Source organism: Nocardiopsis sp. iso_237 (assembly GCF_056173345.1).
This window is the reverse complement of the sequence record NZ_CM149669.1, coordinates 1195704-1253374: the sequence shown is the minus strand read 5'-3', so window position 1 is coordinate 1253374 and position 57671 is coordinate 1195704. Positions and strand designations below refer to the sequence as shown.

Annotated in this window: 51 protein-coding genes and 1 other RNA gene (2 of these 52 cut by a window edge); 19 read left to right on the top strand and 33 right to left on the bottom strand. The window is 70.8% G+C overall.

Annotated elements, in window-relative coordinates; genetic code table 11:
- From nagA to AC0VYM_RS05815, 3 genes are all read left to right on the top strand, one after another.
- Window positions 1–1022 carry the 3' portion of an N-acetylglucosamine-6-phosphate deacetylase gene (gene nagA / locus AC0VYM_RS05825; RefSeq protein ID WP_475459804.1) on the top strand. Its footprint begins 127 nt before the window's first position, so 1022 of the gene's 1149 nt are visible here — the last part of the coding sequence; its start codon lies beyond the left edge, outside the window; it ends in the stop codon at window positions 1020–1022.
- 102 nt (window positions 1023–1124) lie between these two features.
- Window positions 1125–1433 (top strand): hypothetical protein, encoded by a 309-nt coding sequence (locus AC0VYM_RS05820; protein WP_475459802.1) that lies wholly within the window; start codon window positions 1125–1127, stop codon window positions 1431–1433.
- 104 nt (window positions 1434–1537) lie between these two features.
- Window positions 1538–2044, top strand: coding sequence for an SRPBCC family protein (locus AC0VYM_RS05815; protein WP_475459799.1), 507 nt, complete (start codon window positions 1538–1540; stop codon window positions 2042–2044).
- Between the two features lie 9 nt (window positions 2045–2053).
- Here AC0VYM_RS05815 and AC0VYM_RS05810 read toward each other — a convergent pair whose 3' ends face one another.
- The 11 genes from AC0VYM_RS05810 to AC0VYM_RS05760 all read right to left on the bottom strand — a co-directional run bounded on the left by AC0VYM_RS05810 (window position 2054) and on the right by AC0VYM_RS05760 (window position 16745).
- Entirely contained in the window at window positions 2054–2779 is a 726-nt protein-coding gene (locus AC0VYM_RS05810; RefSeq protein WP_475459796.1) for a DUF2812 domain-containing protein, read from the bottom strand.
- On the bottom strand, window positions 2776–3108 hold the full coding sequence (locus AC0VYM_RS05805; protein ID WP_475459794.1) for a PadR family transcriptional regulator: 333 nt from the start codon (window positions 3106–3108) through the stop codon (window positions 2776–2778). The genes AC0VYM_RS05810 and AC0VYM_RS05805 overlap by 4 nt, the downstream gene beginning before the upstream one ends.
- A 10-nt stretch (window positions 3109–3118) precedes the next feature.
- Window positions 3119–3847: a CPBP family intramembrane glutamic endopeptidase gene (locus tag AC0VYM_RS05800; RefSeq protein ID WP_475459791.1), complete on the bottom strand. Its 729-nt coding sequence runs from the start codon at window positions 3845–3847 to the stop codon at window positions 3119–3121.
- Window positions 3848–4113: 266 nt separating this feature from the next.
- Window positions 4114–4485, bottom strand: a transfer-messenger RNA (tmRNA) gene (ssrA, locus tag AC0VYM_RS05795).
- A 364-nt stretch (window positions 4486–4849) separates the two neighbouring features.
- Window positions 4850–6865 carry a penicillin-binding transpeptidase domain-containing protein gene (locus AC0VYM_RS05790; RefSeq protein ID WP_475459789.1) on the bottom strand — a complete coding sequence of 672 codons (2016 nt, stop codon included), beginning with the start codon at window positions 6863–6865 and terminating at the stop codon, window positions 4850–4852.
- Window positions 6866–6903: 38 nt separating this feature from the next.
- Window positions 6904–7368, bottom strand: coding sequence for an SsrA-binding protein SmpB (gene smpB / locus AC0VYM_RS05785; RefSeq protein WP_378743263.1), 465 nt, complete (start codon window positions 7366–7368; stop codon window positions 6904–6906).
- Window positions 7369–7452: 84 nt separating this feature from the next.
- Window positions 7453–8364: a permease-like cell division protein FtsX gene (gene ftsX, locus AC0VYM_RS05780; RefSeq protein ID WP_475459785.1), complete on the bottom strand. Its 912-nt coding sequence runs from the start codon at window positions 8362–8364 to the stop codon at window positions 7453–7455.
- 85 nt (window positions 8365–8449) lie between these two features.
- Window positions 8450–9139 carry a cell division ATP-binding protein FtsE gene (ftsE, locus tag AC0VYM_RS05775; protein ID WP_017542492.1) on the bottom strand — a complete coding sequence of 230 codons (690 nt, stop codon included), beginning with the start codon at window positions 9137–9139 and terminating at the stop codon, window positions 8450–8452.
- Window positions 9140–9477: 338 nt separating this feature from the next.
- The gene (gene prfB / locus AC0VYM_RS05770) at window positions 9478–10596 is read right to left on the bottom strand and encodes a peptide chain release factor 2 (protein ID WP_475459783.1); all 1119 of its coding nucleotides are present in this window, start codon (window positions 10594–10596) and stop codon (window positions 9478–9480) included.
- Window positions 10597–10756: 160 nt separating this feature from the next.
- A complete protein-coding gene (locus AC0VYM_RS05765; RefSeq protein WP_475459781.1) occupies window positions 10757–15637 on the bottom strand; it encodes an NAD-glutamate dehydrogenase in 4881 nt (1626 codons plus the stop codon).
- A 361-nt stretch (window positions 15638–15998) separates the two neighbouring features.
- Window positions 15999–16745 carry an HAD family hydrolase gene (locus AC0VYM_RS05760; protein ID WP_475459778.1) on the bottom strand — a complete coding sequence of 249 codons (747 nt, stop codon included), beginning with the start codon at window positions 16743–16745 and terminating at the stop codon, window positions 15999–16001.
- Between the two features lie 127 nt (window positions 16746–16872).
- Between AC0VYM_RS05760 and AC0VYM_RS05755 the strand changes: the two genes are divergently transcribed.
- The gene (locus AC0VYM_RS05755; protein WP_475459775.1) at window positions 16873–17151 is read left to right on the top strand and encodes a hypothetical protein; all 279 of its coding nucleotides are present in this window, start codon (window positions 16873–16875) and stop codon (window positions 17149–17151) included.
- A 138-nt stretch (window positions 17152–17289) separates the two neighbouring features.
- Here AC0VYM_RS05755 and AC0VYM_RS05750 read toward each other — a convergent pair whose 3' ends face one another.
- Both AC0VYM_RS05750 and AC0VYM_RS05745 read right to left on the bottom strand, forming a co-directional pair.
- Window positions 17290–17604, bottom strand: coding sequence for a DUF397 domain-containing protein (locus tag AC0VYM_RS05750; RefSeq protein ID WP_475459772.1), 315 nt, complete (start codon window positions 17602–17604; stop codon window positions 17290–17292).
- A gap of 2 nt (window positions 17605–17606) precedes the next feature.
- Window positions 17607–18572, bottom strand: a complete 966-nt coding sequence (locus AC0VYM_RS05745; protein WP_475459770.1) for a helix-turn-helix domain-containing protein — start codon at window positions 18570–18572, stop codon at window positions 17607–17609.
- A 66-nt stretch (window positions 18573–18638) separates the two neighbouring features.
- Between AC0VYM_RS05745 and AC0VYM_RS05740 the strand changes: the two genes are divergently transcribed.
- A complete protein-coding gene (locus AC0VYM_RS05740; protein WP_475459768.1) occupies window positions 18639–18956 on the top strand; it encodes a hypothetical protein in 318 nt (105 codons plus the stop codon).
- Between the two features lie 107 nt (window positions 18957–19063).
- Entirely contained in the window at window positions 19064–20152 is a 1089-nt protein-coding gene (locus tag AC0VYM_RS05735) for a methyltransferase domain-containing protein (protein ID WP_475459765.1), read from the top strand.
- Between the two features lie 108 nt (window positions 20153–20260).
- Here AC0VYM_RS05735 and AC0VYM_RS05730 read toward each other — a convergent pair whose 3' ends face one another.
- The 7 genes from AC0VYM_RS05730 to AC0VYM_RS05700 form a co-directional block, all read right to left on the bottom strand.
- A complete protein-coding gene (locus tag AC0VYM_RS05730) occupies window positions 20261–20719 on the bottom strand; it encodes a DUF6912 family protein (protein WP_475459762.1) in 459 nt (152 codons plus the stop codon).
- A gap of 55 nt (window positions 20720–20774) precedes the next feature.
- A complete protein-coding gene (locus AC0VYM_RS05725) occupies window positions 20775–21431 on the bottom strand; it encodes an HAD family hydrolase (protein ID WP_475459760.1) in 657 nt (218 codons plus the stop codon).
- 132 nt (window positions 21432–21563) lie between these two features.
- Window positions 21564–23237, bottom strand: coding sequence for a glycoside hydrolase family 3 protein (locus tag AC0VYM_RS05720; RefSeq protein ID WP_475459758.1), 1674 nt, complete (start codon window positions 23235–23237; stop codon window positions 21564–21566).
- 103 nt (window positions 23238–23340) lie between these two features.
- A complete protein-coding gene (locus tag AC0VYM_RS05715) occupies window positions 23341–23829 on the bottom strand; it encodes a PTS sugar transporter subunit IIA (protein ID WP_475459756.1) in 489 nt (162 codons plus the stop codon).
- 93 nt (window positions 23830–23922) lie between these two features.
- A complete protein-coding gene (locus tag AC0VYM_RS05710; RefSeq protein WP_475459753.1) occupies window positions 23923–24159 on the bottom strand; it encodes a PTS sugar transporter subunit IIB in 237 nt (78 codons plus the stop codon).
- Between the two features lie 119 nt (window positions 24160–24278).
- The gene (locus AC0VYM_RS05705) at window positions 24279–25751 is read right to left on the bottom strand and encodes a PTS transporter subunit EIIC (RefSeq protein WP_475459751.1); all 1473 of its coding nucleotides are present in this window, start codon (window positions 25749–25751) and stop codon (window positions 24279–24281) included.
- A gap of 47 nt (window positions 25752–25798) precedes the next feature.
- A complete protein-coding gene (locus AC0VYM_RS05700; RefSeq protein ID WP_017542475.1) occupies window positions 25799–26536 on the bottom strand; it encodes a GntR family transcriptional regulator in 738 nt (245 codons plus the stop codon).
- Between the two features lie 282 nt (window positions 26537–26818).
- On the opposite strand from AC0VYM_RS05700, the gene AC0VYM_RS05695 reads away from it, so the two are divergent.
- Both AC0VYM_RS05695 and AC0VYM_RS05690 read left to right on the top strand, forming a co-directional pair.
- A complete protein-coding gene (locus AC0VYM_RS05695; protein ID WP_475459748.1) occupies window positions 26819–27859 on the top strand; it encodes an SIS domain-containing protein in 1041 nt (346 codons plus the stop codon).
- A gap of 216 nt (window positions 27860–28075) precedes the next feature.
- On the top strand, window positions 28076–28471 hold the full coding sequence (locus AC0VYM_RS05690; protein ID WP_475459745.1) for a YciI family protein: 396 nt from the start codon (window positions 28076–28078) through the stop codon (window positions 28469–28471).
- 58 nt (window positions 28472–28529) lie between these two features.
- Here AC0VYM_RS05690 and secA read toward each other — a convergent pair whose 3' ends face one another.
- Window positions 28530–31376 carry a preprotein translocase subunit SecA gene (secA, locus tag AC0VYM_RS05685; protein WP_475459743.1) on the bottom strand — a complete coding sequence of 949 codons (2847 nt, stop codon included), beginning with the start codon at window positions 31374–31376 and terminating at the stop codon, window positions 28530–28532.
- Between the two features lie 329 nt (window positions 31377–31705).
- On the opposite strand from secA, the gene AC0VYM_RS05680 reads away from it, so the two are divergent.
- Window positions 31706–32203 (top strand): hypothetical protein, encoded by a 498-nt coding sequence (locus AC0VYM_RS05680; RefSeq protein ID WP_475459741.1) that lies wholly within the window; start codon window positions 31706–31708, stop codon window positions 32201–32203.
- A gap of 93 nt (window positions 32204–32296) precedes the next feature.
- Here AC0VYM_RS05680 and hpf read toward each other — a convergent pair whose 3' ends face one another.
- The 5 genes from hpf to mtrA form a co-directional block, all read right to left on the bottom strand.
- Complete coding sequence (gene hpf / locus AC0VYM_RS05675; RefSeq protein WP_475459738.1) at window positions 32297–32968, bottom strand: ribosome hibernation-promoting factor, HPF/YfiA family; 672 nt, start codon at window positions 32966–32968, stop codon at window positions 32297–32299.
- A gap of 780 nt (window positions 32969–33748) precedes the next feature.
- The gene (locus AC0VYM_RS05670; protein WP_475459736.1) at window positions 33749–33982 is read right to left on the bottom strand and encodes a phosphoribosyltransferase family protein; all 234 of its coding nucleotides are present in this window, start codon (window positions 33980–33982) and stop codon (window positions 33749–33751) included.
- A 1278-nt stretch (window positions 33983–35260) separates the two neighbouring features.
- Window positions 35261–37159 carry an LpqB family beta-propeller domain-containing protein gene (locus AC0VYM_RS05665; RefSeq protein ID WP_475459734.1) on the bottom strand — a complete coding sequence of 633 codons (1899 nt, stop codon included), beginning with the start codon at window positions 37157–37159 and terminating at the stop codon, window positions 35261–35263.
- Window positions 37156–38922 (bottom strand): MtrAB system histidine kinase MtrB, encoded by a 1767-nt coding sequence (mtrB, locus tag AC0VYM_RS05660; protein ID WP_475459732.1) that lies wholly within the window; start codon window positions 38920–38922, stop codon window positions 37156–37158. Before mtrB ends, AC0VYM_RS05665 begins: the two co-directional genes overlap by 4 nt.
- A gap of 16 nt (window positions 38923–38938) precedes the next feature.
- On the bottom strand, window positions 38939–39616 hold the full coding sequence (mtrA, locus tag AC0VYM_RS05655; protein ID WP_014908694.1) for an MtrAB system response regulator MtrA: 678 nt from the start codon (window positions 39614–39616) through the stop codon (window positions 38939–38941).
- A 449-nt stretch (window positions 39617–40065) separates the two neighbouring features.
- On the opposite strand from mtrA, the gene AC0VYM_RS05650 reads away from it, so the two are divergent.
- From AC0VYM_RS05650 to AC0VYM_RS05630, 5 genes are all read left to right on the top strand, one after another.
- Complete coding sequence (locus AC0VYM_RS05650) at window positions 40066–41589, top strand: DUF7847 domain-containing protein (protein WP_475459728.1); 1524 nt, start codon at window positions 40066–40068, stop codon at window positions 41587–41589.
- Entirely contained in the window at window positions 41586–42221 is a 636-nt protein-coding gene (locus AC0VYM_RS05645) for a DUF4129 domain-containing protein (RefSeq protein ID WP_475459725.1), read from the top strand. Before AC0VYM_RS05650 ends, AC0VYM_RS05645 begins: the two co-directional genes overlap by 4 nt.
- Entirely contained in the window at window positions 42218–43387 is a 1170-nt protein-coding gene (locus AC0VYM_RS05640; protein WP_475459723.1) for a DUF4350 domain-containing protein, read from the top strand. Before AC0VYM_RS05645 ends, AC0VYM_RS05640 begins: the two co-directional genes overlap by 4 nt.
- 64 nt (window positions 43388–43451) lie before the next feature.
- Window positions 43452–44435 carry an AAA family ATPase gene (locus AC0VYM_RS05635; RefSeq protein WP_475459721.1) on the top strand — a complete coding sequence of 328 codons (984 nt, stop codon included), beginning with the start codon at window positions 43452–43454 and terminating at the stop codon, window positions 44433–44435.
- Window positions 44435–45733, top strand: a complete 1299-nt coding sequence (locus AC0VYM_RS05630) for a DUF58 domain-containing protein (protein WP_475459718.1) — start codon at window positions 44435–44437, stop codon at window positions 45731–45733. The genes AC0VYM_RS05635 and AC0VYM_RS05630 overlap by 1 nt, the downstream gene beginning before the upstream one ends.
- A 57-nt stretch (window positions 45734–45790) precedes the next feature.
- Here AC0VYM_RS05630 and AC0VYM_RS05625 read toward each other — a convergent pair whose 3' ends face one another.
- The 4 genes from AC0VYM_RS05625 to AC0VYM_RS05610 form a co-directional block, all read right to left on the bottom strand.
- Complete coding sequence (locus AC0VYM_RS05625; RefSeq protein WP_475459716.1) at window positions 45791–47281, bottom strand: sodium:solute symporter family protein; 1491 nt, start codon at window positions 47279–47281, stop codon at window positions 45791–45793.
- A gap of 140 nt (window positions 47282–47421) precedes the next feature.
- A complete protein-coding gene (locus AC0VYM_RS05620; protein ID WP_475459714.1) occupies window positions 47422–47805 on the bottom strand; it encodes a RidA family protein in 384 nt (127 codons plus the stop codon).
- 45 nt (window positions 47806–47850) lie between these two features.
- Complete coding sequence (locus AC0VYM_RS05615; protein WP_475459711.1) at window positions 47851–49167, bottom strand: alanine racemase; 1317 nt, start codon at window positions 49165–49167, stop codon at window positions 47851–47853.
- 25 nt (window positions 49168–49192) lie between these two features.
- Window positions 49193–50461 (bottom strand): amidohydrolase family protein, encoded by a 1269-nt coding sequence (locus AC0VYM_RS05610; RefSeq protein ID WP_475459709.1) that lies wholly within the window; start codon window positions 50459–50461, stop codon window positions 49193–49195.
- 221 nt (window positions 50462–50682) lie between these two features.
- Between AC0VYM_RS05610 and AC0VYM_RS05605 the strand changes: the two genes are divergently transcribed.
- The 4 genes from AC0VYM_RS05605 to AC0VYM_RS05590 all read left to right on the top strand — a co-directional run bounded on the left by AC0VYM_RS05605 (window position 50683) and on the right by AC0VYM_RS05590 (window position 55068).
- Window positions 50683–51567: a sugar kinase gene (locus tag AC0VYM_RS05605; RefSeq protein WP_475462951.1), complete on the top strand. Its 885-nt coding sequence runs from the start codon at window positions 50683–50685 to the stop codon at window positions 51565–51567.
- A gap of 75 nt (window positions 51568–51642) precedes the next feature.
- Window positions 51643–52389: an IclR family transcriptional regulator gene (locus AC0VYM_RS05600; RefSeq protein WP_475459707.1), complete on the top strand. Its 747-nt coding sequence runs from the start codon at window positions 51643–51645 to the stop codon at window positions 52387–52389.
- Window positions 52386–53018 carry a bifunctional 4-hydroxy-2-oxoglutarate aldolase/2-dehydro-3-deoxy-phosphogluconate aldolase gene (locus tag AC0VYM_RS05595; protein ID WP_475459705.1) on the top strand — a complete coding sequence of 211 codons (633 nt, stop codon included), beginning with the start codon at window positions 52386–52388 and terminating at the stop codon, window positions 53016–53018. Before AC0VYM_RS05600 ends, AC0VYM_RS05595 begins: the two co-directional genes overlap by 4 nt.
- Before the next feature lie 43 nt (window positions 53019–53061).
- The gene (locus AC0VYM_RS05590; protein WP_475459703.1) at window positions 53062–55068 is read left to right on the top strand and encodes a tetratricopeptide repeat protein; all 2007 of its coding nucleotides are present in this window, start codon (window positions 53062–53064) and stop codon (window positions 55066–55068) included.
- A gap of 4 nt (window positions 55069–55072) precedes the next feature.
- On the opposite strand, the gene AC0VYM_RS05585 is transcribed toward AC0VYM_RS05590, so the two are convergent.
- The gene (locus AC0VYM_RS05585) at window positions 55073–55336 is read right to left on the bottom strand and encodes a DUF397 domain-containing protein (RefSeq protein WP_475459701.1); all 264 of its coding nucleotides are present in this window, start codon (window positions 55334–55336) and stop codon (window positions 55073–55075) included.
- Window positions 55337–55388: 52 nt separating this feature from the next.
- Window positions 55389–56384: a stage II sporulation protein M gene (locus tag AC0VYM_RS05580; protein ID WP_475459698.1), complete on the bottom strand. Its 996-nt coding sequence runs from the start codon at window positions 56382–56384 to the stop codon at window positions 55389–55391.
- 117 nt (window positions 56385–56501) lie between these two features.
- Between AC0VYM_RS05580 and AC0VYM_RS05575 the strand changes: the two genes are divergently transcribed.
- Window positions 56502–57314, top strand: coding sequence for an RDD family protein (locus AC0VYM_RS05575; protein WP_475459696.1), 813 nt, complete (start codon window positions 56502–56504; stop codon window positions 57312–57314).
- On the opposite strand, the gene ahcY is transcribed toward AC0VYM_RS05575, so the two are convergent.
- Window positions 57290–57671, bottom strand: the end of a protein-coding gene (gene ahcY, locus AC0VYM_RS05570; RefSeq protein ID WP_475459694.1) for an adenosylhomocysteinase. The gene runs 881 nt beyond the window's last position; the window shows 382 of its 1263 coding nt (coding positions 882–1263); its start codon lies off the right edge, out of view; its stop codon occupies window positions 57290–57292. The two genes, AC0VYM_RS05575 and ahcY, sit on opposite strands and share 25 nt — an antisense overlap.

Genomic DNA, 57671 nt, shown 5'->3' with positions numbered 1-57671 from the left:
AACGGCACGACGTCGGCGGACGACTGGTCGCGCCGGGGCTGGTCGACACCCACATCCACGGCGGGGCGGGGCACGCGTTCCCCGAGGCCGACCCGGAGGGCGTGCGGGAGATCGTCGCCTTCAACCGCAGGTCCGGGGTGACCTCCCTGGTCGGCGGGCTGGTCGCGGCCACCCCCGAGAACACGCTGCGCCAGGTCTCCGCGCTGGCGGAACTGTGCGACGCGGGGGAACTGGCCGGGATCTACCTGGAGGGCCCCTTCATCGCGCGCTCCAAGTGCGGGGCGCACGACCCCGAACTGCTGCGCGACCCCGACACCAAGGAGTTCGACGCCTGGATCGACGCGGGCCGCGGCCACGTCCGCATGGTCACGGTGGCGCCCGAGCTGCCCGGCGCGCTGGACCTGATCCGCGCCGCGCGCTCCGTCGGCGTGGTGGCGGCGGTGGGCCACACCGAGGCCAGCTTCGAGCAGACCCTCGCCGCGATCGACGCGGGGGCGACCGTGGCCACGCACGTCTACAACGCGATGCGCCCCCTGAACCACCGCGACCCGGGTCCCATCGCCGCGGTCCTGGGCGACGAGCGGGTGACGGTCGAGCTGATCCTGGACAACGTGCACGTCCACCCGGGCGCGGCCCGGCTGGTGTTCGACGCGGCGGGACCGGAGCGCGTCTCGCTGGTGACCGACGCGATGTCCGCGACCGGTCTGGGCGACGGCGAGTACACCCTGGGCGACCTCCGGGTCCGGGTCCAGGACGGCGAGGCCAGGCTGGTGGAGAACGGCGCGATCGCCTCCAGCACGATCGTCCTCCCCCAGGCGGTCCGGAACACGGTGGCCCTGGGGGTGCCCGAGGCGGACGCGATCCGGTCGGCCTCCTCCGTGCCCGCCACCGCCCTGGGCCTGGCCGACACGGGCCGGATCGAGGTCGGGGGCCACGCCGACCTCCTCGTCCTCGACGACGACCTCGCGGTCTCCTCGGTGATGTACCGTGGCGGCTGGATTTCGGACACTTCGGTGTTCTAACGGCGTGTCGTGAGCACGGTACGGATTAGTAACTTGACCCTGAGCGACAATTACGGACAGGGCGTCGAGGAAAGCACCGTGCCTGACACGAAAGGAACCACCATGGCTCAGTCGAGACAGGCCAACGACCAGCAGCCGACCCGCGTGCCCTCCGAGGAACGCGAACACCTCGGCAAGCTCGCCGGCGAGCTGACCCGCTACGAGGTCCAGGCGGAGGTGGTGGACGAACCCGACCTCTGCCTGCGGGTGCGCAACCCCGCCTCGGTCTACGCGGTCGAGGACGTGATCTGCGAGCGCCGCGAGCACGACTTCGCGTTCATCGCCTCGTTCGGGGTCCACCTGGGCAACAGCGGCAGCGTGTCGCTGACCGCCCACAAGGTGGCGTGGCTCGTCGGGGCCACCAAGGAGTAGGCGACGACCGACGGGGGCGATGCCGACGGGTACCGCCCCCGTCAGGCGTTTCCCGAGGGCTTGGTACCTTCGCCAGAGGTGCCCCCGGACGCAAAGGACCTCCCGTGACCGCCTTCCGCTACGGGCTCGACCCCGTCGACGAGACCTTCTTCGAGACCGCGCCCATGCGCTGGCGGGTGGGTCTGGAGCTCGCGGCCTCCCCCGACGAGGTCTGGGCGGGCCTCACCTCGTCCCGGCCGCTGTCCTGGTGCCGGGCCCTGCCCGAGGTGCTCCACACCTCCGAGGCGCCCTACGGCGTGGGCACCACCCGGGAGGCCAGCGTCCTCGGCACGTACCGGATCCGGGAGGAGTTCTTCCGCTGGGACGAGGCCGAGCGGCGCAAGTCGTTCCACGCCACCGAGGCCACCCTCCCCCTGTTCAGCGCCTTCGCGGAGGACTACCACGTGCTCCCCTTCGACGTCGGCAGCAAGCTCGTGTGGTCGTTCGCCTTCGCCCCCTGGAAGGGCCTGGACAGCGCGGTCCAACTGGGGAGGCCCCTCACCGAGACCCTGCTCGCCTCCCTGGTGAGGGACACCCGAAACCACTTCGGTTCACTGACCGAAGTCCGCTGACCCGCGCGGTCAGCGGTTCCTGATCCTCGCCAACAGCTTGAAGGCGAGCCAGACCACGACGACCATGGCCGCCAGACCCACCGCTCCGCCCACCACCGCGCCCAGCAGGGTCGCCACCCGGTCGGCGGCGTCTCCCTCCCACAGGGTCCTCCCGAGGCTGAACAGCGAGACCACCAGCACCGCCAGGAAGAACCCGGTCACCGCCACGCCCGGCAGGCCCCAGAAGAAGCGCCTCCCCGAGGGTTCGGGGCGCTCCTCCAGCACCGCCTCCGGCCCGACCACGGCCGCCCGCGCCCGCTTGAAGTAGGCGTGGGTCAGGTAGTGCCCGCACGGCTCCCAGCCCTCCGGGGCCAGCCGCCGCGCCATCCGCTCCCGCTCCCCGCGCCCGAGCGCCGACTCCTGTCGGTACTCCCAGGCCTGCGGGGGCTCCTCCCGGTGGCTCACGAACCGGCCCTGCCGGTCCAGCCGGACGATCTCCCAGCCCTGGGCACCCAGCTCGTTCATCCGACCCTGGGCCGCGAAGGAGTCCGCGCCCCACACCAGGGCCTCGGGCCCGGCCTCGACGTCCTCTCCCCCGAGGTCGTCCGCGAACTCCGCGACCGGACCGAACTCCTCCTCCGGGTCCACACCGCTCTCGGCGACGAAGGCCGCGAGGTCGTCGACCGTCTCCCGGACCCGCTCCTCAGCCACGCCGCGGGCCCGCAGCAGGGTCGTCAGCTCTTCCAGGTAGCTCATCCGATGCCGCCCTTCCCCAGTACCTCACGCACCGACGCGTCGAACTCCAGCCAGGCGGCGCCCTGTTCGGCCAGGACCGCGCGGCCCTGGTCGGTCAGTTGGTAGTAGCGCCGTCCCGGCCCCTTCTCCGCCGCGCGGAACTCCGCGACGACGAGGCCCGCCTCCTCCAGCCGGTTCAGCACCGGATACAGGGTCCCGCCCTTGATCCGGCCGAACCCGGCCTCGTCCAGCCGGGCCGCCAGGGCGTAGCCGTAGCTCTCGCCCTCCGTGAGACCGGCCAGGACCAGTAGGTCCAGGACACCCTTCAACCAGCTCGATCGACGATCCATCCGTTCTCCTTCAGACCACGGGGGCGGGGTGCCCGGACCGCTCGGGCCTCGGGGTGAGCAGCAGCGCGCGCAGGTCGACCAGGACGTGCACGAGGATCGGCGCGATCAGGTTGCCGGTGCTCAGGTACAGGTAGGTGAGGGCGAGGCCCAGCAGGCCGACCAACAGCATGTCCCTCACACCCTGGTACAGGTGCGCGAGGGTGAAGACCACCAGGGCCAGGCCCGCGGCCGCGTACAGGGGCAGTCCCAGGGAGACGCCGACCGCGATGAGCAGTCCCCGGAAGATGATCTCCTCGCACACCCCGGCCGTGACCGAGGTACCGACGGCGCACCAGCGTTCACGGGCGGTGCGCGGCAGCATGGGGTCCAGTGTCGGGGAGACCGGCATCGCCTTCCCACGGGCGAGCAGGGTGACCAGCACCGCCGCGATCGCGAAGCCGACCAGCATCCCGGCGACGGTCCCCCAGTCCACGTCCCCGTGCAGCCCCAGGTGGGCCCATGCGACTCCGGGTGAGAGCAGGACGGCCAGGGCCGTGAGCCCCGTCAGCCCCCAGAAGACCGCCATCCCGGTACCGAAGAACCGCAGGTACAGGCCCGGATCACTGTCCCGGTCCCGCTTGAGCACCTCGAACACGCGCTTGCCCCACAGCGGCTCGACCACGAGCAGGTAGGCGAAGACCAGCCCCGCGATGACGAGTGCCGCGGGTGAGAAGACCGGGACGTCGAGCTCGATCGGCATGGGTGCCACCTCCATCGGTTGATCTACCTAGACGGTAAAGCAACCTAGTTAGGATCGCAACCTATGTAGCCATGCGGTGCCCACCGACACGTCCCGGGCATGACGAAGCGCCCCGCGGGGAGGGGCCAGAGGCCCCCGGACCACGGGGCGCTTGGGCGCGAGCACCCGCGACTACACATCAGAGAGGAGACGGGGGAATCCCCCGAAGAAACGACGAAGGCGGCCCTGCTCGCGCGTGAACACGCGAACAGGGCCGCCTTCGAAACAGGTGGAGGTGGCGGGAATCGAACCCGCGTCCTTCAGCATCGAGCCAGGGCTTCTCCGGGTGCAGTCTGTAGTGTCGTTCTACTCGGCCCCAGCGCTTGTACAGACACATCGCTGACGGGCCCAGCCACGAAAATGTCCCGCTCAGGCCCCGTGGCCTGATCTGAGCGGTGAGTCATCTAAATGGTGCCGGATCCCGAGCCGATGACGAGCCCGGGCCGACAGAGTCGCTATCGCTTAGGCAGCGAGAGCGAACTCAGTGCGCTTGGAATTGGCACTTGAATTTACGCGAATGCAGGATTAACGAGGTCACAAACACAACCCTCGACCCGCTTCCCCTGGAACGGCTACCAAAGTCGAAACCGATCACCCCCTGTGAAGTTGTCAAGACCACCTGTCACCCGAGGGTTCCGGGCGGCCGACAAGCGAGTGAACGAGCACTCGCGTGATCGTCACTCTACCTGTTGAACGGTGTGGGGACCAAGCTGATTCCCCGTGACGGCGGGGGATTCCCCCGGGCAGGGAGAAACCCCCGTGAGGCGGACTCCAGAGCGGTCGACGCGGCTCACGGGGGCGGTCGGCCTGGGTTGGGCCGACCTTGAAAGGCGACAGGGCCTCCCCAGAGACGAGGTCCTGCCTCTCACGCTGGCCCGCTACCCCTGTCGCGGCACCAGTCACAGGGAAAGACGCCGCCGGAGCACCCGTGGGTTGCTCCGGCGGCGTCCTCGATCCGAGTTCTCACTGGCCGGTGAGGTCGGCCTCCGCCTCGGTGCCCAGGCCCTCCGGCGGCGCGGACTCCTCGCCGGGCACACCCTCGGTACCGGGCGCCCCCTCGGCTCCGGGGACTCCCTCGGTACCGGGCACGCCCTCGGCACCGGGGACGGCACCGTTGGCCAGCCCGTTGAGGAAGCTGGTCGCGGAGGTGACGGCGTACTGCTGCCACTGGCTCATCTCGGGGTCGACCTCGGCGAGGACCGCGAAGGCGACGTCCCCCTGGTAGCCCACGAACCAGTGCAGCGCGGTGCCGTCCTGCTCGGTGCGGGCCGCCTGGCCGTACACCTGCTCCTCGCCGACGTTCACCTCGGGGATCCGGAGGGTGACCGCGTCGCGCAGCCCCTCCCGGACGACCTCCAGGTTGGTCTCGTCGAGCTCGTTGGCGTTGGCCGGGCTGGGCCCCTCCTCGCGGACGAGGGTCGGGCCGTGCCAGGAACCGTCGGCGATGGCCCCGGCCGCCAGGGCCATGGAGAGCGGGCTCACCTGGACCCCGTGGTCACCGATCATGGCGGAGGCCAGTTCCGCGTCGCCGTCCGCGATGTCCACGGTCCCCGGGGAGACGGGCAGCGGCAGCTGCCAGTCGGCGCCCAGGCCGAGCTGCGCGGAGACGTCGGTGAGCGTGTCGGCGCCGACCTCGGACGCGATGTCGACGAACCCGACGGTGCACATGTAGGTCATGTTGCGGACCAGCGTGGGGTTCTCGGCGAGGAAGCCGTTGCTGGGGTTGGTGAACACCTGGTCGCCCACCTCGGACTGGAACCCGCAGGGCATGGCACTGTCCGCCGTGACCGCCCCGGCCTCCAGCGCGGCCAGGGCCGAGACCATGGTGAAGGTGCCGCCGGGCGCGTAGGACCCGGTGAAGGCAGCGTCGTCGGCCGTGCTGCCGGAGGCGTTGGCGGCCGCCAGGACCTCTCCGTTGGTGGTGTCCACCGCGACGAGGTAGCCGTCGCCGGGCAGCGACTCCAGCGCGTTCTGCGCGGCGTGCTGGGTGGCCAGGTCCAGGGTGGTCTCGATGCCGCCGCTGCGCACGCCCTCCCAGGACTCCAGGACGTCGGTCTGGTCGCCGTCCTCGCCCAGGCTGACCACCTGTGTGGTGGCGGTGCCGGCCAGCTCCTGCTGGAAGATGTTCTGGAGGCCGCTCAGACCCACGGTGTCGCCCGCCTGGTAGGCGCCCGCGACACGGGAGGAGACCCGGTGCTCCGACGTGCCCGCGACCTCTCCGAGGACGAACGGGGCCACCGTCGGTGACAGGTTGACCTCGACCTCCTGGGTGTCGACACCGGAGATGCTGGAGGCCTCGCTCAGGAGGGCGCTGTCCGCGTCGCGCATGAGGACCAGCGGCTGGAACTGCTCGGGCGGGGCGGAGCGCACCCGGTTGAGCAGCGGGTCGGGGTCCTCGTCGAGGAGCTCCGCGAGCTCCGTGACGCCCGCTTCCTTGTCCTCCATGTCGGCGGGCAGCACACCGAAGGCGGTGACGCTGTCGGCGGAGACGAGGGGTTCACCGGACCGGTCGAGGATCTGGCCCCGGTCCTTGATCTCGTAGCTGACGGCGAGGCGCTCGCCCTCGGAGAGGTCGGGGTGGATGACGCTCGGGGACCAGTCGATGACCCAGCCGGTGGGGCCGTTGGTCAGCGACATCCGCCCGGTGTAGTTCCACACCGGGTCACCGATGCCGAGGTCCGCGGTGGCGCCGAACTCGGCGCTCGCGGACCCGCCCTCCGTGGAGATCCGGCCGAGGTCGAACCGGATGGAGGCGAGGTCGAGCTGGTCGTGGACCTCGGTCAGGGCCCGCTCGACCTCCTCCGGGTCACCGGTGGTGTACCTGGCGGCCTCGGCGTGGTTCCCGTCCTGCCAGGCGAGCAGGAAGGACCTGACTGCCACCTCCGGACTGGGGTGGGTCGTGCACGCCGCGAGACTCAGGGCGACGATCAGGCCACTGCTGGCGGCCGCGATCCTGCGGCCGAGGGGACGGGGGGACACCTTGTGTGTTCCTTTCAGGCGCCTCAGTGTGGGACAGCTCAACGCCGACGGCGAAGCGCGCGCTCCATGTCACGCTTGGCTTCGCGTTCGGCGATGGCATGGCGCTTGTCGTACTCACGCTTACCGCGAGCCAGAGCGATCTCCACCTTGGCCCGCCCGTCACTGAAGTACAGGGAGAGCGGGATCAGCGTGCGCCCGGGCTCCCGGGTCTTGCCGATCAGCCGGGAGATCTGCTCGCGGTGCAGGAGTAGCTTACGTGATCTGCGGGCCGAGTGGTTGGTCCAGGTGCCCTGTGAGTACTCCGGGATGTGCACGGCTTCCAGCCACACCTCGCCGTCGTGGATGTGCGCGAAGCCGTCCACGAGGGAGGCGCGTCCCTCTCTCAGGGACTTCACCTCGGTACCGGTCAGGACCAGCCCCGCCTCGTAGGTCTCGTCGAGGTGGTACTCGTGCCGGGCGCGGCGGTTCTGGGCGATCAGTTTCCGCCCGGTTTCCTTGGCCACGGTTGTATCCCTTCATGCGTCCGGGGGGCCACGTCGTGTGGCCCCCCGGTACCCGGCGCCCGCCCTGAATCCGGCGGTGACCCGTCAGACCTTCAGGTAGCGGCGCAGGGTGAGGAACGAGGTCACGGTGCACAGGAGCACACCGAGGATCATCGAGACTCCGATGACGTACAGCAGCGAGCCCGTGCCCAGTGCCACGTCGAACTGGAACCACTCCTCGATCTGGGTGAGCAGCGTGTACCTCGTGGCCACGATGAACCCGGACGCGATGACACCACCGATGAGACCGGCGATGGCGCCCTCCAGGAGGAAGGGCAGCTGGATGTAGAAGTTCGACGCGCCGACCAGGCGCATGATGCCGGTCTCCCGGCGACGGCTGTAGGCCGACAGCCGGATGGTGTTGCCGATCAGCAGCGCGGCGGCGGCCAGCTGCACACCGGCGACCACCAGAGCGGCCCACTTGAGACCGTCGAGCAGTCCGAAGAACTGTTCGAGGACGCGCTGGTCGTTGGAGACGGAGTCGACACCGGCGGCCCCGTCGACGGCCGCGCGCACGGTGTCGTAGTTGTCGGGGTTGGTGAGCTGCACCCGGTAGTTCTCCGGGATGTCACCCTCCTGCGCGGCCTCCGCGAGGGCCTCGTTGGAGGAGCCGATGCGCTCCTGGAAGTCGGCCCAGGCCTCGGCTGCGGTGAGGTACCGGAAGTCCTCGACCTCGGGCAGCGAGTTCAGCTGCGCCTCAAGGGCCTCGCGGTCCTCCTCGGTCGCCGCGCCGTTCTCCTGGCAGGCGGCGGTCGGTGAGATGTCGTTGCACATGTAGATGGTCAGCGTGATCCGCTGGTCCCAGTAGTTGCGCATCTCGGAGACCTGCTGGTTGACCAGCAGACCGGCACCGAACAAGGCGAGTGAGATGGCCACGGTCGTGATGACCGCGATGGTCATCGTCAGGTTGCGACGTAGGCCGATCCACGTCTCGGAGAGAACGAATTGTGCTCGCATGATCTGTTAAAGGTCCATCCTTCGGGGCTTCGCCGTGCCGGTGGTCTCGCGGTCGCCGACCGCCCGGCGACGAGCGTGCCAGGGGTCAGTACGCCTGGCCGTAGACGCCGCGCGTCTGGTCGCGCACCACCAAGCCCTCTTCAAGCTCGATCACGCGCTTGCGCATCGAGTCGACGATGGCGGCGTCGTGCGTCGCCATGACGACGGTCGTGCCCGTGCGGTTGATTCGGTCCAGCACCTTCATGATGCCGATGGAGGTCGCCGGGTCGATGTTTCCGGTGGGCTCGTCGGCCAGCAGGATCTGCGGGCGGTTGACGAAGGCGCGGGCGATGGCCACGCGCTGCTGCTCACCACCGGAGAGCTCCCCGGGCATGCGCCCGGCCTTGCCTTCGAGGCCCACGAGCTCGACGACCTCGGGGACGACCTTCTTGATGAACCGCCGGGGCTTGCCGATGACCTCCAGGGCGAAGGCGACGTTCTCGAAGACGTTCTTGTTCGGCAGCAGGCGGAAGTCCTGGAAGACGCAGCCGATGCGGCGGCGCAGGTGCGGGACCTTCCAGTTGGACAGGCGCGCGAGGTCCTTGCCCGCGACGTGCACCCGTCCCTCGTTGGGCTTCTCCTCCTTGAGCACCAGCCTGAGGAAGGTCGACTTGCCGGAGCCGGACGGGCCGACCAGGAAGACGAACTCGCTCTTGTCCACGTCGATGGAAACACCGTCGAGCGCGGGGCGCTTCTGAGTTGGGTACAGCTTGGTGACGTTATCGAAGTGGATCACAGGCGCATCACAAGGCTCTCGAAGGTATGGGCACCCGGCGGACTGAGCTCCGCGCGGGATCGTACCGGCCGCATGGCCACCGACAGTTTAGAGGGGGCAGGGGCCCGGATTGTCCAGGTCCTGTCGCACCCGAGAGATCCGTGGAGATCAGAGCACTATCGGACAACAGCCACGAGCATATCGGAGGTGTCAACCGATGATAACGTTCACATATAGCAGTTTCGGTAAAACTGCGGAGTCGTGAGCGTCACCGTTGGGCTACGGAGCGGGTTCGACCGCTCCTGGTTCCACTCGTACGACCGGGCGTGTCCCCGCCGCTCGGGCGGGGACGCCACGGGTCAGTTCTGTTCGTTCTTCTCCCGGCTGCGCATCCACCGGATCTCGGCGTCGATGAACGCGTCGATCTCGCCGTCGAGGACACCGGAGGTGTTGCCGGTCTCGGCGCCGGTGCGCACGTCCTTCACGCTCTGGTACGGGTGCAGGACGTAGTTGCGCATCTGGGTTCCCCAGCTGCTCACCGAGTCACCGCGGATCTCGTCCAGCGCGGCCTGCTCCTCCTCGCGCTTGCGGGCCAGGAGCTTGGCCTGGAGCATCGACATCGCGGTCGCCTTGTTCTGCAACTGCGAGCGCTCGTTCTGGCAGGAGACCACGATGCCCGTGGGCATGTGGGTGATGCGCACGGCCGAGTCGGTCGTGTTGACGCCCTGGCCGCCGGGGCCGCTGGAGCGGTACACGTCCACGCGCAGCTCGGTCTCGTCGATCTCGATGTGGTCGCTCTGCTCCACCATCGGGACGACGTCCACGCCCGCGAACGACGTCTGGCGCCGGTTCTGGTTGTCGAACGGCGAGATGCGCACCAACCGGTGGGTGCCGTGCTCGCCCCGCAGGGTGCCGTACGCGAAGGGGGCCTTGACCGCGAACGAGGTGGACTTGATGCCCGCCTCCTCCGCGTAGGAGGTCTCGTAGACGTCCGTGGGGTAGCCGTGCCGCTCCGCCCAGCGCAGGTACATGCGCTGGAGCATCTGCGCCCAGTCGGCCGCGTCGACGCCGCCGGCCTGGGAGTTGATGGTGACGATCGCTTCGCTCTCGTCGTGCGGCCCGTTGAGGAGCGTGCGCACCTCCAGCTCACCGATCTCCTTGCGGAGCTGCTCGAGCTCACGGTCGGCCTCGGCCTTGGTGTCGGGGTCGTCCTCGCCCTCGGCGAGCTCGTAGAGCACCCCGAGGTCGTCGAGGCGCTGTCCGATGCCGTTGACCTTGTTGACCATGGACTCCAGGCTGGAGAGCTGGCGCGTCACCTTCTGCGCGTTGGCCTGGTCGGCCCACAGTTCGGGGTCCGCGGACTGCTCGCGCAGTTCGGCGATCTGGGTCTGCATCGCCTCCAGGTCCAACACGGCGGTCACACTCGCCAGGGTCGCCGCGAGTTCCTTGATTTTCTCTGCTGGGTCCAGTTCTGCCACGGGACCCAGTGTAGGTCCCAGCGGGAGGGCGCCCCCCATCCGTGCCCGGCGGACCCGCCCGGAGAGTCCACCGTCACCGTCCCCGGCCCCCGGGCGGATCCGCCCCGGACACGCCGAAGGGGCGCCCGGTGGTCCGGACGCCCCTCAGGTGCTCAGTCGGCTAGTCGACCAGCGAGCGGATCGACCGCAGGGCCACCGAGAGGGTGGCGAGGTCGAAGCGCTCGTTCTCCTGGATCTCCGAGAGCGTGATCCCGGCGCGCTGCACCGAGGCCTCGTTCTGCTCGGACCACTGGGCGATCAGCTCCTCGTTGGAGCCCTCGCCGCCCGCCTCCAGCACGCGGCTGGTGAGGTCCGCGTGCGCCGAGTACAGGTCGTCGCGCAGCGCCGAACGGGCCATCGTGCCCCAGCGGTCGTCCCGGGGCAGGTCGATGATCCGCTCGCGCCACCAGCTGATGTTGAACCGGTCGGCCAGCTCGAAGTAGAGGCTGGCGACCCGCCCGGCCGGCTGGCCCGTGCGGTGCGCGATCTCCACCAGGTCCAGCGTGGAGTAGGCCGGGACCATCACGGCGACGCGCTCCGCGAGGTCCGAGGGCACGCCCAGCGAGACGTACCGGTCGCGGCGCTCCTCGAAGGCCTCCAGGTCGCGTCCGCGCAGCAGCTCCCGGAGCTGCGGCAGCACCTCGCCGACGCCCTCCGCGAAGAAGCCGATCTCGCTGGCGAGGTCGAACGGGAAGGTCCGGTTGCGCAGCAGCCACCGGGCGGAGCGCTCGGCCAGCTTGCGGATCTCCAGCAGCAGCACCAGCTGGCTGTCGACCGAGATCTGGTGGTCCAGCTCCTCGATCTCGCCCCAGTACTGGCGCAGGCCCAGGATCTCCTGCGTGACCAGGTAGGCGCGGGCGATGTCCGCCGCGCTGGAGCCCAGCTCCTCGTTGAGGCGGAACGCGAAGGTCGTCCCCGACCGGTTGACCATCTGGTTGGTCACCTGGTTGACGATGATCTCCCGGCGCAGCGGGTGCGACTGCACACCGGCCGCGAAGCGGTCCAGCCGCAGCGGGGTCGGGAAGTAGTCCGTCAGGGTCGACGCCAGGTACGGGTCGTCGGCCAGGTCGGACAGCCCGATCTGCTCCTTGAGGCTGATCTTGGTGTAGGAGAGCAGCGTGGCGAACTCGGGGCCGGTCAGCCCCTTGCCCTGGGCCCGCCGCTCCGCGATCGCCTTGTCGGAGGGCAGGTCCTCCTGCTTGCGCTTGAGGACCCTGGTCCGCTCCAGGTGACGCATGTAGCGGCCGTGGACGTGCAGCATCTCGTGGGTCTGCTTGCGCGCGGCGGCCAGGACGGCGTTCTGGGAGTAGTTGTTGTCCAGGACCAGCGACGCGACCTCGTCGGTCATGTCGATGAACAGCTGGTCGCGGTCGGCCTTGGCCATCTCGCCGGACCGCACCTCGCGGTCCAGCATGATCTTGATGTTGACCTCGTGGTCGGAGGTGTCCACACCGGCGGAGTTGTCGATGAAGTCACTGTTGACCCGGCCGCCCTCGCGGGCGAACTCGATACGGGCGGGCTGGGTCAGGCCCAGGTTTCCGCCCTCACCGACCACCTTCACGCGCAGCTCGGTGGCGTCCACGCGCACCTGGTCGTTGGCCTTGTCGCCCGCGTCCGCGTGGGTCTGGCCGCTGGCCTTGACGTAGGTGCCGATCCCGCCGTTCCACAGCAGGTCCACCGGCGAGGTGAGCACGCACCGGATGAGCTCGTCCGGGGTGAGCGCCGAGACGCCCTCGTCGATCCCCAGGACCTCGCGGACCTGCGGGGTGATCGGGACGGACTTGGCGGTGCGCGGGTACACGCCGCCGCCCTCGGAGATCAGCGACGGGTCGTAGCTCTCCCAGGTGCTGCGCGGCAGGCGGAACACGCGCTCGCGCTCGGCCCACGACGCGGCCGGGTCCGGGTCGGGGTCGAGGAACACGTGCCGGTGGTCGAAGGCGGCCACCAGTTTGATCTTGCGGGACAGCAGCATGCCGTTGCCGAACACGTCACCGGACATGTCACCGATGCCGACGACGGTGAAGGGCTCCTCCTGGACGTTGACGCCCATCTCGCGGAAGTTGTACTTCACCGACTCCCACGCGCCCCGGGCGGTGATGCCCATGGCCTTGTGGTCGTAGCCCACGGAGCCGCCGCTGGCGAAGGCGTCGCCCAGCCAGAAGCCGCGTTCGTTGGAGATCGCGTTGGCGGTGTCGGAGAAGGTCGCGGTGCCCTTGTCGGCGGCGACCACCAGGTAGGAGTCGTCGCCGTCGTGCAGGACGGTGCGCTCCGGGTGCACGACCCGGCCGTCGACGAGGTTGTCGGTGACGTCCAGCAGGCCGCTGATGAACTGCTTGTAGCAGGACACGACCTCGGCCATGACCTCCTCACGGCCGCCCCCGGCGGGCAGGCGCTTGCAGACGAACCCGCCCTTGGCACCGCTCGGCACGATGACGGAGTTCTTCACCATCTGCGCCTTGACCAGGCCGAGGATCTCCGTGCGGAAGTCCTCGAACCGGTCCGACCAGCGCAGGCCGCCCCGGGCGACGGAGCCGAAGCGCAGGTGGACGCCCTCGACGCGCGGCGAGTACACGTACATCTCGAACCGGGGCCGCGGGTTGGGCAGGTCCGGGATCTCCTGCGGGTTGAGCTTGAGCACCAGGTAGGGGCGCCCCTCGGAGCCGCCCTGGTAGTGGTTGGTGCGCAGGGTGGCCTGGATGACCGCCAGGAACGAGCGCAGGATGCGGTCGTGGTCCAGGCTGGCCACGCCGTCCAGCTCGCCCTCGATCTTGCCGACGATCACGTCGCCGCGCTCGGCGCGTCCCTCGTCGGCCTGGTCGGGGTCGAAGCGGGCCTCGAAGAGCTCCACCAGCAGGTTGGCGATCCCGACGTTGGCGACGAGGACGTCGGCCAGGTAGTCGGGGGTGAAGGTCGATCCGGTCTGGCGCAGGTACTTGGCGTAGGCGCGCAGCACGGTGAGCTGGCGCCAGTCGAGTCCGGCGCGCACGACCAGGGCGTTGAACCGGTCGGACTCACCGAGGTCGCGCCAGGAGGCGTCGAAGGCGTCCTCGAAGAGGGCCTTCAGGCGGCTCGGGGAGAGCTCGGAGGCCTCCAGCGGGCCCAGGCCGAAGTCGTAGATCCAGACCCGGCCCACCCCGCCGACGGTGATGTCGTAGGGCAGCTCGTCCACGACCTCCACGCCCAGGTGCTCCAGGACCGGCAGGACCTGGGAGAGCGAGATGGGCTGTCCGATCCGGGCCAGGCGGAAGCGCCAGGTCCCGGGGGCGGCCCCCTCGGGCTGGTAGAGGCTGGCCGAGAACTCGCCCTCGCGGTCCTCGGAGGAGGTGCGCTGGAGCAGCTCCTCGATGCGGAAGATGTCCCTGGCGGCGACCGTGGGGTCGTTGTCGATCTTGTAGGCCTCGGTGAGCCCGGGGCCGTAGCGCTCCTTGAGCGTGGTGGCGCGGGTGGGGCCGAACTCGTTGACGAGCGCGTCGTCGAAGTCGGCGTCCCAGGAGCGGGCCGCCTGGCGGACCTTCTCCTCCAGCGCGACCTGGTCGATGTCCGCGAGGGTCTGGCCGCTCTGTGCGCGGGCCACCAGGTAGAGGCGGGCCAGCGGGGCGGCGCCGATCATCACGTTGTGGTCCATGGTGGCGCCGTGGAAGGCGTCGGCCAGGACCTTCTGGATGTCGAGGCGCACCTGGGTGCTGTACTCGTCGCGCGGCATGTACACGAAGCAGGACATGTAGCGGCCGCCGTACGGGTCGCGGCGCATGAACAGCTTGGTGCCGCGGCGGTCGCGCAGCCGGAGCACGCCGCGCACGATGCTGTAGAGCTCGCCCACGGGGATCTGGAGGAGTTCCTCGCGCGGGAAGGTCTCCAGGAGTTCGATCAGGTCCTTGCCGTCGTAGCTGTCGGCCTCGAACCCGGCCAGGGCCAGGACCTCGGCCTGTTTGCGGCGCAGGATCGGGATCTGGGCGATGCTGCTGGTGTTGGCCTGGGACGAGAACAGGCCGAGGAAGCGGCGCTCCCCGACGATGTTGCCCTGGGCGTCGAACTTCTTGACGCTGACGTAGTCCAGGTACTTGGGCCGGTAGACGGTGGCGCGGGAGTTGGCCTTGGTGAGCACCAGCAGGTAGGGCTCGCGGGCCTTGCCGCGGATCTCCGGGGGCAGCGCCGAGAACCGGGTGGAGGCGGACGGGTCCATGCGCAGGATGCCGAGGCCGCTGCCGGGCTCGGGGCGCAGCGAGTCGTCGCCGTTCTCGTCGGTCACGAGGGCGTACTCGCGGTAGCCCATGAAGGTGAAGTGGCGCGAGGCGATCCAGCGCAGGAAGTCGACGCTCTCCCCGATCTCGCGGGGGTCGACGCCACCGGCCACCAGGCGGTCCGGGTAGGCGGAGAGCTCGTCGGCGATCCGGATGACCCGGTCGCTCATCTTGGCGGAGTCCTCGTCGGCGTAGCGGACGTCGTTGAGGACGCGCTCCAGCCGGGTGGTGATCTCCTTGACGCGCCCGGGGTCGCTCTGCCGGTCGATCTCGATGTGCATCCACGACTCGTCGATGGGCAGCAGGCCGTCGCCGCCGATCTCCGGGTCGATCTCCACCAGGCGGCCGGACAGGTCACGTCCCACGGTCATCTGCGGGTGGATGATCAGCCGCACCCCGGCACCAAGGTCGCTGAGGGCCATGGTCACGGAGGAGACGAGGAAGGGCGCGTTGTCCGTGACGATCTCGACGATGCTGGTCTGCTGTTCCCAGCCGTCGTGTTCGAGGGTCGGCGTGTAGACGCGGACCTTGGCCCGGCCCGGCGCCCGCTCGGCTCCGAAGGCCTGGTGGGCCTCGGCGGTCCCGCAGATCTGCTCGGGGCTGCGCCCGCTGATCTCCTCCGGGTCCGTGTGGCGGTAGTAGAGGGGAAGGAAGGCGCGGACCGCGTCGGCGGCCTCGGGGCTCAGTCGGTCCCCCGGACTCCACCGGGAGGCCGCGTCCTTGAGCAGCTTCTGGAGGATGACGTCGGATTGCCCGGACATAGGGATCTCTCACTCCTTTGTGAGCAACGTCGCACGAGCGCAGTAGAGGACACCCGGTCATGTGACGTGTGTGGCTCGTCAGGCGACCTGTGAACTTCTGTGGCTGTCATGTGAATTCTCGTGAGGTCCTTGGGCCGCAAGGATCCCACGAGGGCGTTGGTTGGATTGGTACCTGTGCGCACAGGTGGCGTCAAACGAGGTCGGGACGTCATTGTCCCGGCCTCTGCCCCCACGAAGTGGGGACGGACCCCAGGCTACTGCTTTTCGCGCAGGAGAACAGGACCAACACCGTTACAGCACGATTACGCACTGTAAGACCTGGATTGCGGCGGACACCGGAGCACCCGCGTGCCCGGTGCGGTCACCGCGTCGTGGCCTGGTGGACGGCGCTCATCACGGCCCTGGGGTCGCTCAGGTCCGGGAGCACGATCTGCGCTCCGGCCTCCCGGAGCTGGCCCTCGGTCGTGGATCCGTTGAGCACCGCGACGGGGATCGCCCCGCCGATCATCGCCGCGCGCACGTCCGGGGCGGAGCCGGTGACGAACACCGTCTCGTCCTCGGAGTAGGCCCGGCCGCCCTCACCGGAGGCGTGCAGCCTGATGGACTGGATCAGGCTGGACTTGGGGTAGTTGACGGAGCCGAACCCGCCCACCGCGAGGTTGAGGTGGGTGTCCAGGCCGAAGGCCACCAGCTTGGCGGTGGCGTTGGCCCGGGTGCTGCCGCTCACCACGGTCTGCACGGTGTCCGGCAGCGCGGCCACGGCCGCCAGGGAGGCGGCGGCACCGGGCATGACCCGCCCCTTGGCCAGGAGCTGTTCGTGGCGGGCCGCGAAGGAGGCCTCCAACGCGGCGAGGAAGTCGCCCAGGACCTCGGAGTCGGGTTCGAGCTCGACGTAGTTGCGGGCGCAGAACTCGAAGAACATCTCGGAGTCCGTGCGCCCCGAAGCGGAGGTCAGGTAGACCAGCGGTTCGCCGGTGACCTTTTCGAAGGCCTCGGCGTAGGCGGCCCGCATGACCTGTCCCACGTCGAGGAGGGTGAGGTCGATGTTCCATAGCACCAGGCGGCTGATGGCTGACTCCTCGGCGTCGGGGTTCGGGGACGCCACCATTGTGCCGGATGGGCGATTCAGGGAGGAAACGGAGTCCGAACCCGGCTGCTGGCCGGATGGGGCCACTCTCCGCTCAGGGCCCTCACCGAGGCGTACCGTGATGGTCCCCGCGCCCCCTGGAGGCCCCGTGGACGGCAAAGGCGTGCTCGCCCTGACGGCGGCCCTGATCGGCGGAATGTTCCTGGTGCTCTACTTCGGGATGGGACTCCTGCACCGGGTCTTGGACGGCGACGGTGCCGCGCTCGGGCCCCTGGTGCTCCTCGTCTCGGGGACGGTGCTGGCGTTCGCCGCCCTCAACGCGTGGCTGGACTGGGACTCCGACGGCGGGAGCGGTGGTGGTGGCGGCGGGGGCGGCACGGGCAGCAGCGGCGACGGCGGTGACGGAGGAGGCGACGGCGGCGGCTGAACCCAACGCCGCCCCGCAGAGGCGAGGCCACCGTTCGTGATCCGGCAGGCATCCGGGCAAGGAGCCCCGTCCCAGGCCAGGAATGACGCGCGACGGCGTCCCAGCCCGGGTCAGGGCCGGGACGCTGAAACGGGAACCTCAGAGGTGCGAGGGACGTGCGGCGATCAACTGTGCGAAGGCAGTCCACTCGGCGGCCCCGATCGGCAGGAAACCGTGGTCGGGGTTCTTGGAGTCACGGATGGCAGCACCGGTGGGCAGGTCCGCGACCTCGACGCAGTTTTCCTGGGAGGTGGAGTAGGAGGACTTGCGGAAGGTCGGAGCGACCTGGGCCACCTCGACGCAGTTCTCGTGACCAGTGGAGTAGGAGGACTTGCGGAAGGTGAGGATGGGCGCGACCTCGACACAGTTCTCCTGGGCGGATGAGTAGGAGGACTTGCGGAACTCCAGCAACATGATCAGGCTCGCTTGTCGTGCTCGGCGGCGATGGATTCAATCAGGTCGAGAGAACCCTGAGGGTCCAGCGCCAGGTTTTGGACGGCATCGAAAATCAGCGCGTGTCGGTCGAAGTAGTCTCCATCTTCGACGTACAGCGTCTCCACACCGGTCGTGATGGATACGATTCCCGGCTCCGGCCTTGGAAAATCGTACAAGGCGAAGGCCCCATCGATTGCAGGGTGGGCCCCAATCTCATCAGGCAGGGCAAGCACGGTCACCCTGTAATGCGCAGCCATACCTGCGAGGAAGCGCAACTGTTCCGCCATCACTACGTGAGACCCAACTACTTTGCGTAGGGCAGCCTCATCGATGACAGCGGTCAGGCGCGGTCCATCAGGTGCGTCCAGCACAGATCGTCGCGCCATCCGAGATTCCACCTTGCGCTCAAGCTGGTCTGGCGGAACTATCTGACTCGCCTGAGACACAGCCGAGGCGTATTCCGGTGTCTGTAGCAGTCCCGGCACCACTACCACCTCGTACGTTCGAATTCGGACCGCTTCGGCCTCCAGGTCAGGCAGAGCCCCCGGGAAGAGGTCAGCGTACTTGTGCCAATCGCTGCGTCCGCGAGCCTCCTCAGTCAGACTGAGAAGGTGCGCCCGGTCGTCTCCCTCCACCCCGTAGAGATCGAGCAGGGCTTCCACCTCGGAGCGCTTCGGATACTTCCACTCGTTGCGCTCAGCACGCGTCAACTTGGTGGCAGAGGACCATCCCAGCTCTGCCGTCACCTGAGCGGCGGACATGCCGCTGTTCGCCCGCAGCCGTTTGAGTGCGGCCGACAGGCGACGGCGCCGTACGCCAGGCGAGTGTCCACCAGTCACGGAAACCCCTTCCAGACCGAACCTTTGGGTCTGAATCGTAGTGGTGAACACTCCCGGCAGGTTTTTTAGATCAAACACAATGAACACCTTGAGATTGTGTCTGAACACAAGCATACTGGAGCCAGTGGGACACCCATACCGGGTGTCGCCTCCTCTACGTAGGGAGCTGACTCCATGGCGTCAACCTTCGTGCCTGATGTCGAGCTGTACACCGAGGTCATCCAGATCATCCGGGGCGGTGAGCCCGATGAGGACGGGATCCCGCTGGCGGGGCGGATCTCGCCGCTGACTCCGAGCTACAACACCCAGACCTGTGCGTGCTCCTGTGTCGCGATCGGGCACAGCTTCTGGGAACGGCTCGACCGGTTGAACCCCTACCGGAAGGACAGCGACATCTGGATGCGCGTCCTCCTGGAGGGCGACGACGAGGGCGGCCTGCCCGAAGGGGCGAGTGTCATCGAGACGAGGCGGGTGAGCTACCTCGTCCGCTAGAGCCCCCTCCGTGCCGTTGGGCGGCGCCGCATTCGTCACGCGGCGCCGCCCATCCGCACGGCCGGACATCATCCATGGCAACAGTGCCTCAAGGAAAGCGGTACGGCGTGAACCTGGACAACCTTCACGCGCGGCTGGTCGACCGGTTGGACACCACCAACACGATCCGTGCCGCCTTCACCGACCACCCCCGACACCGGTTCATCCCGGACCTGGTCTGGCCCAGCGCTCGGGGCCTACCGCTCTACCGAACCGCCAACCTCGCGCGGTGGGCGGCGTACGTCTACGACGATGACGCCGTGGTCATCCAGGCCAATGACGGGGGCAGTGGCTCGTCCAACATCGCCACTTCCTCCTCCTTGGCACCGCAGCTCATGGCGGACATGATCGCGGCGGCCAGGGTGGAACCCGGAATGCGGGTGCTGGAGATCGGTACCGGGACCGGCTGGAACGCCGCGATCCTCGCCTCCCTGGTCGGACCCACCGGGCACGTGACCTCGTTGGAAATCGACCCCGACGTCGCCGCACACGCCCGGTCGCGGCTCTCGGGAACCGGAGTGCGGGTCATCACCGGAACCACCGCCCCCGATGCGGACGTCTACGACTCGGTCATCGCCACCTGCGCGGTCAGGCACGTACCCGAGTCGTGGACCGCCTCCCTCACCTCTCCGGGCGTGGCCGTCCTCCCCTGGGCGCCCTACGACTACGACGGCCCCACCCCGGTTGTCGCCCTGTCCCACACCCTCCGGGGCGACTTCCTGTGCGATGCCTCGATCATGCGCGACCGCACTCAGAGGCTCCCCCGAGACACCTTCGCGGGGACCGCCCAGGAGATGGAACAGGTGGGTGGCTTCCCTGTCGGCTCCCGAGAGCTGGTCGACCGTGGCCTGCTCACCCGCCTGACCCTGGCCACCCCAGGTCTGCGTATCGAGGAGGGAAGACGCCCCTGGGACGGTGACTCCGCCCCGGTCATCGCGCTGAGCACGGTCGGTTCCTGGGTGCACCTGTGGCCGGACGGCACCACCACGGGGGCCGGTCCCCGCGACCTCGGCAAGGAACTGGGAGAGGCCTACGTCGAACTCGACGCGGCGGGCTGGCCCGAGCTGACGGAGTTCACCCTGGAGGTCTCCCCCGACCGCAGAACGCACACGATCCGAGCAGGTGCCCTCGGCCCCTGGGAACACAGCGTTTGGTGAGCGCTCCCGGGGACGCCAAGGGCCGGGCCGCCGCGCGCCTGTACGAACGCCTGGGCTGGGAGCGTCCGGGCGCGATCACGCACGCCTTCGACGGGTACCCGCGTACTGCTACGTCTGGGACTCCTCGACCAGGTAGCGGATCTCCTGGACCGCGAACCACATGAGCTCGTGGTCCTCGGCGGCTTCGGAGGCCGGGTCGGCCGCGGCCTCGGCGATGTCGGCGGCCGCGTCGGTGTCGTCCAGGTGCGCGGACCGGAGCTTCTTGTAGGGCACGCCGCCCCGGACGGTGACCCGGACGACCCCTTCGGCGTGGCGTCCGCCCCGCTCCACGGCGGCGTCGGGCATCTCGGCGGCGAGGACCACGCGGCGGCGGGGCGCCCCGGGGTCCTCGGACAGCATGCGCAGGGAGGCCTCGGCCGCCGCGTACATGGCGTCGTACTCGGCCTCCTCGGGGTCCCCGTCGGGCCCGGCGTCGGCGGTGAAGGCCGGGAGGGTCTCCCCCTCCAGTCGACCCCGGTCGAGCAGGGCCGCGAGCGCGGGGACGGTACTGGGCAGGAAGACGTACATGGGGCTCTCCAGGCGGGATCGGGTCCCTACGAGTTTCCCAAAGAACCCGACGGGGTCAGACCGGCTGCCGCTGGTGGTCGTCCTCGGGGGCCAGGAAGCGGGACAGCGCCCGGCGGGTGCTCTCCACGTCCGTGTGCAGGATGCCGGTCATCCCCAGGGACTCGGCGGTCTCGATGTTGTGCGCCAGGTCGTCGATGAACACGCAGTCCTCGGGCTCCAGGCCCAACTGCTCGCAGGTGTGCAGGTAGATGCGCTCCTCGGGCTTGCGCATACCCACCTCGCCGGAGATCACCACCGTGTCGAAGGTGGAAGCGAAGTGGTCGCGCGGGTAGCCGTTGCCCCAGGAGTTGGACAGCAGCGCGGTCCCGTGCCCGCTCCCCCGGGCCGAACGCAGGGTGTCGTACATGGCGTCGACCGGGTCGAAGTGGGCGAACATGCGCTCGATCAGGCCCTGCGCCCGTACCGGGGCGCCGTGGGTGGAGCGCAGCAGGGCGGCGAGGTCGCGTTCGAACAGGTGGGTCTCGATCTCGCCGCGTTCCAGGGCGTGCACGGGGTTGTCCGGCACGCTGTTGTCGAAGTACGGACGCATGACCTCGTGGTAGTGGTCGATGTCGATCCGGTCGGACCTGAGCCAGGCCCGGATTCCCTCGGGCAGGGGTGGGGTGAGCACACCGCCCCAGTCGGAGATGACCCCTCGTCGGGTGCCGTTCATCCGCTCGCCTCCTTCGGTGATCGCCGTGGGGACCACCGCCCGGCCTCGCGCGGAGCCGAGCCGGACGGGGAACGGTTCTTCCCGTTCCCCGTCCGGTTCAACCGCGTCTCACCCGGTGGCGACCCGGCGGCGTCAGTAGCCGAGCCCGGTACCTGCGGTCACGTCGGCGCCGGGGATGTCCACCGGCAGGGTTCCCGAGGGGTCGACCTCTCCGGCGATCACCCGGGCGGCGGCCACCCGGGAGACCTCCACCGCCGAGTACAGGGCCAGGTAGGCGTCGACGTCCGGGAAGGCCTCCAGGTCGTAGGGGCCGCCCTGGGCGACCACGACCACGGGGGTGCCCTGGGAGCGCCCCGCGGCCACCATGCCGCGCTGCTCCTCGGAGCTCCGCGCGTTCCGGGTGCCGACCACGAGCACGTCCTCGCCGCCGTCCACGACCTCCAGTCCGGCGTCGGTCAGAGCCGGGGCGATCCGGTCGGCGCCCTCCCCCTGGACACGCACGCGGGTGCCCGCGTCCAGCGGCAGCAGGTCGGCCTCGTTGCGGACCACGGTGACCGAGGCGTCGGCCACCCGCTGGGCGGCCTCGGCGTGCTCGGGGTTCTCCATGGCCGCGTCGGCCTCGGCCGGGTCGGCGGACTCGCGCTCCAGGACGCCGCGCTTCTCCTTGAGCGTGAGGATGCGCAGCACCGACTGGTCGATGCGCTCCTCGGTGAGTCGGCCGCTCTCGACCGCCTCCCGGATCGCCGCCACGGCGGCGCCCGGGTCCGGCGGCATGAGGAGCTGGTCCACCCCGGCCTCCACCACGCGCACGGCGACCTCACCGTCGGCGTGGGTCTGGCGCACGCCCTCCATGTTGAGGGCGTCGGTGGTGACCACCCCGTCGTAGCCGAGCTCGCCGCGCAGGATCTCGTCGATGATGACCGGCGACAGGGTCGCCGGGTCCTCGCCCGGGTCCAGCTGCGGCATGAGCACGTGCGCGGTCATGATGGCGTCCACGCCCGCGTCCACGGCCGCCCGGAACGGCGGCAGGTGCTCGGCCTCCCAGCGGTCACGGGGCAGGTCGATCACGGGCAGGCCCGTGTGGCTGTCGACGTCGGTGTCGCCGTGTCCGGGGAAGTGCTTGATGACCGGCACGACGCCGTGCTCGGAGTAGGCGTCGGACTCGGCCAGCACCATCTCGGACACCAGTTCCGGGTCGGAGCCGAAGGAGCGGATGCCGATGACCGGGTTGTTGGGGTCGGTGTTGACGTCGGCGTCGGGCGCGTAGTTCATGTTGACGCCGACCGCGAGGAGTTCGTCCGCCGTGGTCGACGCCCGCAGGGCGGCGAGGTCGGTGTCACGGGTGGCGCCGACCGCCATGGCGTCGGGGAACAGGGTGCCCACGGGCATACGCACCACGAGGCCCTGTTCCTGGTCGATGCTGACGAACAGGGGGACGCCCTGTCCCACTTCGGCGGCCTGGTCCTGCATGCCCGCCGACATCTGTGCGATCTGCTCGGCGTCGTTCAGGTTGGCGTCGAAGTAGATGACGCCGCCGGGCCGGTGCGCCTCGATCTGGGCGGCGTTGTCGGCGGCCGTGGTGCCCTGCGCGGTCAGGACCAGGAGCTGGCCGATCTTGTCGTCCAGGTCCATCTCGGCGAGCAGCTGTGGGGCCAGGACCGGCTCGAAGGGCTCGGCCGTGGCCTCGGCGCTGGGGTCGTCGTTCTCGGGCGAGGTGTCCACCTCCTCGGGTGTGGTGCAGGCTGTGGTGATCAGGGCGAGGGCCACGCAGGCCGGGGCCAGGGCGCGTGGAACGGACGATCTCATAAGGGACTTCATCTCCGCCGGATCGCTGGTTGCGGCCGGAGACTACCCGCTCCCCGGAGCGGGCAGGACGCACCCCGCCGTGGCGGGGGCGGAACGCGGAGGGTCACTCCCAGACGAACAGGTCCTCTCCCAGCTCGACCGCTCCCCCGGCCAGCTCCGAGAGGGCGCCCGGCTGGGCGTCCAGGGCCACCACCGGCACCACCGAGGGCCGCCCGGCGGCGGCGACCGCGCCGGGCGACCAGCGGATCACCGGTGTGCCCGCCGCCACCTCCGTGCCCTCCTCGGCCAGGAGGGTGAACCCCTCCCCGGCGAGCTGCACGGTGTCGATGCCCAGGTGGACGAGGACACCGCGTCTGTTGTCGGCGGCCATGACCACGTAGGCGTGGGGGTGGAGCTTGACCAGGGTCCCGGCGATCGGGGCGACCGCCTCGTGTTCGGACTCCTGGCCGCCCTCCTGTCCCGGTTCGGGGTGGACGGCCACACCGGGGCCGACCATGCTCTGGGAGAACACCGGATCGGGCACCGTGTCCAGGGACAGGGCGGTTCCGGCGACGGGCGAGAGTACGCGCAGCGCACCGTTCAGGTCTGACATGAGGGAGGTCTTCCCTGGGAGCGGGACTTAACCCGGATAAGGGGCGGTCAGAAGGGTACAAAGGCCTGACTTTCCGGATCCCGCTCCGACGGGCTAGTCCAGCAGGTCCTGGATGTCGTCCGTGAGGGAGTCCGCCTCCGGGCCGACCACGACCTGGACGACGTTGCCCGAGACCAGGACGCCGTGCGCGCCCGCCGCCCGAAGGTCGGCCTCCCGGACCAGAGCGGGGTCGCTGACCTCGGTGCGCAGCCGAGTGATGCAGGCCTCGATGTCCTCGATGTTGGCGGCGCCGCCCAAACCGGCGACGATCGCCGTTGCCTTGTCCGACATGTGCCCTCCGTGCTCTACCCGGGATCACGTGACCCGGGGGGTCTGAGCCGAGCTTAGAGGTGGCGTGCCTCACACGCCAGGGTCGGCGCGGTGGTCGATCGTCGCCGGAGGCGCCGGGCTCAGCCGGAGCGGCCCGGATCGCCGCCCCCGCTCGGGGCGTCCGGTCCGGGTTCGGTCGTACCGTCCGCCGTCGCCGGAGCCGTGTGCGGTGCGGCCTCGGGCTCGTCGGGGTCGGGCTCCCGTCCGGGCGTGGGGAAGTTGAACCTGCTGATCAGCAGGTAGAAGATCCCGAAGTAGACCAGGAAGTAGAACGCCCCGAACAGCAACAGCACACCCAGTCCCTCGGTGTTGCTCTTCGTCGCGTTCAGCAGCAGGTCGATCAGCCCCGCCGAGAAACCGAAGCCCAGTTGGACGTCGAGCAGGTTCATCACGGCCAGCGAGACCCCGGTGAGCACGATGTGCACCGCGAAGAGCACCGGCGCCACGAAGATGAAGGCGAACTCCACCGGCTCGGTGATGCCCGTGACGAACGCGGTCAGCGCCGCCGGGATCATGATCGAGCCGATCTGCGCGCGCCGGGCCTTGGAGGCCGTCAGCCACATGGCGAGCGCCGCTCCCGGGAGACCGAACATCAGCACCGGGAAGAAGCCGGACAGCAGGGTGCCCGCCTCCGGGTCCCCCGCGAAGTAGCGGGTGATCTCCCCGTGCGAGACCACGCCGCCGTCGTCGGTGTAGGTGCCCGAGACGAACCAGACGAACGAGTTCACCACGTGGTGCAGGCCCAGCGGCAACAGGACGCGGTTGATGACGCCGTACACCCCGGCGCCGAGGGCGCCCGCGCCGATCAGGGCCTCGCCCAGGTTTTGGATCCACATGCCGACGATCGGCCAGACCAGGCCCAGCACGACGCCCATGCCCAGACCGGCCAGTGCGGTGACGATGGGGACGAAGCGGCGGCCGCCGAAGAAGCCGAGCCAGGTGGGCAGCTTGATCCGGTGGTAGCGCTGCCACAGCACGGCGGCCACCAGGCCCACCACGATCCCGCCGAGCACGTCGGTGGGGTTCTTGACGGCGTGGTTGATCACCGGGAGGACGGCGTTGACCGCCTCCGGATCCGCGACCGGTTCCCGGGTCACCGGATCGGTCGCCAGCGGATAGGTGACCAGCCGGGACCCGATGTCGCCGGCGGGGCCGTCGAAGGTGACCATCGTCCAGGTGGCCACACGGTCGAACACGAGGTAGCCGACCACGGCCGCCAGGGCGGTGGAGCCGTCCGCGCGTCGGGCGAAGCCGATCGCCACGCCGATCGCGAACAGCAGCGGCAGGGCCTCGAAGATCGCCTCACCGGCGGTGCCTACGGCACCGGAGACCGGCTGCATCCAGCCCATCCCGTCGATCCCGGCCAGGCCGTCCGCTCCGAGCAGGTCGTCCTGGCCGAGGCGGAGCAGGATCGCGGCGGCGGGCAGGACCGCGATGGGCATCATCAGGCTGCGGCCGAGCCGCTGGAGCACGGCCAGCGCGGCCGAACCGCGCTTGCGCGGGGGGTCTCCGGGTTCGGCGGGGGCGTTCTTCGCTGGGGTTGGGTCCGACATGGTGGGGGGTCCTCCCTTTCGGACGCGCGCCCCTGGCGCGCGAGACGTCAGTCTCCGTGCCTCCGCGGGTCCAGGCGGGAGTGCAGCTGGTAGCGGTCGGCACGGTAGGTGGACAGGGCGAGTTCCACGCACTGTCCCTTGGCGAAGCTGCGGCGCTGCATGATCAGCACCGGGCTTCCTGCGGGTAGGCCAAGGAGACGGGAGTCGGCCGAGTCGCAGATCCCGGCCTCGATGGTCTGCTCACCGGAATCCAACAGGATGTCGAACTCGTTTTCCAGGACCTCATAGAGGGATCGTTCGGCCAGATCGTGGTCCTCCAGGCCGGGCACCATGGCCGCCGGGATGTTGGAGCGCTCGACCGCCATGGGCTCGTCGTCGGCGGTCCGCATGCGCTCGATGTGGTGCACGAGGGTGCCGGGGGCGATGTCGAGCATGCGCGCGGTGTGGCCGCTGGCCGGGATGACCTGGCGGATCAGCTCCCGTGCTCCCGGCTCGAAGCCCCGGGCCCGCATGTCCTCGCTGAAGGAGGCCAGGACCAGGGACATCTCGATCTTCGGCCGGGCCACGAAGGTGCCCTTGCCGGGGACCCGGTAGAGGCGGCCCTCAGCGACGAGGAGGTCGATGGTCTGGCGCACGGTCATGCGGGAGAGACCGTAGGTGGAGCTCAGCTCGCGCTCGGAGGGGACCATGTCGTCCACGCCCAGCCCGGCCGCGGTGATCCAGTCCAGGAGCAGATCGCGGAGTTGGACGTACTTCGGCAGGGGGTTGCTGGCGTCGATCGGCATGGAGCGGGTGGCCTTCTCGGTCGGCGGGTCGGGTGGTCCGGTGGTCGGCGTTCGACCTTAGCGCGGCATCCGCCCGGACTCGTGGCACTTGCCGGGTCATGCCGGGATCTGACTGGTATAGTCCGGACTAGACCATAGCTCGACCCGCGTGTCAATCCTCCTTGTGGTACGCGGAGTGAACCAGCATCGTGGCTGGCCAGCGGCGTAGTCCGGGCCGTCCACTCGACCAGCGCGGCCCCCGGCGTACGTCCAGGACCGCACGTCCCCACCGGAAGGCTCCGTATGTCCACCACGAGCATGATGCTCTCCGAGATCGCCGAACAGCCCGAGGCACTGCGCCGCACCTTCGCCGAACTGCTGCCCCTGCGCGGGGAGATCGAGGCGCTCGGCCGCGCCACCAAGCACGTCCTGTTCATCGCCCGGGGTTCCTCGGACAACGCGGCCGTCTACGGCAGCTACCTCCTCCAGGCGCACACCGGCCGCCTGGCCACGCTGGGCTCGCCCTCCATCGCCACCGCCTACGGCGCGCGGATCGACCTCTCCGACGTCCTCGCCGTGGCCATCTCCCAGTCCGGCAAGACCGAGGAGATCGTCGAGACCATGCGCTGGGCCGCCGACTGCGGCGCCCGGACCGTCGCCGTCACCAACGGCGCGGACTCCCCGCTGGCCGCCGAGGCCGACGTCGCCCTGGTCACCCGGGCCGGGAACGAGCTGGCGGTCCCCGCCACGAAGACGTACAACACGCAGCTGGCCGCCCTCGCGGTGCTGGCCCTGGGCCTGGGCGCGAACCTGGACGCCGGGGAGCTGGAGCTGGTGCCCGCCGGTATCGAGGAGACCCTCGCGGCCCCCACGGACTCCCTGGAGGAGATCGTGGAGCGGATGGTGGCCGTGCAGGGCGCGGTGATCTCCGGTCGCGGCATGGCCTTCTCGACCGCTCTGGAGGCCGCCCTTAAGCTCAAGGAGGCGTGCTACCTGCACGCCATGGGGCTGTCCTACGCGGACCTCCAGCACGGCCCCATCGCCGTCGTGGACCCGCGCACCCCGGCCCTGCTGGTCGCCGCACCCAACGGCCCCACCCTGGAGGGCACGGTCGCCCTCGCGGAGCGGGTCCGCTCCGCCGGTGCCCCGGTGTTCGGCTTCGGCGGCGGTTCCGCCCTCGCCGCCGCCAGCGACCTCTCCGTGCCGGTCCCGGACGTGCCCGAGTGGGTCGCGCCGATGAACCTCATCGTCCCCGCCCAGCTGCTCACCGAGCACCTCGCCCGCCGCCTGGGCTACGACCCCGACGTCCCCCGCGGCCTCAACAAGGTCACCCAGACCACCTGAGCCACAGGGTTCTCACCCGCCACCCACCGCTCCCACGCTCGACGGGTCTCGGGCCGCACGGGGGCGTCCACGGCCCGGCACCGCGCACGCGGCGCCGGGCCTTCGTCGTTCCAACTCCCGGCAAAGAATCCGGCCGACCGGGGCGGGGGCGCGCGCCCGGCACCGCGTCCGTCGCGCGCGCGGCCCACAATGGGCGCACCGCACAGAGGAGAGACCGTGGCCAAGTACGTGATGTTCAAGCACTACCGGGGCGCACCGGCCTCAGTGAACGACGTCCCCATGGACCAGTGGACGCCCGAGGAGGTCTCGGCGCACGTCGGCTACATGAACGACTTCGCGGACCGGCTGAGGGGGACCGGGGAGTTCGTGGACTCCCAGGCGCTCGCCCCGGAGGGGACCTTCGTCCGCTACGACGGCGAGGGAAGCCCGCCCCTCACCTACGGTCCCTTCCCCGAGACCAAGGACCTCGTCGCGGGCTGGATGGTGATCGACGTCGACAGCCACGACCGCGCCCTGGAGCTGGCCGCGGAGCTGTCGGCCGCCCCCGGGGCCGGAGGGCGGCCCATCCACGAGTGGCTGGAGCTGCGCCCGTTCCTGGGTCCGCACGGCTGACGCGTGTGGGCGCGGCCCCCTCGGGGAGCCGCGCCCACACTCTGGTGTCCCTCAGCCGTTACTTGGCCGTGGGGTCACCGTGGCACTTCTTGTACTTCTTGCCGGAGCCGCAGGGGCACGGCGAGTTGCGGGCGGTGCCCGCGTACTCGTCGTCCACCGTCTCGCTGTGCCGCTCGACGGTGCCGTCCTCGCTCGGCGCGGAGTACTGGAGCTTGTTCGGCTGGTCCTCCCCGAACCCGGGGACCACCACGTCCTCGGGAGCCTCGGCCTCCTCGGACGGGGCGTCCGCCCCGGCGGCCTCGACGTCCTCGTCCACGGCCGTGGCCACGGCGGTCGCCCCGGAGGAACCACCGACGGTGGCGGCGGTCTGCGCGGCGGCGGCGGCCGTCAGCGCGGGCTCCTCCTTCTTGCGGACCTGGACCTCGACGTTGAAGAGGAAGCCGACCGACTCCTCCTTGATCGCCTCCAGCATCTGCTGGAACATGTCGAAGCCCTCGCGCTGGAACTCGATCAGCGGGTTGCGCTGGGCCATCGCGCGCAGGCCGATGCCCTCCTGGAGATAGTCCATCTCGTAGAGGTGCTCACGCCACTTGCGGTCCATGACCTGGAGGATGACGCGGCGCTCGACCTCGCGCATCGCCTCCTCACCGAGGTCCGCCTCACGGGCGTCGTAGGCGGCCTTGGCGTCCTCGACCACCTGGGTGGCGATAAGCTCGCCGGTCAGGGTGTGCAGGTCACCGTTCTCCTCGACGAACTCGTCGACGGTGAAGCTGATCGGGTAGACCTGCTTGAACGCCCGCCAGAGCTTGTCGAGGTCCCAGTCGTCCGGGTCACCCTGGGCGGTCTCCTCCACGACGTAGCCGCGCAGGACCTCCTCCAGCATCTCGATGACCTGGTCGCGCAGGTCCTGGCCCTCCAGCACCTTGCGGCGCTCGGAGTAGATGACCTTGCGCTGGCGGTTGAGGACCTCGTCGTACTTGAGGACGTTCTTCCGGATCTCGAAGTTCTGCGTCTCGACCTGGCCCTGGGCGGAGGCGATCGCCTTGCTCACCATGCCGGACTCGATCGGCTGGTCGTCGGGGATGTTCAGCTGGTTCATGAACACCTCCAGACGACTGGAGTTGAACAGACGCAGCAGGTCGTCCTGGAGCGACAGGTAGAAGCGGGACATGCCCGGGTCACCCTGACGTCCCGAACGGCCCCGGAGCTGGTTGTCGATGCGGCGCGACTCGTGGCGCTCGGTGCCGAGCACGTAGAGGCCGCCGGCCTCGACGACCTTCTCGTGCTCCGCCTCGAACTCGGCGGTGGCCTTCTCCAGCGCGTCGGGCCAGGCCGCCTCGTACTCCTCCGGGGTCTCCAGGGGGCTCAGGCCACGGGCCTGGAGCTCCTCGTCCGCGAGGAAGTCGGGGTTGCCGCCCAGCATGATGTCGGTACCGCGACCGGCCATGTTGGTGGCCACGGTGACGGAGGCGAGCTTGCCCGCGCGGGCGATGATCGACGCCTCACGGGCGTGGTTCTTGGCGTTGAGGACCTCGTGCGGAACGCCCTCGCGCTTGAGCATCCGGGAGAGGAGCTCGGACTTCTCGACGCTGGTCGTACCGACCAGGACCGGACGTCCCTCCTCGTGGCGCTCCGCGATGTCCTCGGCCACGGCCTGGAACTTGGCGTCCTCGTGCTTGTAGACGACGTCCTTGACGTCCTCGCGGACCATCGGCTTGTTGGTCGGGATGGGGACCACGCCGACGCCGTAGGTCTGGGTGAACTCCGCCGCCTCGGTCTGGGCGGTACCGGTCATGCCGGACAGCTTCTCGTAGAGGCGGAAGTAGTTCTGGAGCGTGACCTTGGCGAGAGTCTGGTTCTCGTCCTTGATCTTGACGCGCTCCTTGGCCTCGATGGCCTGGTGCATGCCCTCGTTGTAGCGGCGACCCGCCAGGACGCGACCGGTGAACTCGTCGACGATGAGGACCTCACCGTCCTTGACGATGTACTCCTTGTCCTTGCGGTACAGCTCCTTGGCCTTGAGGGAGTTGTTGAGGAAGCTGATGAGCGGGGTGTTGACGGCCTCGTAGAGGTTGTCGATCCCCAGCCAGTCCTCCACCTTGGCCACACCGGACTCGGTGATGCCGACGGTGCGCTTCTTCTCGTCGACCTCGTAGTCGGTGTCCTTCTTCAGGCGGGGCGCGATCTTCGCGAACTCGGCGTACCAGCGCGAGTTCTGCTCGGAGGGGCCGCTGATGATCAGCGGGGTGCGCGCCTCGTCGATGAGGATGGAGTCGACCTCGTCGACCAGGGCGAAGAAGTGGTCCCGCTGGACGGTGTCCTTGAGCGAGAGGGCCATGTTGTCGCGCAGGTAGTCGAAACCGAACTCGTTGTTGGTTCCGTACGTGATGTCGGCCAGGTAGGCCTTGCGACGCGCCTCGGCGGTCATCTGGGGGCCGACGACGCCGACCTCCAGCCCGAGGAAGTGGAAGATGCGGCCCAGGTTCTGGGCGTCGCGTCGGGCGAGGTAGTCGTTGGTCGTGATGACGTGCGCGCCCTTGCCCGCGAGCGCGTTCAGGTACACCGCGAGGCTTCCGGTCAGGGTCTTGCCCTCACCGGTCTTCATCTCGGCGATGTTGCCGAGGTGCAGGGCGGCCGCGCCCATGATCTGAACGTCGAAGGGGCGCTGGCCCAGAGTGCGCTTGGCCGCCTCACGGACGGTCGCGAAGGCCTCGGGGAGGAGGTCGTCGAGGGACTCCCCCTCCTCGTAGCGCTCCTTGTACTCCTTGGTCAGGTCGCGCAGTTCGTCGTCCGAGAGGTCGACGTAATCGTCCTCAAGGGCGTTGACCTGGTCCTTCAACTTCTTGAGCCGGCGCAGGATCTTACCTTCACCCGCGCGCAGGAGCTTGTCGAGTATGCCTGGCACTTCCTATGCGCTCCTCGCAGATCGCGGTTGGCTCCACCGAGGGGGTGGAGAGTCAGATCTAGGCCCGCTGACCGCTTCCCTTGGCCACGGAGGTCAGGGGTCAATCCTGGGTCCTCGGGCCTACATCCTAGAGGACCCGGAACCGCTTCCCGTCCTCTGGACAAACGAGCGGGACGGGCCTGGATGTTCCCACCTTTTTCGTGATCATTCGTGCAGAGTCGCGCATTGTTCCGGGTAGTTCAAAGGGAGAGAGCGGTGGTTTCGGCGGACCCTTTCAGCCGGTTCGGGCGAATCTCCACCGGACGCGACCGTGTTCCCAGGGGGACCACATGCGAACCAGAAGAGAGCGTGAACCCGCCGAGGCGTCCGACACCGGAACTCGACTGTCGAGGACCCCGGACGACGCCGTCGACGAGTTCCTCCACGGGCGGCGCCCGACCGTGCTCGGGCCCCGCGACGACGAGGACCCGGGGCTCGCGTGGGAGGCGTACCGGCCCACGGACGAGGAGAAGGACCGGCACGGGCACATCCGGGGGTTCCAGCGCCAGGGCGGTTCGCTGGCCCCGACCAACGGGCACCGGGGAAGCGCGGCGTCGTGGGCCTGCGTGGCCCTCGCCGTGGTGGGGTTCGGCCTCGGCGGTCTGGCCCTGGTCCTGGGCGGATCGGTACCGCTGCTGGTCGCCGGGGCCGTCCTGATGGTCGCCGCCGCCGTCGTGGCGGTGGTCTTCGACATCCTCACTGACGTGGTGCTGGATCCGCCGCGCCTGGAGTCGGAGGAGCCGCACCAGACCCCGCTGCACCGGATCAAGCACCCGCGCAGGGCCTGACACGGCACGCGTCGCGGCGGGCCGCTCGGGCCCGCCGCGACGTGTGTTCAGCCCACCTCCGTGCGGGGGTGTCGGGGACGAGGACCGCGTGGACTAGTCCACGAGACGAAGGACGCCGTAGTTGAAGCCCTTGCGCCGGTAGACGACGCTCGGGGTGTCCTTGACCTCGTCATGGAAGAGGTAGAAGTCGTGTCCGACGAGTTCCATCTCCATCAACGCCTGGTCGATGCTCATCGGCTTGGCACGGTGGAACTTCTCGCGCACGACCACGGGGGTGTCCCCCTGGGTGTCGAGTTCCACGAACTCGTCGGAGAAGCGGCCGTCGAGTTCGACGCCGTCGATCGCCTCCTCGTCACCGCGCTGGGCCGGGGGAGCCTTGGTGACCGTCTGGACGGACGAGGGCAGGTCTCCGGGGAGGTTGGCCGTGGCGGCCGCGACGGAGACGGGAGTGTGGTTTCCGCGGTGCACCTTGCGGCGGTCCGCGGACTTGCGGAGGCGGGCCTCGATCTTGTCGATCGCGAGGTCGAGAGCGCCGTGACGGTCCACGGACGCGGCCTCGCTCCGGATGACCGGGCCGTCGGAGTGGATGGTCAGTTCAACCCGCTCGCGGACGTCAGCGAGCTTGGGGTTGCGCTCCTGGGACACCTCCACATCGACGCTCATGCCCTTGCGCTCCCACTTGGAGAGCCTGTCGAGCTTGTTCTCGACGTGCTGTCGGAACTTCTCACTCACACCAGTGCGTCGACCTTTGACGATGATGTCCATAGGACCCCCTTCATCGCGTGGCCGTCGTGAAGGCGACGGCCAGGCTGGCTCTGCTCCCCTCCCACGGCGGGGAGGGTGTGACGCGTCAGCCCTCCTTCCGTTCGTGCCCCGTTCTCTCGGGGGGCACCGCTCGGTTGGAAATCCGTATACCCATCAGAGGCAGGGTCATCACGCGCCCCAGGGACACGATTGGCCGGGGCCTTCGGATGGGAAAGAAAGAAATTTGACTCGTTTGGGGTGATTCGCCCACCAGACGGCGAAGACCGGGCGGGATCGGTCAGGGCCCGGGAAGCTCCGGGGAGGAGAGGGCCGAGGTGGTGTCGGGCCGTGGGGAACCGTGTGGGGGCCCGCCTCCCCGGGACCTGCGTCCCGGGCACGGCGAACCCCCCAACGTTGGTATGCCACCCGTCCGGCCGACCTGGTCTTCGTCCCCACATCCGCCTGCTGAGAGTGTCGCCGCTCTTGTACGCGACTACTGCTCTTCTCCCGGTCATGAGGGACATCGGGACCCTCAGCGGGGCAGGGCTTACCTCTAAGGCGCACCGTGATCGGTCGACGAAAAGTCGCCTTACGTGGGCCGTTTCGCCTGCGCCTGGCATCGGCTTGCCGGATGCGCTCCACGGTGTTCCCGGGAGCACTGAGTATCCGGCGCAACCACGGACCCGGACGGGTGCCATACCTGGACCGTAACCTGTCCCAGCGCGGATGTCAGGTAGCGAACGGGGTACCAAGCGGTCGACAAGCGCCGCAAACCCCTGCGAACAGGCATGTTTCGCCCGATCAGGGGGGTTTGTAAAACCTTCTTTCCGGCCCGGCCCCCGACCCCGAACCGGGTCGGCCCGGAACCCGGTCGCGCTCCGCGAACACCAGGACACCCACCACCCGGGCCCCCGCCGCGCGCAGGGCGCGGGCCGCCTCCTCCACCGTCGCCCCCGTGGTGAGGACGTCGTCGACCACGACCACGCGCCGCCCCCGCAGGTCCCAGCACCCGACGGGCGGCCGCAGGGCGGCCACCAGGCCACCCGCAGACCCCGACCCACCTCGCGGATACCCCCGACCCCGCCGACTCCACCACGACCCGCTGAACCGCCCGCGCGCAGTCACGGATCCGTCCGGACCACCGCACGGCGTTCCCGTGGGCCCCGCGTCCGCATCCGCCCTCGCGGACCCCTCACCGGCGGACGGACGCCCCGTGCCGAAGCCATCGGATTCCGGTCGCCCGCGCGCCGTAACGGGGCCCCTCACCCGATCGCCCGACGATTCCACGGGATCCAGGGCCGCGCGTGTCATCGCGGCCCCCTCACCCGCACAGGACCCGTGAACCGGGCCTGATCCGCCGGTGATCCGACGCCCCGCCACGAAGCCATCGGATTCCGGTCGCCCGCGCGCGGTCAGAGAACCGTCCGAGCGGTCGCCCGACGTTCCCGTCGGCCCCTCGTCCGCATCAGTCCTCGCGGACCCCTCACCGGTGAATCGAGACCCAGTGCCGAGGCCATCGGATCCCGATCGCCCGCGCGCGGTCAGAGAACCGTCCGGGTAACGGCCCGACGTCCTCGCGGGCCCCTCACCGGCGGACGGACGCCCCGCGCCGAAGCGACCCGGTTCCGTACGACGAGAACCTGCACGGGACCCGATCCGGAGCCACCGCCCGCCGTGGGGCCGGGGCTCGGCGGTGAAGACGCCCACCCGGTTCACCAGGCGTTCCGCCCTGCACAGACCCACCTGCGGGCGGGCGCGGCGGGCGTAGCGGAGCACCGGGGCCACCCCCGCCGTGGCCGTGGGTCCCGCATCGTGGGCGCAGGCCCGCGCGAGCCTCAGGACGGCGCCGCGCCCGGACCGCGCCCCGCGCCCCGGGACGGGCACCAACAGCGTGTCCGGGGCGGCCCAGCCCGAGGCCCGGTAGGCGACGGCCAGCCTTTCCCCGAGGAACCGGGTCAGGCGGTGTTCGCCCCGGTGCTTGAAGGCGAGCAGGACACGGCGGTGGTGACCCGCGTACGGTCCGGCCGCCCAGGTCGGCGGGCGGCGCCCGCCCGCCTGGCGCGGCCGGTGGTCCAGCAGGGTGCGGCAGCGCGCGCACAGCGGGTCGCCGGGACCGGAGCAGCCCGCGCAGTCCCGGCGCTGCACGAGTTCCGCGAGGGGGTCGAAAAGGGTGGCGAGGCGGCGCGACGCGCGCACGAGCGCGCCGAACCACCGCCGCCCGGGGGAGGCAGGGTCCATACCTCCAGCTTGGGTGGGGCGGGGCCGGAGCGCCAGTGCGGATGCGCGGGCTGTGGACAACCGGTCCGGGAGTGGTCAGCCCGGGAAGGTGGGCGAACCGCCCTCCACCACGTTCTGCCAGTTCAGGGGGTCGTTGGACACCCAGATGTTGCCGTCGTCCGAGCCCGCGAGCAGGGGTTGCCCGGGCGCACCGGAGATGGTGATCATCCCGGCGACCGGGGCTCCGGCGCTGGCGGCGGGCGTCCCGCCGTCCAGGGAGACGAACAGCGCCTGGGTGGTGCCGCCGTCCCGGCTGCCGAGGACCACCAGCTGGTCGCTCGAACGCCAGGCGATGCTGGTGATGTTCTCCAGCTCCTGGTCCGCGAGGCTGATGAAGGCGCCGACGGACACCTGGCCGTCCTCGCCCTCGACCACCCGGCCGACCTGGAGCGAGCGCACGCCGTCCCGTTCGGTGACCACGGCGGCGCGGGCGCCGTCGCGGGAGATCCTGAAGTGCACCAGCGACTGGTCTCGCAGGCCCCTGACCTCGGCCTCCACGACCTCCTCGCCGTCCCGGAGCAGCCAGAGCGCGGTGTCCCCGGGAGCGGGCGGGTCCTCCTCCGCCGGGCCGGTGCCGGGGTCCTCGTCGTCGCGGGGCCCGTCCTCCTCCTCTTCGTCGTCGGAGCGGCCCTTCTCCCCGGTCTCCTCGACCACCCAGAGGTTGCCGTTCACGTCCCAGGACAGCTCGGTGAACACGCCGTCGCTGAGCACCTCCTGGGTGTGCGCGCCGGGGCTGGCGAAGCTGGTGACCACCTCCCGGCCGCCCAGGGTGATGCCCGCGATGGTGCTCTCGTCGAGCGAGACCGCGAACCGGTCCAGCTGGACCTCTCCCGCGCCCAGGGGGCCGGGGACCCGTTCGGCGTCGTTGAAGTTGTCGGCGTCCCAGTCGGCCGCCGACCAGAGCTGGCCCTCGTGCGTGTAGTAGGCGTGCACGCCGGAGAAGGTGGCGCCGGGGCTGACCCTCGCCCAGTAGTCGCTGCCCGGCCGGGGGCGGTCGGAGCTGTCGCCGTCGGACTGCGGGAAGCTCACCTCGTCCCCGTTGATCCTGAGGGTGAACTCCTGGATCTCGGGGAGCTGGCGCAGGGTCCAGGCGATCTGGGCGCCCATGCCGTACTCGTCGGCGTCGGTCTGCCCGTTGATGTCGATGACCGCGCGTTCGGTGTCGATCTCCAGTTGGGGCGCGGTCCCCTCCGGGAAGGCGGAGAGCACGGCCGGGGCCAACCAGTCGGTGGGGCCGCCGATGAGCTTGCGCAGCAGGCGCTCGGCCAGCTGGTCGGTGCTCACGGGCAGGTACACGGGGTCCGGCACCAGGGCGGTCCCCGCCGGGTTGAAGAAGTACAGGTTGAACGGCCGGTAGGTCCGCTCCACGTCCAGCTGGCTGAGGATGATCTCGTCCGGGAGGTCCTGGATGCGCCACTCGCCCTCGGGGTCGTCCTCCTCCTTGGCGAGGGTGAAGGTCTCCTCCAGCATGGTTCCGGTCTCGGCCGGGACGTACTTGCCGCTCTCGTCGATGCTGGCGATCTCGTTGCTGCGGATGCGCACGGTGGCGCTGAGGCCGTCGGAGGAGACCTCGGAGTCCATGTCGACCGCGTCGAGGTCGGAGAACACCCGTACGGCGGCGTCCGGGGTCCACTCCTCGCTCTGCTCGGGGAGCATGTAGCTGCGGGCGGCCTTGTGGTCCTCCTCGAAGCTGCCGAGGTCCTTGAGGAAGCCGTCGATCAGGCCCTCCGGTTCCACGCCGGGCTGCGGTCCGGCGGGCAGGAGCCGCACGTAGCCGCCGTAGGGGTCGCCGGAGCTGTCGCCGCCCTCACTGGGGACGACGGGGCCGGTCATGGGAACACTCGCACAGGCCGCGAGGGACACGCAGGCGAGCGTTCCGGCCGCGATGGTGCGCGCGGCCCGGGCCAGACGTCCCGGGCGCTCCACGTCGCTCACAGCACCTCCTCCTCGTCGGGTCCGAACCGGCCCCGCACGTCCTCGGCCGCGTTCCCGCCGTCCTTGTCACCGAAGGGCGGGTAGTTGCGGCCCAGCGCGATCTCCGGCGGGACCAGGGGCAGCGGTGATCCGCGCAGCTCGGTGCCGGACTGGCGGGGCAGGGAGAGCCGGAACTGCGAGCCCTGTCCGGGCAGGCCCCAGGCCTGGAGCCAGCCTCCGTGCAGGGTGGCGTCCTCCTTGGCGATGGACAGGCCGAGCCCGGTCCCGCCGGTGGTGCGCACCCGGGAGTAGTCGGCCCGCCAGAAGCGGTCGAAGCACAGGTGCTCCTCCCCCTCCTTGAGCCCCACCCCGTAGTCGCGCACGGCCACGGCGACGGCGTCCCGGTCCCCGGCGGCGGCCACCACCACGTCGCGTCCCTCGCTGTGCTCGATGGCGTTGACCACCAGGTTGCGCAGGATGCGGTTGATCCGCCGGGTGTCGAACTCCGCGACCACGGGGTCGGCGGGCAGGCGCAGGACCACCTTGATGCCCCGGCCCTCCGCGATCTGCTCGGCGTCCCCCACCGCCTTCATCACCGAGTCCCGGATGTCCGCCGACTCGATGCCCAGGGTGGCGGCCCCGGCGTCGTGGCGACTGATCTCCAGCAGGTCGGCCAGCAGTTCCTCGAACCGCTCCACCTGGCTCTGGAGCAGTTCCACGGACCTGCGGTGGGAGGCGTCCAACTCCTCGCGGTCGTCGAACAGCAGGTCACCGGCCATGCGGATGGTGGTGAGCGGCGTCCGGAGCTCGTGCGAGACGTCGGAGACGAACTGGCGCTGGAGCTTGGACAGCTCCTCCAGTTCCTGGATCTTCTCCTGGAGGTTGCCCGCCATGTCGTTGAAGGACATCGCGAGCCGCGCCAGGTCGTCCTCGCCCTGCACCGTCATGCGTTCGGTGAGGTCCCCGGCGGCCAGGCGTTCGGCCGACTGCGCGGCGGAGCGCACCGGTGTGACCACCTGCCGGGTGATCATGAACGCGATCAGCCCGAGGAGGATCACCAGCAGCACCGCGACCAGGGCGACCGTGCCCTGCACCAGGTCCAGGATCTCCTGCTCGTGCTGGAGCGGGAAGATGTAGTAGAGCTCGTACGCCTGGTTGATCTGGGCGCCCACGACCAGGGCCGGTTCGACCGAACCGTCCTCCATGTCGATGCGCGTGTACGTGTGGTACTGCTGGTCGAACACCTCGGACTGGCGGACCTGTTCGACCAGGCGCGGCGGGACGCTGCCCTCACCGGTGGCCCAGCCGAGCTCGTCGCTCACCGAGGGCAGGATGAACACGCTGTAGAGCCCGGTGTCGCCGCTGCGGCTGGTCAGCTCGCTGGCGACGTTGTTCAGGAGACGGTTGCGGTCACCGATCTCGTTCTCCTGGAGCTCCGCGAGCGCGTAGTTGAGCCCCGCGCGGTGGTCGTTGACCGCCGCGTTGGTCTTGGCGTCCAGCAGACCGCCGCGCACCTCGGAGATGAGCACGTACCCCAGCCCCGCCATGACCAGCAACGACAGGACCAGGGTCGTGCTGATCACCCGCAGGTGCAGGGAGCGGCGCCAGTTGGTGTGCACCCCGCGTACCAGCGCGCGGGCGGCGCGCTGGGCGAGGAGGTAGGCACGGGTCAGACCCGTGTTGTTGTCCCGCCAGCCGCCGCTCTCGGGCAGGCCGGGGGGAGGGGCGGACCGCTCTCCCTCGGAGTCGGCTCCCCTCCCCTCCTCGGGTTCGGACGCGGTCATGTGGGTCCAGAGCGGGTCAGGCGGTCCCGGCCTTGTAGCCGACGCCGCGGACGGTCACGACGACCTCGGGGTGCTCCGGGTCCTTCTCGATCTTGGCGCGCAGGCGCTGCACGTGCACGTTGACCAGGCGCGTGTCAGCGGCGTGACGGTAGCCCCAGACCTGCTCCAGCAGGACCTCGCGGGTGAAGACCTGGCGCGGCTTGCGGGCCAGGGCGACCAGCAGGTCGAACTCCAGCGGGGTGAGGCTGATCTGCTCGCCGTCGCGGCGCACGGCGTGCCCGGCGACGTCGATGGTGATGTCACCGATCTGGAGGACCTCGGGCGCGGGCTCCTCGGTGCGGCGCAGACGCACGCGCACGCGGGCCACGAGCTCCTTGGGCTTGAAGGGCTTGACGATGTAGTCGTCGGCGCCCGACTCCAGACCGAGGACGACGTCCACGGTGTCGCTCTTGGCGGTCAGCATGACGATGGGAACCCCGGACTCGGCGCGGATCTGACGGCACACGTCGATCCCGTCGGCCCCGGGGAGCATCAGGTCGAGGAGGACCAGGTCGGGCTTGGTCTCGCGGAAGGCCTCCAGAGCCTTGTCGCCGTCGTGGACGAACGAGGGCTCGAACCCTTCACCGCGCAACACGATGCCCAGCATCTCGGCGAGGGCGAGGTCATCGTCGACAACCAGTACACGTCCCTTCATCGGTGTGTCCGGCGCCAGGGTCCACCGCCTCGGAGGCGGGGGGTACCGGCGCCTACTCCTCTCTCCTGGAACACTCAAGCGGCGTCAGTGGTCGGTGCCCGTGATCCCCGGGTCGGGGAACGATCCCCGACTGGGGGACCGCGTTTCGCCTCCCCCAACCTTGCCAGCTTCGGACACTGTTGGAGGAGCGGTCAGCGGTGTTGGGCCCTTTTGGACCGTATTCGGTCACCGGCGGCGTCATCCCTGGCAAAGGAAGGCCCGGAAAGCTTCGTGACTTGGCCGGTTGGTAACAGAAAGCATACAAAAGGAATGAAGTGCGTGGGTTGCCTACGACACACTGCAAGGCCACTGAGAAGCGGTGGAACCGGCCGGTAGGTTGGTTTCCGACACGTCAGAATTGGCGCGAAAACGCTCGCGCGCAGTAACCGAACCTCACGGAGGGCGGGCAGATGAGCCAGGAGGACGACCACCGGGAGAGGCCGGGGGGCATCCCCGACGGTCCCGGAGGACAGGGGTCGCCCGATTCTGGAGACACCCCCGGGTCGGGCGGTTGGGCCGCCCCGGGGCAGGGGTCCCCCTCCGAACCGGGTGAGAGCGGTCCCACGCCCGCTCCCCCGCCGCCTGGCCACGGAGCCCCCGGCTTCGCGCCCCCCGAACAGGGCGCTCCCCCCGGATACGGCCCCCCGCCCGGCCAGGGCGCTCCCCCGGCGTACGGCCCGCGGCCCGGGTACGCGCCGCCTCCCGGTCACGGCCCGCAGCCCGGGTACGCGCCGCCTCCCGGATACGGCCCCCAGGCCGGTCACGGCCAGCAGCCCGGCTACGGACCCCCGCCGGGGTACGGTCCGCCTCCCGGGTACGGACAGCAGCCCGGCTACGGCCCGCCCGGCCAGGGCGCGCCCTACGGGCACGCGGCCCACGGCCAGGACCCGAACGCCCCGCGGCCCGCACCCATCAAGCCCGGGATCGTCCCGCTCCGCCCGATGTCGCTCGGTGACGTCTTCAACGGCGCGTTCAGCTACGTCCGCCAGAACCCGCGGACCACCTTCGTGCTGTCGCTGATCGTCATGGCGGTCGCGTCGATCGTCGGCAGCGTCGCGTCGACCTGGGCCACGGGCGACTCCCTGTCGTCCCTGAGCACCCTCGACGAGATCATGGCGGACCCGGAGGCGTTCGACCCGGACGACCCGATGTTCGCGACCTCCCCGTTCGCGACGCTGCTGTCCTTCGCCGGCGCCCTCATCGTGCTGGTCGGCGGGGCGATCCTGATCGGCACGCTCTCCTCCGTGGTCGGTATGGCGGTGCTGGGCTACCGGCTCACCATCGAGCAGGCCTGGGCCTCCGTGCGCGGCCGGGTCGGCTCCATCATCGCCCTGGCCTTCATCAAGCTGGGCATCCAGATCGTCATCGGCGTCGTCGCGGCCATCGCCTTCTTCATCGCGCTCTTCATCGGCCTCATCGCCGGTTTCGGCATGGCGGACCCCGTGGCGGGCCTGATCATCGGGTTCCTCATCGTGTTCGTGGCGGCCGTGGCCGTCGGCGTACCGACCATGTGGGTCTGGGTCCGCCTCTACTACGCCATGCCCCTGGTCGTGCTGGAGCGGCTGGGCCCGGGCCAGGCCATGGCCCGCTCGTGGCGGCTCTCCCAGGGCGCCTGGTGGCGCACGTTCGGCTACTGGCTGCTGAGCGGGGTGATCGTGCTGGTGGTGAACATGCTCCTGGCCGGTCCGCTCGGGATCGCCCTCCCCTTCCTGTTCGAGGTCGACACCTTCGGCCCGATCCTGGCGGGGACCGTCAACTACGTGGTCACCGTGCTGATCTACGCCGTCACGCAGCCCTTCCTCGCCGGTGTGACGACCCTGCTCTACATCGACCTGCGGATGCGCCGTGAGGGTCTCGACCTCCAGCTGCACCAGATCGCCCAGCGGGGCCAGCCGGTGGGCTCGGAGGTCTACCTTCCGGGGTACCGCACGTGAGGGGCCCGCTCATCGCGCCCCTGGACGTGACCGGGGAGGAGGGTCGGCGGCGCGCCATCGAGGAGCTGTCCGACCCCCTCTACGGCAAGAACGAGCCCTCCCTCCTCGACCGGTTCCTGAACTGGCTCGGAGAACTCCTCGACCGCCTCGCCGCGGCGGGCGAGGGCGTCATCCCGGGCGGATGGATCCTGGCCCTCGTGCTTCTGGTCGTCGCGGTCCTGGTGATCGTCCTGATCGTCTACCTGCGTCCCTCACGCAACCGGAAGGCCGAGCCTCCCCTGCACGAGGGAACGGTGCGCACCGCCGCCGACCACCGGGAGCTGTCCGACCGGGCCGAGGCCCGGGGCGACTTCGCCGAGGCCGTGACCGAGCGGCTGCGGGCGGTCAGCGTGGACCTGGAGGACCGGGCGATCGTCGGCCCCCGCCCCGGACGGACCGCCACCGAGCTCGCCGCCGAGGCCGCCCTGTCGCTGCCCGGTGAGGCCCGGGGGCTGGACGAGGGCGCCCGCCTGTTCAACGACGTGGTCTACGGAGACCGCCCCGCCACGGCCGATGCCGCCCGCACCATGCGTGAGCTGGACGTGCGGCTGAGCGCTGCCCGCCCCGTACTCGACGACGAAGGGTCCCGATGACGACCACCGCACCGGGGCCGGTCCCTCCGCGATCAGGCACCGGACGCCTGTGGCGCGCCAGCAGGCTGCCGCTCGCCGTCATCACCGTGCTGGTCGTGGCGGCGGTCCTGCTGTCGCTGGGCGAGGAGCAGTTCCCCTCCGGCTACCTGGAGCCCGGCAGCCCCGAACCCCAGGGGTCGCGCGCCTTGGCGCGGCTGCTGGACGAGGAGTCCGACGTCACCGTCGCCCGTACCTCACGTGAGGCCGCACGGGCGGTGGAGCGCTCCGGCGACGACACCCTCCTGCTGCTCACGCTCGACCACCGGCTGCTCCCCGAGGAGCTGGACACCCTCGCCGGGCTGGAGACCGACACCTTCCTCGTGCAGCCGTCGCTGCGCTCCCTCACCACCTTCGCGCCCGGCGCGGACGTGACCGGCCGGGCCCACGACGACGGCACCCGCGCCCCCGACTGCACGATTCCCGACGCCACCCTCGCCGGGGACGCCGGGGTGGCCGGTGAGCTCTACTCGGCGGAGCCCGGGACCGAGGCCCTGGGCTGCTACCCCTCCGAGGAGGGTTTCTCGGTGCTCCAGGTGGCCCGGTCCGACGGGTCCACGACGACGGTCCTGGGCACCGGCGCCCCGCTCACCAACCGCGACCTCGACTCGGCGGGCAACGCGGCGCTGATGCTCAACCTGATCGACGCGGAGCACGTGGTGTGGCTTCGGCCGGACCCGCCGCAGGAGGTCGGGAGCGCCAACCCGTGGGACCTGGTCCCGCTGGGCCTGCGCTGGTCGCTGGCCCCGCTGGCGCTGGCCCTGCTGCTGTTCGCGCTCTGGCGCGGACGGCGGATGGGCGCACTGGTCCCCGAGGCGCTTCCGGTCGTGGTCCGGGCCGCCGAGACCACGGAGGGCCGCGCCGGGCTGTACCAGTCCCGGCAGGCGCGCGACCGTGTGGCCGCCGCGCTGCGCGAGGGGTTCCTGGAACGGTCGGTGCCCAGGCTGGGCCTGAACGCGGACGCCGGTCCGGACGCCGTGGTGGCGGCCGTGGCCGCGCGGAGCGGGGCCGATCCCCAGTCCCTGGCGCCGTTGCTGTACCCGGCCGAGCCGGACCCGTACACGGCGGACGACGCCGCGATGACGCGGCTGGCCGAGGAGCTTGACCGACTCTCCGAGGCCCTGCGGTGAGCCCCGCGCCACCGCCCCGCGGACGAGAACAGACCACTGAGGTATCGAGAGAGGTAGACGGCACGTGAGCGCCTTCACACCCGAGGCACTGCCCTCCGCCGACGAGGCCCGGGCGGCGCTGACCGCCCTGCGCCGCGAGGTGGCCAAGGCGGTCGTGGGCCAGGACGAGACGGTGACCGGGCTGGTCGTGGCACTGCTGTGCCGTGGCCACGTACTGCTGGAGGGTGTGCCCGGTGTCGCCAAGACGCTGCTGGTGCGCACGGTCTCGCAGGCCCTGTCACTGGACCACAAGCGGGTGCAGTTCACCCCGGACCTGATGCCGGGCGACGTGACGGGTTCGCTCGTCTACGACCAGCACACGGCGAAGTTCGAGTTCATGAAGGGCCCGGTCTTCACCAACCTGCTGTTGGCCGACGAGATCAACCGGACCCCGCCCAAGACCCAGGCCTCCCTGCTGGAGGCCATGGAGGAGCGGCAGGTCACCGTGGAGGGGCGGCCGGTCGCGCTGCCGGACCCGTTCATGGTGGCGGCCACCCAGAACCCGGTCGAGTACGAGGGCACCTACCCGCTGCCCGAGGCCCAGCTGGACCGCTTCCTGCTCAAGGTGACGGTCCCGCTGCCCGAGCGCAACGCCGAGGTGGCCATGCTGGGCCGCCACGCCGCCGGGTTCGACCCCGGTGACCTGGCCGCGGCCGGGGTGACCGCCGTGGCCGGGGCCGCGGAGCTGCACGCCGCGCGCGCGTCCGTGGCCCAGGTGCGGATCGCGCCCGAGGTCCTCGGCTACATCGTGGACCTGTGCCGCGCCACCCGCTACTCCGCCTCCCTCCAGCTGGGCGCCTCGCCGCGTGGCGCCACGGCCCTGCTGCGCACCAGCCGGGCGTGGGCGTGGCTGTCCGGTCGCGACTACGTGACCCCCGACGACGTCAAGGCCCTGGCCAAGGGCACGCTCCGGCACCGGATCGGGCTGCGCCCGGAGGCCGAGCTGGAGGGCGCCACCGCCGACGGCGTCCTCGACGGCGTGCTGGCCTCCGTCCCGGTGCCCCGCTGATGGTGGTCACCGGCCGGGCCGCGCTGCTGGCGCTGGTCGCGGCGGTCGCGGTGGCGGTCTCCGGGGACATCGGCGGGATCGTCACCTCCGTCTCCGTCGGTCTCGTGGTGCTGCTGGTCGTGCTCGACGTGCTGCTGGCGACGTCTCCGGGGCGGCTCCGGCTGTCCCGGGAGGGTGACACCACGCTGCGTCTGGGCGAGTCGGCCGAGGTGTTCGTGACGCTGGCCAACCCGACCCGGCGGCGGCTGCGCGGCCGGGTCCGCGACGCCTGGCCGCCGAGCGCGCACGCCTCCCCCCGGTCCCAGCCGCTGCTGGTGGGCCCCGGGGAGCGGCGCCGTGTGCGGACCGGGCTCACCCCCACGCGCCGGGGCGACGCCCGTGCCGCCGGGGTGACGGTGCGCAGTGTCGGACCGCTGGGGCTGGCCGGGCGTCAGCGCACGCTCACGGCCCCCTGGACCGTGCGGGCCCTGCCCCCGTTCCACAGCCGCAGGCACCTTCCGGGCAAGCTGTCCCGGCTGCGCGAGCTGGAGGGACAGCACACGGCGATGGTGCGCGGCCAGGGCAGCGAGTTCGACTCCCTGCGCGACTACGTGCCCGGTGACGACGTGCGCTCCATCGACTGGCGGGCGACCGCCCGCAACGACGGCGTGGTGGTGCGGACCTGGCGCCCCGAGCGGGACCGGCGCATCCTCATCGTGCTGGACACCGGCCGCACCTCGGCCGGTCGGGTGGGCGACACGCCCCGGCTGGACCACGCGATGGACGCCGCGCTGCTGCTGACCGCGCTCGCGGGCAGGGCGGGCGACCGGGTGGACTTCATGGCCCACGACCGCACCGTGCGCGCGCAGGTCCGCGCCTCGGGCAAGGGCAGCCAGGTCAACCGGGTGGTGGAGGCGATGGCCACGCTGGAGGCCACGCTCGTGGAGTCGGACCCTGCGGCCCTGGTGAGCTCCGTGCTCACCCAGGGGCGGTCCCGCAAGCTGGTCGTGCTGCTCACCGACCTCAACGCCACCTCGCTGGAGGAGGGGCTGCTGCCGAGGCTGCCGCTGCTGTCCACGCACCACCTGCTCCTGGTGGCGGGGATCAGGGACCCCGAGGTCGAGGAGATGGCGGCCGGGCGGGGCAGCCCCGAGGCCCTGTACCGGGCGGCGTCGGCCGAGCGGACGCTGGGCGAACGGCACCGGATCAGCAAGGAGCTGCGCCGGATGGGCGCCGAGGTGGTGGACGCGACCCCCGAGCAGATCGCCCCGGCGCTCGCGGACGCCTACATCAACCTCAAGGCCCAGGGGCGCCTGTAGGACCGGACCGACGAGGGGCCACCACCGCGCGCGGTGGTGGCCCCTCGTGTTCTCGGGTCAGGCGTCCTTGTCGGAACCGCCCCGCAGCTTGGCGCCGACCTCCAGAGCGGAGCGCTCCTCGGTCAGCCGCCGCAGGGCCTCCTCCTTGGAGACGGTGGAGCGCGGGGTCACCAGGCTGACGACCACCCCGGCGACCAGGGCCACCACCAGCGACGGGATCACGGCGTTGCCCCAGAAGGCGGTGAACGAGGCGACGTTGTTGACGACCAGGGCCGCCACCGATCCGCCCAGCATCGCGGCGATCCCGCCCTGCCAGGTCGCGCGGGGCCAGAACTTGCCGAGGAGCGACGCCACCAGCAGGCCGGTGAGCACCGTGGAGATCATCAGGGTGATGTACCCGATCAGGGTCGTGGCCATGAGGGAGAACACGAGGGCGAGACCCATCACCGCGGTCAGTCCCCACCGCGAGTAGCGGACCAGGTTCCTCGGGTCGGGGAGCCTTCCGGTGACCAGCTGGGAGATGTCGCGGACCAGGATGGTGACGCTCACGATGGCGTCCGAGTCACCCGAGGACATCGTGGCCGACAGCCCGGCGACGAGCAGGAACGCGCCCAGCCACACCGGGAACAGGGTGGTGACCAGGTACGGGAAGGCCATGTCCGGGTTGTCGAGCGCGGGTTCGAGGGTGTGGGCCGACATCCCCGCGATCGCCGGAAGGACCGAGAAGGCCGCGAAGAGGACCCCGGCGAGGACGAAGCTGCGCCGCACGGTCCGCACGTTGACGGCCGCGTAGATCCGCTGGCGGTACGACGGGGTGGCCAGCACACCGACGGCGATGACCACGGCGAGGGAGAGCGCGGGCACCGGGCCCAGGGCCTCGTAGCCGAACAGGGAGAGCGCCTCCTCGGAGGAGCCCTCACTGAGTCCGTCGAGTCCGCCGACGCTCACCAGGGCCAGGACGGCGAGGACGGTGAAGCCGAGGAAGAGGATGGTGCCCTGGATGGCGTCGGTGATGACCACCGCCAGGTAGCCCCCGACGATCGTGTACACCCCGAAGCCGAGGGCGATGACCACCTTGGCCGTGTTCTGGTCCATGTCGGTGAGGAAGGAGAGGTACATGGCCCCGCCCATGATGTGCGCGCCCAGCCATCCCACCGAGGCGAGGAACAGCAGGACGGCCACCACCCCCTTGATCGCGCGGCTGGCGCCGAAGTAGTAGCTCATCTCCTCCGGGAAGGTCATGAACCCCTTCTCGCGCACGTCGGCGAAGAGCCACAGCAGGAGGAAGACGCCGGTCGCGCCGCCGACCCCGTACAGGGCCCCCGCCCAGCCGTTCTGGTACGCGAAGCCCACCGCGCCCAGGCTGGAACCGGTGCCGACCAGGGTGGCCAGGGTGCTCCCCATGACCAACGGGGTGCCCAGGCCGCGTCCGGCGAGGAGGAAGTCCTCACCGTCCTTGGTGCGCCGGGCGACCCACCAACTGATCGCGATCATCAGCAGCACCGAGGCGAGCAGTGCCGACAGGTAGATCACGTTGGACTGGCTCATGACGAACCTCCAGGGATGACGGGGGGAGGGGGTGGGTGGGGAGTGGGGTGGGGGGTGTGGGTCGAGCTGGGACGGGGCCCGTGCGGCCCGGATCCGGGAACCGGGCCGCACGGCGGGAGCGGGGGCTCGGGGCCCCGGGGTCAGCCGGCCGGGTGGTACAGCACCGCGTCGACCTCGATGGCGAAGCCGGGCAGGTCCGCCTGGATGGTGGTCCGCACCGGCGCCTTGTCACCGAAGTACTCCGCGAACACCCCGTTCATCGCCTGGAAGTCGGCCAGGTCGCGCAGGTAGACCCGGGCCTGGACGGCCTCGGACAGGTCCGCTCCCGCGGCCGCCGCCACGGTGGCCAGGTTGTCGAACGTGGCGCGCGCCTGCTCCAGGAACGGGCCCTCGATCACCGAACCGTCGGTGCGGTGCGGCGTCGCTCCTGCGAGGTAGACGAAGTCCCCGGCCACGACGGCGTGGGAGTAGGGGCCGCCGGGCGGTGCGGCGTCCGGGGTGTTGACGATCTTCTTCTCAGCCATGCTTCCTCCTTGGGTGTGGTGGTGCCGGTGGTTGACCGGACCGGTTCAGAACAGGGTGCGGACGGCGTCCACGACCCGGCCGTCCGCGTCCAGGACGGGGATCAGCGGCCACTTGTCGAACACCGTGCAGGCGTGGGAGAGCCCGAGTTCGACCACGTCACCGACGCGCAGCGCCTCCTCGGCGGGGCCGCTGAGGTCGAGGAACGCGTGGTGGTCGTTGAGCTCGACCACGCGCGCGCCGTCCGTGAGGGGGGTCCGCTCGCCGTCGCGCAGCACCGCGCGCGGCACGGGCAGGTCGACGTCGAACGACACGTCGCGCTTGCCGACCCCCAGCAGCGCCCGGCCGGGTTCCGGGCGGGACAGGACCCGCGCGTGGCAGCTCAGCGCGGGGCGCAGGGGGTCGTCGTCGGCCGCGGACCGCAGCGGGGAGGCCCGCTCCATGAACAGGTCGTCGTGGGCCACGTAGCAGCCCGAACGGACGATCCGGCGGACCGGGCGCGACAGTTCGGGGGGCTCCGCGAGGGCGTCGGAGACCAGGTCGGGGTAGCTGCTGCCGCCCGCGGTGACGATCACCTCCGCCGCGCCGTCGAACAGGTTCTCGGCGTCGGCCCGGCGGGCGAAGTCGTACAGGCGGTCCAGCCAGGCGCGCACGCGGTCCGGGGAGTCGTCGTCGCGGCGCTGCGGGAACACGCCCTCGAAGGCCTCCACCCCGACGAGGGTGAGTTCCGGGGAGGCGGCGACCGTCCGGGCCAGCTCCAGGGCGCGCTCCGGGTCGCGGACGCCCGTGCGGCGCCCGGCCACGCCGAGCTCCACCAGGACCGGGAGCGGTCGCGCGGCTCCCGCCAGGGCGTGTTCCATGATCCGGACCCCCTCGACGGAGTCCACCAGGCACAGCGGCTCGAAACCGGGGTCGGCCAACGCGTCGGCCAGCCAGGACAGCTGGTCGGGGTCCACGACCTCGTTGGCGATCAGGACCCGGGGCACGCCGAAGCGGCGCATCACCCGGGCCTGGGCGACGGTGGCGGCGGTCAGGCCCCAGGCGCCCCGCTCCAGCTGCGCCGACCACAGCCGGGGGGCCATCGTGGTCTTGGCGTGCGGGGCGAGGTCGACGCCGCGTTCGGCGCACCAGCGGGCGAACCGGTCGAGGTTGTGGGTCAGCGCCGCCTGGTCGAGGGTGACGGCGGGCAGCCAGAGGTCTCGGAGATGCAGGTCGGCGGCGCGGATCCGGTCGACCGTGGTGGGGCCGTCCGGCAGGGACCGCGCCTCCACCGGCGCGGAGTCGAGTTCGGCCAACCGAGCGGTGGGAAGCCCGGGTCCGGTGGCGGTACCGGTGGGCAGGGGTCTCGAAGGTGAGTCTGTCAAGGTGGGCTCCCGTCGTGTCCGGCCCTCAGGCACGGTCCTTGGCGGCTGGGCGGGGGAAGGGCTCGTCGAAGTCCTCGGGGCGGTCCAGGCGCTGGACGGCGGAGCGCACCTGCCGGTGGCGGTGGTCCTCGGCCCGTTCCTGGGCCGCGCTCAGCGGTACCCACGCCGGGGGCGGTTCGGCGGCTCGGGGTGTGAGCAGTCGGCCGCGGGCGTAGGTGGCGGTGTTGGTCAGGCGGAGGGGTGCCTCCCGGGTGCCACCGTGCACGTCGACGACGGGGAAGCTCCCCTCCTCGGCGTCGAACACGGCGATGTCGGCGTCCGCGCCCGGGCTCAGCGTTCCGGCGGGCAGGCCGAAGGCGCGGGCGGGGCGGTGGGTCACGGCCGCCACCACGTCGGTCAGGCCCATTCCGGCGGCCAGGGACTTGCCCATGACGGTCGGCAGGTCGAACGCGGGACCGTACACGGAGCGGATGTGCAGGTCGGTGGAGACGAGGGGGACCAGACCGGCCGCCAGCTCGGCTTCGAGCACGTCGAAGTCGAAGGCGCCGGAACCGTGCCCCAGGTCGAAGAGCACGCCGGAGTCGCGCAGGCGCAGCAGGGTGTCGGCGGGGCGGCCGTCGACGACCAGGCCGGTGGCGACCCCGGTGGCGCAGTGGGTGACGACGTCGCCCTCGGTGAGGAAGGGGGCGATGTCGGTGAGGTCGGGCGGGCCGTAGCCGATGTGCACCATGAGCGGGCGCTCCAGGCGCCGGGCCAGCTCCGTCGCCCTGCGCAGGGGCTCCAGGCCGTGCGTACCGACGGTGTGGCTGTCCATGCGCGCCTTGACACCGCAGACGAAGTCGCCGTTCCGGGCCACCACGGCCGCGGCCGCGTCGACGTCGAGGTTCTCCAGGACGTGGTGTTCGCCCGTGCGGCCGACCAGCCCGATCCCGGAGACGTTGACCAGGGCGCGGACGCGGAACGGCGCGGGCTCGGCCACGGTGCGGCGCAGCCCGTCGAGGCCGTAGGCGCCGGCGGAGCCGGCGTCGATCCAGGTCGTGACGCCGGTGCGCCAGGCGATCGGTTCGGGGTCCACGCCCCAGTAGGTGGAGCCGTGCAGCACGTGGGTGTGCGCGTCCACCAGGCCGGGGAGCACGAGCTTCCCGTGGACGTCCTCGACCCGCGCGGCCCGGTCCCTCGGCAGGTCGGTGCCGACCTCCGCGATCCGTCCGGCTCTGACGGCGACGTCGGCCGCCCCGTCACGCCCCGAGGCCGGGTCGATGACGCGGCCGCCGCGCAACATCAGGTCCCACACTCAAGCCACCCCCTTGTGTTGCGTACTGCGCAACACTGTTGCGCGGTGAACAACATATTGAATAGCATTCGCCGGTGACGCAGGTCAACACATCCCGTGAGCCCAGTCACCAGACGAACCGGAGGTCGTGAGTGAGCACGCAGCGACGGATCGAGGTACCAGCGCCGTCCTCCCCCGCGAGCTCCCAGGACGCATCCCCCGCCCCGCTCGACGCGGTGTGCGTGGGCGAGACGATGGCGCTCCTCATCCCCGAGCCGCACCCGGACGGGACCCCCCGGTTCCACGCCGAGGTCGGCGGAGCCGAGTCCAACGTCGCGGTGCACCTCGCCCGCGCGGGACGGCCCGTGGCGTGGCGCAGCGCGCTGGGCGGCGACGTGTTCGGGCACCACGTGCGCGGACGCCTGACCGGCGCGGGCGTACGGTGCCTGGTCCGGGAGGACCCCGCTCGCTCCACCGGCCTCTACATGAAGGAGCCCTCCCCCGAGGGCACCCGGGTGCGCTACTGGCGCGCCGGGTCCGCCGCCTCCACGCTGCGCCCGGCGGACGCGGACGAGGTGTGGCGGTGCCAGCCCCGCCTGGTGCACACGACCGGGATCACCGCCGTCCTGTCGGACACGGCGGAGGGCCTGGTCCGGGAGCTGTTCGAGCAGGCTCCCCCCGACACCCTGCGCAGCTTCGACGTGAACTACCGCCCCGCGCTGCACGGCGCGGGCAACGCCGACCTCCTGCTGGACCTGGCCCGCCGCGCCGACGTGGTGTTCTGCGGCCTCGACGAGGCGCAGTCACTGTGGCGGGTGGAGTCCCTGCCCCACCTGGTCGAGCTCCTGACCGGCCCGGACGGACCCGACCTCGTCGTCGTCAAGCAGGGCGCCCGGGGCGCCACGGCCGTCAGGGACGGACGCACCTGGTTCGAACCCGCGCCCAGGGTGGAGGTCGTCGAACCCGTCGGAGCCGGGGACGCCTTCGCCGCCGGGTTCCTCGACCGCCTGCTGGACGGTGCTCCCCTGCCCGACTGCCTGGCGGAAGGCGCCAGACTGGCCGGGGTGGTGCTCGGGCTCCCCGGCGACATCCCGCCTCCGCAGGAGGGGTCCCCCGCCACCCGCTGAGAGGCCGTGCCAGTCCGGAACCGCCTCCGACCACCCCAGGGGCCGCGCCCCTGCCGACCAAGGGGAGAACCACCGGTGTCCAACAGTGTCGAACGCGCCCTGCGCATCCTCGTGGAGCTGGCCGACGGTCCCAGCACCATCAGTGAGCTCGGCCGCCGCCTCGACGTGCACCGCACCACCTCGCTGCGCCTGCTGCGCACCCTGGAGGAGGAGCGGTTCGTACGCCGCGCGGACGACGGCGCCTACCGGCTGGGCCCACGCCTGGCCGCCCTCGCCGCCGCCGCTCTGGACGGGCTCGACATCCGCGACGGCGCCGCCCGGCACCTCGCGGCGCTCAGCGACACCTGCGGGCAGACCATCCACCTGGGCGTACTGGAGGGCCGTCAGGTGATGTACCTGGACAAGGTGGAGTCGCGGCAGGCGGTGCGCATGTACTCGCACATCGGCGCGCTGGCGCCGCTGCACGCCACCGGGATCGGCAAGGTCCTCCTCGCCTACCTGTCCGCCGGGGAGCGCGACGAGCTGCTCGGTGCGTCCCCCTACCCCCGGTACACGCCGAACACGCTCACCGACCGCGCGGCGCTCGACGAGGTCCTCGACCGCACCGCGCGCCAGGGCTGGGCCCTGGACGACTTCGAGCACGAGGAGTTCATCCACTGCGTGTCCGCGCCGGTCTTCGACGCGGCCGGACGGGTGGCCGCCGCGATCTCCGTGTCGGCTCCGAGCATGGTCCTGGACCGCCCGGGGCTGCTCGCCTACACCGAGGACCTGACCTCCACCGCGAGGGCCATCAGCGAAGAACTGGGTTGGAGCCAACGATGACCACGAACGACGGCGCCCCGACGGGATCGATCCCCGGCTGGGCCGACTTCTTCCGCGAGGGGCTCTCCCCCGTGCCCCTGGTCCTCATCCTGCGCGGGACCACACCCGACGAGGCGGTCGCCGCGGCGCGGGCCGCGTGGAGCGCGGGGGTGCGGCTGGTGGAGGTCACCCAGGAGAGCGCGTCGGGCCCGCCCGCCCTGGAAGCGGTGGTCCGCGCCGCCGAGGGGCGGCTCCCCGTGGGCGCGGGGACGGTGACCACTCCCGAGCGGCTGCACCGGGCGGTGGACGCGGGCGCGGAGTTCGGGGTGGCCCCCGGACTGGACCCGGACACCGTCGCTGAGGCCGACCGCCTGGGTGTCCCGTTCCTCCCCGGGGTCTCCTCGCCCACGGAGGCCGGGCAGGCGCTCCGGCTCGGTGTCACCACGGTGAAGGCGTTCCCGGCCAACGTGCTGGGCCCGGCCTGGGTGTCCGCCGTGGCGGGCCCGTTCCCCGAACTCCGGGTCGTGGCCACGGGCGGGGTCGGCGCCCGGAACGCGGCCGAGTTCCTGCGCGCGGGCGCGGTCGGCGTGGGGGTGGGCCGCTCCGCCACCGAGGGCGGCGCCCTGGCCGGGCTGCTCGGGGCCCTCTAGCCGGTTGGCTGCGGTGGGATCGCCTTTCGTGCAGTATGTGTGCATGGCCTCTCCCCCCGAAGCCCACAACCACGCCGACGGGCCCGTGTACGGGCACCTGGTGCAGGCCCGGGACATCCACGGTGGCGTCACCGTGAACGCCGCCCCGGCGGCCGCCCCGGTGCTCGACGTCTCCCTCGACCCCCCGCGCCCCGCCACGACCGTACGCGGGCGCCACGACCTGCTGACGGCCCTGCGCGAGGGCATGTACGGCGGGGACGCGGTTCCGCACGTGCTCACCGGGGCCGGCGGGTTCGGCAAGACCACCGTGGCGGCGGCCCTGGCCGAAGACGCACGCTCCGAGGGGTGGACGGTGTTCTGGGTGCGCCCGGACACGATCCTGCCGAGCATGCTGGAGGTCGCCGTGGAACTGGGCGGCTCCCGTGAGGAGGCGGACCGGTTCAGGATCGCTCCCCGTCAGGCCGCGCGCTGGGTCTGGCGGCACCTGGACACCGCGCCCCGCCCCTGGCTGCTGGTCATCGACAACGCCGACCAGCCGGAGCTGTTGGACCCGGAGAACCGTCCGGGCGAGCAGCGCGGCTGGATGCGGTCGAGCCCGGGCGGCTTCGTCCTGGTCACCAGCCGCGTGGACGACCCCGCGCTGTGGGCGCCCGCGACGGTGCACCGCGTCGGCTCCCTTGGGACCGGCGACGCGGCGCGCGCGCTCGTCGACCACGCGGGCGGGCCGCCGCTGCCGGGGGCGGAGGCCCTGGCCGAACGCCTGGGCGGGGTCCCGCTCGCCCTCTCCCTGGCCGGACGCATCCTGGCCACCCACGGCGTCCTCTTCCCCGACGCGGACGCGCTGCTGGGACACCTCGACGAGGACCCGACCCGGCTCGACGCGCTCTCCGAGCCGCTGGTGTCCGGCGCGGACAGCGAGCGCCGCCTGCTCTCCGGGGTGTGGGAGCTGTCCCTGCGCATGGTGGGGGAACGCGACCCGCAGGCGGTCCCCCTGCTGCGGGTACTGGCGGTCCTCGGGGGCGGCTCCACCGCCGTACCCCTGCGCAGGCTCCCCTTGAGCTTGCTGGCGGACGGAGAACTGGGCTCCCTCGACGAGGCGGGCCTGGCACAGGCGATCAACGCACTTGCCGTCCACGGACTGGTCACCACCGCCCGCCAGGGGTCGGGAGAGGTCTCCCTGCGGCTCCACCCGCTGGTGTCCGAGAGCGTCCGCGCGCGCCTGGACTCCGCGTCCCTGCCCCTCCTGGAAACGGTGCGGCGGCTCCTGGAATGGCGGGCCGACCACGACCTCGCCCTGGAGATGGGGGCGCATTCCGCCCTGCACACCATCCTGCTGCGGATCCACGGCCGCGCCCACCCGGCCCCCTTGCACACGAGCATCCTGTTCCACCGGGCCGTCATGCTCCTCGGCCTTCGGGAAACGGCGGAACGGGGTCTGCGGAAGGTCGTCGGGCACAGCCGCGCCGACCTCGGGGACACGCACCCGGAGAGTCTGCGCGCCCGGCACGCGCTGGCCGACGCCCTACGCGCCCTCGACCGGATCGAGGAGGCGGAGGGGCTCTACCGCGCGGTGCTCAGCGAGCGCGAGCGGATACTGGGACCCCTGCACCCGGAGACGCTGAGCAGTCGCCACCAGGTCGCCCTGATGACCGGGCTCCTCGGTGACCTGGACACGGCCGAACAGGAGTTCCGGGAGCTCTGGCGGACGTACCAGGATCTTTCACAGGAGGACGACCGGGGCGCTCTGCACGCCCTGGAGAACCTCTCCTTCGTCCACATGTACAAGGGTGACCACGAGGCCGCTGAGGAGGGGTTCAGCAGAGTCAGGGAGGCGCGTGTCCGGACCCTGGGCCAGCTGCACCCGGTCACGATCGAGGCCGACTACAACCTGGCCAGGGCCGCGTTCACCCGGGAGGACCACCGAACGGCGGCCGAGATACTCCGTCAGGTCCTGGCACTCCGCGAGGAGATCCTGGGTGCGGATCACGCTCTCACCCAGCAGGCCCGGGACTGGTTGGAGAAGGCCAACCGGGCCATGGGGAGCGGCTGACCCGTCAGCGACGGGCCGCGACGACGGTGACAAGCGCCGACCACTCGAGGGCCCGTACCCCCACTACGGCGGACTCACGGTTCCGCGTGTCCCGCATCAGGACCGAGACGCCCTCGACGAGGGAGGCCTCCACGCAGCCGCCGTTCTCCATGCTGCTGTGGCTGCTCTTGATCCACTCCGCCGAACGCGTTCCCCGGAAGCCGACCTCCACACAGCTGCTCGCGAAACTGCTGTGGCTGCTCTTGAACCAAGGGGGAGAGTCGTCCATACCCACGATCGTGACACGGGACCGCACGGAATCACAGGCCCTTCGACCCCTTTCAGCCCGCCACGGGGAGGGCGGCAGGGGCGTCCGCGATGTCGCCGGTCTCGCCCTCCTGGTAGGCCCTCTTTCCCACCGTGTACACGTAGACGAAGAACAGGACCTCCGCCACCACGCCGATGCCGATGGCGATCCACGTGTTGGTGATCCACCCGGTGACCAGCCCCTCGATCAACCCCGAGACGAACAGCACCACCACCAGGCCCAGGACCACCGCGATGGCGGCCCGGGCCTCCTCACCGAGGGCGCGCAGACGGGTCCGTTCGCCCGGCACGATCAGCGACCACCCGATCTTGAGGCCCACGCCCCCGGCCACGAACACGGCGGTCATCTCCAGCAGGCCGTGCGGGAGGATCAGCGCGAAGAACACGTCGCCGCGCCCCATCGCGAACATCATGCCCCCGGCCATACCGAGGTTGACCGCGTTGAGGAAGAGCACGCCGAGGGTGGGCAGCCCGAAGGCCACACCGAAGATGATCGCCTGCGCCGCCACCCAGGCGTTGTTGGTCCACACCTGGGCCGCGAAGGAACCCGCCGGGTTCTCCACGTAGTAGTTGGCGAAGTCGTGCTCGACGTAGCGCGCGATGGACTCGGGGGTGCCCAGGGCGGCCAGGACCTCCGGGTTGGTGGCGATCCACACCCCGGTGACCGTGGCCACGGCGAGGGTCCCGGCGGTCACGCCGATCCACCACCAGCGCAACCGGTAGAGCACGGCCGGGAACACCCGGGTGAAGAAGCCGGTGACGTCGGTCCACGAGGAGGCGTGCGAGCCGGTGACCGCCGAACGGGCGCGGGCCACCTGGGAGGTGAGCCGACCCGCCAGTTCCGGGTCCTGACCCGAGGAGCGCACCACCGACAGGTGGGTCGACACCCTCTGGTAGAGATCGACGAGCTCGTCGATCTCCTCACCTGTGAGCGAACGGCGCCGACGCACCAGTTCGTCCAGTCGTTCCCACTCCCGGGCGTGCGCAGAGGCGAACACGTCGATATCCACGTAAGGGACATTACTGGATTTCGGTCCCCGGCTCCCCTACGGGTGAGAACGGCGCCGCGCGCTGGCGGGTAGTGTCGGGGAGACGGTTTCAGACACCCGGTAAGGGAGCGTGCACTGGTGTCCTATCCCGGTGGTGGCGAGACCCGTGACGACGTGTACGGCGCGACGCCGCTGGTCACGGGTGACGCGGTGGTGCTCGAACTGCGCCCGGCCGGGTTCGCCACGCGCGCGGCGGCGATCGCCATCGACTTCCTGGTGCAGGTCATCGCGTTGATCGCCCTGGGTCTGCTGGTGAACTGGATCGGCGTGAGCGTCGACTTCGCCGCGACCAGCGCGGTCTCGCTCGCCTCGACCATCCTCGTCATCGTCGGCTACCCCGCCGCGTTCGAGTCGATCTCCCGCGGGCGTTCCCTGGGCAAGATGGCCCTGGGCCTGCGGGTGGTGGGCACGGACGGCTCCCCCGAACGCTTCCGGCAGGCCCTGGGCCGCGCGCTCTCCGGGTTCGTCGAGCTGTGGATGACCTTCGGCGTGATCGCCCTGGTCACCTCGATGCTCAACCGGGACGGCCGCAGGGTCGGTGACTTCGTCGCCGGAACCATGGTGGTGGAGGAGCGCACCGGGGGCCGCCGCGACACGGCCGTCCCGATGCCGCCGCACCTGGCCGCCTGGGCCGCGACGACCGAGCTGTCACGCCTGTCCCCGGAGACCGCCAACGCCGCCCGCCAGTACGTCCTGCGCTACGGCGAGCTGGCCGAGCACACCCGCCACGAGATGGGCGCCCAGCTCGCGGACACCGTGGCGTCGCAGATCAGCCCGCTTCCGCCGCCCGGCACCACCCCGCCGTACTTCCTCGCCGCCGTGCTGGCCGAGCGCCGCCGACGCAGCCTGGAGGCCATGAACGAGGGTCAGGGGCGCCAGGAGCTCAGGTAGGCCTCCTGGTCGGGGGTGAGGACGTCGATGCCCACCCCCAGGGCCGCGAGTTCCAGGCGCGCGACCTCGTTGTCGGTCTCCTCCGGCACCTCGACCACGCCGGGGGCGAGGGTGGCGTGCTCCCTGGCCAGCCACTCGGTGGTGAGGGCCTGGACGGCGAACGACATGTCCATGACGGCGGCCGGGTGCCCCTCCGCGGCGCCCAGGTTGACCAGCCGCCCCTCGGAGAGCAGCAGGAGCCTGCGGCCGTCCTCGAACTCGTACTCGTCGGCCTGTTCACGCACGCCCCGGTCCACGGTGACGGACAGCGACTCCAGGGCGTTGAGGTCGATCTCCAGGTCGAAGTGGCCCGAGTTG

Bases quoted from the DNA above. Each gene is read 5' to 3' on its own strand.
- AC0VYM_RS05820 (WP_475459802.1), top strand. From the start codon at position 1,125: ATGGCTCAGTCGAGACAGGCCAACGACCAGCAGCCGACCCGCGTGCCC.
- AC0VYM_RS05810 (WP_475459796.1), bottom strand. From the start codon at position 2,779: ATGAGCTACCTGGAAGAGCTGACGACCCTGCTGCGGGCCCGCGGCGTG.
- AC0VYM_RS05805 (WP_475459794.1), bottom strand. From the start codon at position 3,108: ATGGATCGTCGATCGAGCTGGTTGAAGGGTGTCCTGGACCTACTGGTC.
- AC0VYM_RS05800 (WP_475459791.1), bottom strand. From the start codon at position 3,847: ATGCCGATCGAGCTCGACGTCCCGGTCTTCTCACCCGCGGCACTCGTC.
- ftsX (WP_475459785.1), bottom strand. From the start codon at position 8,364: ATGCGAGCACAATTCGTTCTCTCCGAGACGTGGATCGGCCTACGTCGC.
- AC0VYM_RS05765 (WP_475459781.1), bottom strand. From the start codon at position 15,637: ATGTCCGGGCAATCCGACGTCATCCTCCAGAAGCTGCTCAAGGACGCG.
- AC0VYM_RS05760 (WP_475459778.1), bottom strand. From the start codon at position 16,745: ATGGTGGCGTCCCCGAACCCCGACGCCGAGGAGTCAGCCATCAGCCGC.
- AC0VYM_RS05750 (WP_475459772.1), bottom strand. From the start codon at position 17,604: ATGTTGCTGGAGTTCCGCAAGTCCTCCTACTCATCCGCCCAGGAGAAC.
- AC0VYM_RS05740 (WP_475459768.1), top strand. From the start codon at position 18,639: ATGGCGTCAACCTTCGTGCCTGATGTCGAGCTGTACACCGAGGTCATC.
- AC0VYM_RS05730 (WP_475459762.1), bottom strand. From the start codon at position 20,719: ATGTACGTCTTCCTGCCCAGTACCGTCCCCGCGCTCGCGGCCCTGCTC.
- AC0VYM_RS05725 (WP_475459760.1), bottom strand. From the start codon at position 21,431: ATGAACGGCACCCGACGAGGGGTCATCTCCGACTGGGGCGGTGTGCTC.
- AC0VYM_RS05720 (WP_475459758.1), bottom strand. From the start codon at position 23,237: ATGAGATCGTCCGTTCCACGCGCCCTGGCCCCGGCCTGCGTGGCCCTC.
- AC0VYM_RS05715 (WP_475459756.1), bottom strand. From the start codon at position 23,829: ATGTCAGACCTGAACGGTGCGCTGCGCGTACTCTCGCCCGTCGCCGGA.
- AC0VYM_RS05710 (WP_475459753.1), bottom strand. From the start codon at position 24,159: ATGTCGGACAAGGCAACGGCGATCGTCGCCGGTTTGGGCGGCGCCGCC.
- AC0VYM_RS05705 (WP_475459751.1), bottom strand. From the start codon at position 25,751: ATGTCGGACCCAACCCCAGCGAAGAACGCCCCCGCCGAACCCGGAGAC.
- AC0VYM_RS05700 (WP_017542475.1), bottom strand. From the start codon at position 26,536: ATGCCGATCGACGCCAGCAACCCCCTGCCGAAGTACGTCCAACTCCGC.
- AC0VYM_RS05695 (WP_475459748.1), top strand. From the start codon at position 26,819: ATGTCCACCACGAGCATGATGCTCTCCGAGATCGCCGAACAGCCCGAG.
- AC0VYM_RS05680 (WP_475459741.1), top strand. From the start codon at position 31,706: ATGCGAACCAGAAGAGAGCGTGAACCCGCCGAGGCGTCCGACACCGGA.
- hpf (WP_475459738.1), bottom strand. From the start codon at position 32,968: ATGGACATCATCGTCAAAGGTCGACGCACTGGTGTGAGTGAGAAGTTC.
- mtrB (WP_475459732.1), bottom strand. From the start codon at position 38,922: ATGACCGCGTCCGAACCCGAGGAGGGGAGGGGAGCCGACTCCGAGGGA.
- mtrA (WP_014908694.1), bottom strand. From the start codon at position 39,616: ATGAAGGGACGTGTACTGGTTGTCGACGATGACCTCGCCCTCGCCGAG.
- AC0VYM_RS05650 (WP_475459728.1), top strand. From the start codon at position 40,066: ATGAGCCAGGAGGACGACCACCGGGAGAGGCCGGGGGGCATCCCCGAC.
- AC0VYM_RS05640 (WP_475459723.1), top strand. From the start codon at position 42,218: ATGACGACCACCGCACCGGGGCCGGTCCCTCCGCGATCAGGCACCGGA.
- AC0VYM_RS05630 (WP_475459718.1), top strand. From the start codon at position 44,435: ATGGTGGTCACCGGCCGGGCCGCGCTGCTGGCGCTGGTCGCGGCGGTC.
- AC0VYM_RS05625 (WP_475459716.1), bottom strand. From the start codon at position 47,281: ATGAGCCAGTCCAACGTGATCTACCTGTCGGCACTGCTCGCCTCGGTG.
- AC0VYM_RS05620 (WP_475459714.1), bottom strand. From the start codon at position 47,805: ATGGCTGAGAAGAAGATCGTCAACACCCCGGACGCCGCACCGCCCGGC.
- AC0VYM_RS05595 (WP_475459705.1), top strand. From the start codon at position 52,386: ATGACCACGAACGACGGCGCCCCGACGGGATCGATCCCCGGCTGGGCC.
- AC0VYM_RS05590 (WP_475459703.1), top strand. From the start codon at position 53,062: ATGGCCTCTCCCCCCGAAGCCCACAACCACGCCGACGGGCCCGTGTAC.
- AC0VYM_RS05585 (WP_475459701.1), bottom strand. From the start codon at position 55,336: ATGGACGACTCTCCCCCTTGGTTCAAGAGCAGCCACAGCAGTTTCGCG.